A 49,699-nucleotide genomic window follows, 5' to 3' on the forward strand; every position below is an offset into this window, starting at 1 on the left:
CTCTGGTTTTAGTCATAATGGTATAAATTTGATGTTAAGTAAGAATGTTTTGCTGTCTTCAGCAACTAGTGCTGTATTTAAAAATAGTCTGTATATATTCGATATTTCACTTATAGAGTTAGATGATGAATTGAAAATTGTAAGATGTGATAATTTTTTATATGGAAAAATAGCTGATTCTTTTAATTCTACAAATAATGCTAAAAATATAATATTGAAGGCTTATTTTGATACTAATAAAAATGAATATATATATAATGATTCTATTAGCAGAGTTATTCCTATTAATATATCATACAGTACATTAAATATTATTAAGAATTATACTTCTATAGATTTAAAATATGTTAATTTATTAGAGCTATTTACATTAAGAAAGGAAATTAAAAAAATTGGATATTCAGATAAAGATATTAATTTTGAACTTTTAGTTAAGAATATAGAACCTATAGCTTATTTATTCTTATTTATGATAATAGCATATTATTCATTCAGATTCAGACTTGCAGCCTCTACTGAAAAATTTCATTTCTACAATAGAATTACAGGTATTTTAGGCACCTTATTATTTGTTATAGTTTATAAAGTTTTAATAAATTATCTTGTAATGTTAATGTTAATGGCATCTCATATAACGATTAGTGTTATCATTGTTGTTATTATATTTGCATTCCTTATACTATATGTTATATTCCAAATGGCCAGAATTCCTAGAGATGTTAGATAATTTATATTCAAAAAGAGAAGTTACAGAATATTTGAAATGCAAGTCTATATTTCCTAATAAAAATAGAGGTCAGAATTTTTTATGCGATAAGAATATAGCATATAATATTGCAAATACAATACCAAATAATTTGACAAGATCTGAATATGCATTAGAGATAGGAGGAGGTCTTGGTTCTTTAAGCAATATGCTTTATTCTATATATAAAAATAATCTTACCATAGTAGAATATGATAATGCTTTATATAACCATCTAATAGAAAAGTTTAATGATATCAATATAATACATAAAGATATACTAACATTTAATATTGATGATTCGGAAAGAAAATATGATATATATGGAAATATACCATACAATATAGCAAGTCCTATAATAGAATGGCTTTTATATAAATGTTATGATAAATGGAATTATGCTGTATTTATGGTTCAAAGCGATTTTGCACAAAGACTGATAGCAAAAGAAAATACTGAGAACTATTCCTCTTTAACTTTATTTGCGAATTTTATGTCTGATATTAAATTGGAATTTAATGTTTCAAAAGATGTATTTTATCCTATTCCAAAGGTTACTTCATCAGTTATTAGTATTATACCTAAAAAGGCTGATATTAACATAATTGAAGTATTTAAATCTGTTTCAAAGACTTTATTTCATAATAGGAGAAAGACTATACGAAATAATTTTATTAGCTCACCATATTTGAATATAGATAAAGCATATATTGATGAAATATTTAATAAGGCAAATATTGACGGCAATATAAGAGGAGAGACTCTATCTATAGATAAAGTTATAGAACTTTCCAATATAGTAAAAAAATATATTTAATTATTAGTATTAGAAGAATCTACAATTCTAACAGATTTAATAATATTTTCTATTTCTCTATCATCTTTTTTGCTATTAGCATTGTACATGCATATTATTTGAAGCAGTCCGTTTTCATGAACCATTGAAAAAGATTTATGATAAGTTTTATTAGGACCATAGTAAAAACTAAGTAAAATTTTATAAGAATTGTTTGGTCCTTCTACAGGTCCTTCATTAACTATTTCAAATTCTTTAATAAATTGATTGTTTTTTAATCCATTTACTATATCGTTTCTTGCTTTTTCTAAAGTTACAGCTCCATTATATATAGGCTTATATTTTGTATATGCAACAGTATATATGGCGGTATTTCTTTCTACTCCATAAGATTCATTGAATGCCACTGTATTATCAATGGCAACTGTACCATCTAAGAATCCTGCTTTAAAATCTTCAGGCACATCTACTGCTATATTTGTAAGAGTTATAGTTTTAGTTCTTTGACTGCATGAAGAAAATAATAATATAATTGAGATTATTATCAGAGTATTAATTAAATTTTTTAATATTTTATCCATACTAATATTATATACTATATTATATATTTTTAAAGTAGAAATTATAATATATTGATTTTTTTTATAAAAATAAAAAATTATTTTTAATTATTGAATTATTTTTTTATATTTAAACATATATTTGATTTTAATTTTGAATGAAAATAAGAATTGAAAGGATACTTTATAATGAGAAAAACAAAAATAATAGCAACTTTAGGCCCAAGATGGTCTAATGAAGATATGATAAGAAAGATTATAGAAAATGGGGCAGATGTATGCAGGTTAAATTTTTCTTTTGGAAGTTATGATGAGCATTTAGAGAGAATAAATATAATAAGAAAAGTATCGAGTGAGTTAAAAAAACCTGTTGCAATATTAGCAGATTTGCAAGGACCTAAAATAAGAATAGGTAAATTGAAAGAACCTATCACTGTAAAAGAAGGTGATATAGTAAAACTTAGCGGATATAAAGAAACTAATGATGAAAGTATAATACCTACAACACATTCCAATATAGCTCATGATGTAAAATCTGGTTCTATGCTGCTAATATCTGACGGTACTATACAGCTTATAGTAGAATCAAGTGATGAGGCTTCAAAACTTGTTGTATGTAAGGTTATAACAGGAGGTACTATATTAAGCAGTAAGGGTATTAATCTTCCGGGGGCACATGTTACAACAGAAGTTCTTACCGAAAAAGATGTTAATGATGCTTTATTTGCTGCTAAGAATGGAGTTAATTATTTAGGAATGAGTTTTGTAAGAAAGGCTGAAGATGTTATTAGGCTTAGAAAGATATTAGATGATAATAATCTTAATGATGTTGGTATTGTTTCAAAGATAGAAAATACTGAATCGCTTGAGAATTTAGAAGATATAATAAAGCATTCTGACGGTGTAATGGTGGCTAGAGGCGATTTAGGAGTAGAAATACCATTTGGAGAAGTACCTGTTTGGCAGAAAAAGATATTAAGAATGGCAAATGATATAGGAAAAATCACTATTATAGCAACACAAATGCTTGAAAGTATGACAAAAAGCCCTGTACCTTCAAGAGCTGAGGCTAGTGATGTTGCGAATGCTGTTTTAGACGGTACTGATGTTGTTATGATGTCTGCTGAAACTGCTTCTGGAGATTATCCTATAGAATCTGTTAAAGCTATGGTTTCTATAGTAGAGGCTGCAGAAAAATCTGTTATAAGAGATTTGCATGAAAATATGTCTTATTTAGATAGTGGGGTTAATGATGCTTTAACTGACAGTGCTTCTTATTTATCATATTGTTTAGATAATAAAGTTATTATTGCTCTTTCAAGATCTGGACATACTGTTAAAAATTTATCTAAAAAAAGACCTAAAACGCCTATAGTTTTTATGTCTGCTGATACTGATTTATGTAACAGACTTTCTATATGTCATAATGTTTATACTATACTCATGCCTGAAGATTTGAATTTCAGTGCTGGTATAAGTCATGGCGGACAGATTGATATACTTGAAGATACATTAATCAAACATAATTTAGCTAATCATGGAGATATTGCTATACTTGTCAGCGGAAGCAAATGGCAGGGAAGATGGCAGGAAAACAGTGTTCGTGTAGTTGTAATACATTAATTTATATATTATATGGCTTTAAGGGTTGCTATTAATTATAGTAACCCTTTTTTATTGCTTTATAATTATATGTTTGATAATTATACTTATTTAAAAAATACTTAGAAAGATTATATTTAAAAATTTTGTAATTTATAGATTATAAAAATAATGTTTTACATGTTGTTTAAATTATTATTTTTATTATATAAACATGCAGTCCTTCGCCTGCCTAAACCTGCCTGCACAAAATATGTACTTCGTATGTACGCACCGCATGCTTCTCAGCAAATACCAAATTATAATTTAAAAATATTAAATTAAAAATTTATAAATTTAGTTTTGAAACAAGTCTATTGTATTATATAACAAAAAATTAAATAAAAAATTAATATTTTATAAATTACTACTTGAAGTAATTTATAAATTTTGTATAATATTATTATTAATAAACTTTATGGAGTGGTTTTATATGGATAATGAAAAAAGAGAGAGGTTATCTAATCGAATTGGTTTTATTATTGTATCAGCCGGATGTGCTATAGGGCTTGGCAATATATGGCGATTTCCTTATATAACAGGAAAATACGGAGGAGCTCTTTTTGTCATTATATATTTAATATGTTTAGCTATTGTAGGGCTTCCTATACTCATAATGGAATTTAGTATAGGAAGGGCAGGACAAAAAGATATTGCAGGTTCATATAAGGTAATAGAGAAAAAAGGCTCTAAATGGCATTTAATAGGCTATGTTCAAATGCTAGGCTGTTTAATACTTATGATGTTCTATACTAGTGTTACAGGATGGACTATTACTTATGGTTATTATATGGCTTCAGGAGTTACTTTGGGACTTACACCTGAGGGTATAGGTGAGTTTTTTGGCAAGATGCTTTCAAATCCTGCGATAATGGTTTTCAGCTTATTCATTGCGGTATTTTTAGGAATATTGATATGCTTTAAAGGACTGCAAAAAGGGGTTGAAAGGGCATCTAAGATTATGATGTCATCATTATTTGTTATAGTAATAGTATTAATAATTAGATCTGTTACTTTAGAAGGTGCCATAGAGGGTATAAAATTCTATTTGCTTCCTGACTTATCAAAAATGGTCAATGGTGGAGTAGAGAATTTTTTTGAGGTTATATATGCGGCTTTAGGTCAGGCATTTTTTACATTGGGAATAGGTGTTGGTAGTATGACTATATTTGGAAGCTACATAGGAAAGGAAAGATCCTTAACTAATGAATCTATAATAATAGTGATATTAGATACTTTGATAGCATTTCTTGCTGGGCTTGTTATATTTCCGGCTTGTTTTGCATTTGGAGTTAATCCAGGTGAGGGAGCTGGTTTAGCTTTTGTAACATTGCCTAATATATTCAATTCAATGCCTATGCCTAGATTATGGGGAACATTGTTCTTTTTATTTTTAGCTATGGCAGCATTAACTACTGTTGTTACTGTATTTGAAAATTTAATAGCTTTTACTATGTCTGAATTTAATATGCCTAGAAATAAGGCTTCTATATTAGTAGGAATAGTAGTATTTATATGTTCGCTTCCTACTGCTTTAGGTTTTAATGTATTATCATTCATACAGCCTATGGGACAAAATACTAGCTTTTTAGATTTATTTGATTTTATAGTAAGTTATAATTTGGTTGAGCTTGGAGGTATATATATAATAATATTCTGTGTATCAAAATATGGATGGGGCTGGGATAATTTCATTAATGAAGTAGATTCTGGTTTGGGTATAAAATTTCCTAAATTTTCCAGAGTTTATGTAACTTATTTTTTGCCTGTAATATTATTTGCTATGTTTATTATTAATTATATATATAAATTTTTTATTTAGAATATTGTATTAAATATTATAGCCAAGTATAGTTTTATACTTGGCTTTATTTATTGTTTTTTATAGTTTTTATTCATTTGTATAGTCAAAATAGTAAATATTGTCTTTAATATTTTTTTATGTTATACTTATAATATCAAATATTTTCTATAGATAATTTAATAATAAAAAATTAATTAAATTTCTAATTACAAAATATATTTATTAATATCAAGTTCAGTTACTATAATATTAATTGAATTTTTAAATAATAAAAGCATATTTATAATAGTTATATAAGTTATATGTTAATGAAATTTGCAAGATTGATAAAAATATAAATTGAATATTTTACAATACAAAATAAATTATTGATTAAAATTATATTAGGAGTTATTAAGATGTCAGAAAAAGAAATTTTTGAAAGAATAAAAAAGAGATTTGAATCTCAGGATTTTTTATCTTTTGTTGGAATGAAGCTTGAACATGTAGAAAAGGGAAAAGCTGTAATATCATGTGAGAATAAAAAAGAGTTTTCACAATATTTGGGATATATGCATGGAGGTATGGTTTCAGCTATTGCAGATACGGCCGGAGGGCATGCCGCTGCTACTATGCTTGAGGAGGGATATAAAACAGTAACTTCTGAATTGAAAATACACTTTTTAAAGCCTGTTGTTTCTAAAAAAGTAATAGCAACAGGAGAGGTTATAAGTGCCGGTAAAAGATTAATCATAGTAGAAGCTACTCTAAGAGATGAAGAAGATAATATGCTTGCCAAAATGATCTCTACTATGTTCGTAATAGAACCTTCTTAAAAATTATTTTTATAGGGCAGATATTGTAATAAGGTTTTAAAATATATTTTCATTCCACGCCCATTTTTATTTATTGCGTTTATTTATATTTTAATGCTTATTATCTTATCAATCAAATATAATTTTCTAGCTTTATTTAAATTTTTGTTATTGACACCGCACGATAAATAAGAATTAGTTTATAATTATTTACTGAATTATTAACTAGCTTAAATTTAAAATATATTTACCGTGCGTATTTATCATAATATTAATTTTATAAAGGCATATAATATTTGTAGCAATACTCATTATTAAGTATTATGATTTTTAGTTTGATATGTCATAAAAATAAATCTATATACAATTAAATTATTGACTTAATAATTTTTATTTATATACTAATACAAAATAATTGTCGAGGCAGATAAAATGGATTACAAAAAATTAAATGATATTATAGTTTCTATGAGAAGAGATCTGCATCAAATTCCTGAAGTTGGAACAGATCTTCCTCAGACAAAAAATTATGTTACAAATAAATTAAAAGAATTAGGACTTTCCTATAAAGAATCTTCACTTGACAGCGGATTAATCTGCGATATAGGAAGCGGAGATAATGTGGCTGCCATAAGAGCAGATATGGATGCTTTGCCTATACAGGAAGAAACAGGATTCGAATACGCTTCTAAAAACGGAAATATGCATGCATGCGGACATGATGTGCACACTGCTTGTCTTTTAGGTGCTGCACTTTATTTGAAGGAAAATGAATCAAGGCTGAAAGGAACTGTAAGACTTGTATTTCAGGCTGCAGAAGAATTGGCTGTAGGGGCACATAATATGCTTAATTCAGGTTTACTGAATGGAGTTAAAGCTATAGTTGGAACACATATAGGTACTTTGTCTGCGGATACTCCAAGCGGAGAGTTTATATTGAAAGAAGGTCCTTTAATGGCTTCTAATGACAGGATATTTATTAAAGTTATAGGAAAAGGTTCGCATGGAGCATATCCTCATCTTTCTGTTGATCCTATTCTTACAGCAAGCCAAATAATACAGGGTATTTATAATATAAAAAGCAGAGAAATACTTGCAACAGATCCTGTTATAATATCTATATGTATGATTCATGGCGGAACTCAATATAATGTAATACCTACAGAAGTGAATATCGAAGGCACTTTCAGAACTTTCAGTGAGGAGAATAGAGCATTCATAACAGAAAGAATAAAAGAGGTTGCAGAATCTATCGCCATAGCCAACAGAGCCAAAGCTGAAGTTGTGATAAAAAGAAGGGGAGCACCTGTTGTTAATAATGCTAAAATATACGAGCAGTTAAATGAAGTTTGTAATGAACTTGGATTTAAAAAAGCATCTCATTATAGTTTATCTATGGCTGGTGAAGATTTTGCTGATTATTTGGAGAAGATTGACGGAGCTTTTATATTATTTTCTACTATGACAGAAAAGAATATAGCTCATCATAATAGTAAATTTGAAGTAGATGAGTCAAAATTATATCAGCCGCCTGTTTTGATGAGTGAATGGGCTATTAAATATTTAGAAAATAATAAATGATTATAATTTAAAAAAGTTAATATATAGATTAAAAATTATTGGAATATACTGTGAATTATAATGAAAAACATTTAAAAAAAATAGATGAAGCCTTAGAAAAAGCAGAACTTCTTTATGATAAATGTATTTGCTGCGGACATATATGCGGCATCGATAGAAATAAGAATAAGATAGGAAGATGCAAAATTTTTGAAGATACTAATCATATAAAAACAGCATCTCATACACTTCATTTTGGAGAAGAACCTATGCTTGTAGGAGATGGCGGAAGCGGCACTGTGTTTTTTTCAAGCTGTAATTTAAATTGTGTATTTTGTCAGAATCATCAAATAAGTTCTGAAGGATTGGGTGATATAATTGATGCTGAGACTTTGTCAGATTATTTTTTGGATTTAGAAAGACAAGGTGCAGAAAATATTAATCTGGTGAGTGCGACGCATGTTATTTATCCTGTATTAAAAGGCTTAAAAATAGCTTTAGAAAAAGGGCTTAATCTTCCTATAGTTTATAATACCAATGGTTATGATACTAAAGAGTTATTAGATTGTTTAGATGGTATTGTAGATATATATTTACCTGATTTAAAATATGTATTTGATGATAAGGCTTTTAAATATTCTAGGGCTGAAAATTATTTTAGTACGGCAATAAATGCAATAGAAATAATGAAAAAGCAAACAGGGGATTTAGTAGTTAATGAAAAAGGGATTGCTGAAAGCGGTATAATAATAAGGCATTTAATACTTCCGAATAATGAGTCTGATTCTTATGATGTATTAATAGAACTTAAAGAGAGAGGTTTTTTAAATACGGCTATATCTTTAATGTCTCAGTATAATCCCAAATTTAAGGCTTGTAATTTTGAAAATATAAATAGAAAGCTGTATAAAAAAGAGTATGATGATTTAGTTGATTATGCTTTGGATTTAGGATTTGAAAATTTATTTATTCAGGAAATGGAAAGTTCTGATAATTATAATCCTGATTTTACGAAAGAAAAACCTTTTCAGATGCAGTGATATTTATTTGAATATGAAAGTTAATGTATATTAATATTTTATATTTTAAATTTAATTAAATAGTTTTATTTTGACAAAAATATTATATGATGTATAATATATAATGAGTATAGTGTTATTTATTAGATTTTAAGGAAGAAACTATGAATAAAATTTTTTCACTTTTAGAAAGCGAAGAAGTTGAAAAAAGACTAGAAGCTCTTGAAGAGTTGGCAAAAAATGTAGAAAATTCCGATAAAACTACTGTAATTAAAGCTTTAAAGCCGCATATATTAGATTGGGATGAGAATGTTCGTCTAAAAGTGGCTCAAGTATTAAAATTGTATACGGGACAATAATTATGGGAAGAATAATATCTTTTTCTAGCGGAAAAGGCGGTGCAGGCAAAACTTTATGTTCAGTTAATTTCTCGGCGGAATTAGCTTCAAGAGGATATAAAGTTTTAGTTTTTGATATAGATATTAACTGTTCAAATGTATTTATTTTATTACATGTAAAACCGCAGTCTAAATTGCAGGAATATTTTGAAGGCAGTCTCACATTAAAAGATTGTGTTATAAAAAGTGAGTATGGTATAGATGTTATTAGTGCCGGAGTTAATATACAGAGATTTGTTCAGTTTGAGAATGATTTTAATTTGTCAAACCTTGCTAAAGATTTAAAGGTTTTAGCTGAAGATTATGATTATGTTATAATAGACTATGCTGCAGGTATTACTCAGCCTATGATGCGTTTCTATGAAATGTCAGATGATATAATACTTGTTGCCAATCCGGAAATTACAGCTCTTACAGATCTTTACAGACTTATGAAGATGATTTATGTCAATAATATGACAGATAAGATGTATTTGATAGTAAATAAAGTAAAAAATATAGATTGGGCTATCAATTTATACAGAGAAATAAAAAAGGTAACGGCAAAGTTTTCTCTTGATATTAATTTGGTTCTTTTAGGACCTGTACTATTTGATGAAGAAAAGGTTATGCTATCTGTTCAAAAGAGAGTGCCTATAATAATATTATATCCTAAAACTCCTATAAAAGGCGGTTTTTCATTGGCAGTTACTAGATATTTATATGATATAGGTGTAATGAAAGATGAAAATGCAAGAGAAAAAACTTTCTCGGATTTCTTCTGATTATTATATAAAATATCGAAAAAGTCAAAGTCCTTTTATTTTTATAGCATATTTTTATTTTAAAACGGATTTTTATATTAGTAAAAATTTTTTTTATTAATAATAAAGTTCTGTATGTTTTACTTATAAAAAATTAATGATAAATATTCTAAAAGATTTATACTTTAATATAAGAAAAGAAGTAGTTTAAATTTGACAAATACAGATAATATTGGTAAACTATTAACAGAATATATTGGAGGTATATGGTTATATGAGTAAAAATATTGTTATAACTATAAGTAGAGAATTCGGAAGCGGCGGAAGATATATTGGAGAAATGGTTGCTAAGGATTTAAATATACCTTTTTATGATAAAGCTATAATAGAAATGGCATCAGATAAAACAGGATTTTCTCCGGAATATATTAAAGAAAATGAACAGAAATTAACAGGGGCTTCTCTTTTTAATTTTGCTATAGCAGGCTCTTATGCTGGCAATATGGTATTTGGTAATGGCGAGTCTTTGCAAGATACTATGTTTTTTGCACAGAGTAATGTTATAAAAGAAGTGGCTTCTAAACATTCATGCGTTATAGTAGGAAGATGTGCAAATCATATTTTGGAGGGTATGGATAATTGTATTAATGTCTTTATTTATTCTGATATGGAGAGTAAAATTAAAAGAGCAGTTAATGAATATAAATTAGACAGTACAAATATAGAAAAGATCTTAAAAGAAAGAGATAAACTTAGAGCTAAACATTATAATTACTATACCGGTAAAAATTGGGGAGATGCTAGAAATTATCATGTCTGTTTGAATAGTGATTTTATAGGCATTGATAATACTATAGAATTAATAGAAAAAATAGCTAAGTCAAAGTTATAATAAGGTATTTATTATGAATATAATAGCTGATTTACATACTCATACTTTAGTAAGCGAGCATGCTTATAGCACAGTTGATGAAATGTTAAATTCAGCTAAAGATAAAGGATTTTTAGCTTTAGCTATTACAGATCATGGACCTGCTTCCAGTGACGGTGCCAAATTAGTTCATTTTAAAGCTATGCATAGTTTGCCTAATTATATTAATGGTGTAAGACTTCTTAGGGGATGCGAGGCTAATATAGTAGATTACAGCGGAAAAGTAGATTTAAGTGAAAATGTGTTAGCATACTTAGATTTTGTTATAGCTTCATATCATGAGGATTCTATACAGCCTTTGAATAAAAAAGAACATACTAATGGATATGCTGAGATTATAAAGAATCCTCATATTGATTGTTTAGGTCATATTGGAAATCCTAAATTTGAATTTGACATTGAATATATAGTGAAATTATGCAAAGAATATAATAAACTAATAGAGATTAATTCATCATCTTTTACAGTTAGGAAAGGAAGCAGTCCTGTATGCCGTGAAATTGCTTTGGCTTGTAAAAAATATGAAACTAATATTGTAGTAACTTCTGATGCTCATTCAAAGTATAAAGTAGGAGATTTTAAAGATTCCATTGAATTATTGATGTCCATAGATTTTCCAAAGCATCTTATACTTAATACAGATTATGATAAATTGATAGAATATCTTGGTATAGAAAAATGATAGTGTTTTTTTTGATTGTAAGTTTATTGGCATCTGTAATAGGAACTGTTTGCGGAATAGGCGGCGGCATTATAATAAAGCCTGTTCTTGATTCTTTGAATGTGCTTGAAGTAAGTAAGATAAGTTTTTTATCATCTTGTACTGTTCTATCTATGAGTTTATATACATTTGTTGTATCTAAGATAAAACAGGATAGTCTTGTTGATTCTAAGGTAGCAACTCCTTTGGCTTTGGGAGGAATTATAGGCGGTATATTTGGAAAGATGCTTTTTTCATATCTTATAGCATTTTTTAATAGTGAAAATATAGCTGGTGTTTTTCAATCATCTATTTTGATAGTATTAACATTTTTTACTTTAGCATTTACAGTAAAAAATATGGGCGATAAAAAAATAAAATCTATGCATATACAAAATATATTTTTATGCGTGATAATAGGATTAGTTCTTGGTCTTTTATCATCGTTTTTAGGCATAGGCGGAGGTCCTTTTAATATAGCTTTTCTTTATTTTTTCTTTAGCATGGATTCTAAAGTTGCTGCTCAAAATTCTCTTTATATTATATTATTCTCTCAAATTTCAAATGTGTTTATAAGTGTTGCTGACGGAGACGCTTCAAAGGTTAATATGCATTATCTATTAGTAATGATTATAGGAGGAATATGCGGTGGTATATTAGGAAGATTCATAAATAAAAAAATTAATTCTAAAATAGTTGATAAGCTATTTATTATTTTGTTAATAATTATTATGTTAATAACATCTTACAATCTGTATAACTTTTCTGTTAATATATAGATAGTAAGCAAGATTAAAATGTGAGTACATTATGTTAGATATCATTATAAAAAATATAGGCTCTATTGTAACTGCCCATGGAAATGCTCCGTTATATGGTAAGCAGCAAGGAAAGATAAAAGTATATAATAATGCTTCTATAGGCATAAAGAATGGTATAATAGAGTATGTAGGAGATTCTATTAAAGAAAAAGCTAGAAAAACATTTAATGCTAATGGAGCATTAGTTACTTCTGGTCTGATTGATTGCCATACACATTTTGTATACGGAGGTTCAAGAGAAGATGAGAGGTATAATATAATCATAGATCATATGAGTTATTCTGATATAATAAAATCAGGTTATGGAATCTTATCAACAGTTAGAGACACTAGAAATCAGACAGAAAATTCACTTTATAAGAAATCAATACCAATATTGGATAAAATGCTGCAATATGGAACTACCACAGTAGAAGGTAAAAGCGGATATGGCTTAACGGTTAAAGATGAAATAAAGATATTAAAAGTTATGAAAAAACTTAATGATAATCATAAAATAGATATAGTAAGCACATTTATGGGCGGGCATGTAGTACCTGATGAATATAAAAATGACAGAGCTTCTTATATAAATTTGATATGTAATGAGATGATTCCTAAAATATCTAAGTTGGGCATAGCCGAATTCTGTGATGTGTTTTGTGAAAATTGCGGACTTGATATGGAGGAAACAGATAGAGTTCTCGATACTGCCAAGTCATATAATCTAGGTATCAAAGTTCATTCAGATCAATTAGAAACTAGCGGAGGTTCATATTTAGCAGCAAGGTTCAATGCAATAAGTGCGGAACATTTGATTATGTCTGATGACAGATCCATAGATGTTATAAAAAATCAGGATGTAATAGCCGTTCTTTTGCCTAATGCCTCTTTTTATTTGAATATGCCTTATGCAAGAGCTAGATATATGATAGATAAAGGAGTTCCTATAGCATTGGCTACAGATTATAATCCGGGATCTAGTCCTTCTTTTAATATGCAGTTTATAATGAAGCTTGCATATATTATATATAGGCTTAAACCTGAAGAGATATTGAATGCTGTTACTATAAATGCTGCATGTGCTATCAATAGGGGTAAAGAAATAGGAAGTATAGAAGTTGGTAAAAAAGCGGATATTATAGTATGGAATTGTAATAATCTTAATTTTTTACTTTATAGTATGGATAATAATTTATGCCGCATGGTTTTTAAATCCGGAGAACTTGTATATCATAATTAATATTTTTTATAATTTTTTACTCTAAATAGTATTATTTTCTCTTGACAATTTGAGTTTATTATATTATAATGTATAATAATTTCATTCATCATGGTTTTTAAATCTATAAAACTTATATAACATAATTAATGTATTTTTATAATTTTTTACTCTGAATAGTATTATTTTCTCTTGACAATTTGGGGTTATTTGATTATATTATAGTAACATGCGTATATATCTCTGTACGTTTTTTAGCTTTAAGGGAGTAGTATATATTAAATATAATGGAAGAGGAATTATTTTCTAGAAAAGAGTCTGTTAAAGATATTTTCAACATTATAGAAACTAAATTAAAGCAGGGTTTATTTGAAGAGTCTATGGAAGACTTTGATAGGATTATGTCAAAAGATTTTGAATGTGCCAATCTATATGAAAATATATCCTGCGTTAAATTTTGGATTAATAGACTTGATAAGCTTAAAACCGCTCAGAGAAACAGTATAGAATACTGCAAACTTTTAGATTCTACTTATAAGAAGTTCAATGTATTTATACATGGAAAATCTTATGATGAAAATTTAATATCAATTAAGTCTATTCATTATTATGTATATAATAAGATTATAGAGTTGATAATGCAGAGAAGTACTAATGATATTGAAGGCACGGAGGAATTGCGTTTACTTTCTAATGCTTTTATAGAGTTAAAGGATTATTCTAGGGCATTAAAATCTTATGAATATTTGAATGTTGTAGAGCCGTATAATTCAAGAACATTAAGTTATATTGCTATGCTTTATGATAAATTGGGCGATGAAAAAAAGTGTAAGATGTATATAAGAGAGGCGTTATTTTATGATCCTTTAAGTATAGAATTTGAGAATATAAGTATAGAAATACTGAGAGAAATCAGAGATATAATAATCAAAAGAGGTGTTCATAACAATAGCCAAGAAGAGATAATATTATGGATGAGTGCTTATGGAGAACTTATGAACATATTGGATGTTAAAAGACCATTAAATGAACAGGAGGAATTTGATCTTAGAAGAAACATCTCCAGATTGGAGGCAGATTACAGAAAGGTAAAACTTAGAGAAATTACCGCACCTAAACTTTTATCTTCGTACGCATTTTTAACTACTTATCTCATTATGAGACAGAATGATTCTGATATTGAAGAAGTTAAGGTATGGGGCAGAAAGATGGCTGTAATAGATAAAGAATTGCTGCAATACTACATAAAAATATTAGATAAGGAGTGATAATATGTCAGAAGCTCTACAAAAATTAGAAAAAGTGTTTTCAGAAGAAACATTTACGAGAAAACCTCTTCTTAATTATACTGCTAAGTATTTTGTTGATTTATCAGGTATTCTCAATGATATAAATGACAATGATGATATAAATTCTGCTATAGAAACTGCTAAGATGCAATTAGAGAAAAATCCGAATCATATATCAGCTTTATATGCAAATGGATTTTTAAATTTAAAAATTGAAAATTATTCAGAGATGAGCCTAGAAAAACTTTTAGGTATTTTTAAAAATGCTAAAAAATGGAATATAGTTGAGTTTATATCTCAAAAGATTTTAGATGAATATTATGAGAGTGATTATGCTTTAAGATATTTGGCTAGCTATTATCAAAGCACTAATAGAGATTCTGAAGCATTAGAAATTTGGGAAAGACTTATACGATTTGATGTTTCAAATCCGGAGCTTCCTGAAAAAATAGCTCATACCAAAGAAATGGCCGGAGATATAAGCAGTGCGGTGCATTATTATAAGATTGCTTTTGAAAGAAATCTTATGAGAGAAAGAAATAATGCTGAGAGCGATATTAAAAAAGTATTGGAATATGAACCTGATAATTATAATTATCTGCTTAAATATGAAAATTCTTTAAAAGCTCTTGTAGATTCTAACATAATGATAGATGTATGGAAGATAATATTTTTCTATTATTTTAAAAATAACAGATATAATGATGCTTTAAAGACTATTAAAAATTTGCTTAATTATGAGCAGGATATAGTAGCACAGAATAATAAAAAGGCTAAATTTTTCAGACATAGGCTTGTAGATGTTTATAAGGCTTTATATCCTAATCATACTCTTTTTGAAAAGATAGAAGAGATATCTTATATTACAAATGTTAACAAAAAGCCTAAAGATTGTATAGAAGTATTTGAAAAGTACATACAATATGATGTTGATAAATATGTTATGCATAGAAATTTCGGAGCAGGTAAGATTAAATCTATAGATATAAATAATGTTAATATCAAATTTGTATCTCAGGAAGAAGTAAGAAAAATGACATTTGATATGGCTATACAGTCTCTTACTACATTACCTGATGATGATATTAATGTTTATAAGGCTTATAAACTTAATGAAATTAAAAAAATAGCAGAAGAAAATCCTACAGAACTTTTAACTATTATTTTAAAATATAAAAAGACAATAACTACAAAAGATTTAAAGCAGGAATTAACTTCAAAGCCTTATATTGTAGTTGCTGAATCAGCTTATGCTAAATGGCTTGAAAGTGCAAAAAAATCTGTAAGAGCTTCTACTACAGTTAAATTTGATAAAAATACTTTCCTTTATAATGAAGAAGCTGAAACTTATGATGCAGAAAGTTTATCTAAATTCAATAAGACTGATAATTTCTTTGAGAGATATCAGATATATATGGAGTATTTAACTTACACTCCAAATTTAAACTCTGAAGAAGCTAAAGAGATGAATGATTATTTTGTTCGTATTTCTAAGGATAAAAATGCTCCTAATGATGAGAGAATAATAAGTACTATATATTTGAGAAGCCAGTCTAATACAGACAGCAGCATACCTTTGCTTTCAGATATTGTTAAAGATATTGATGATTATACTCATGTTTATGAGGTACTTCCTTCTTCTAATTATAGAGAGAAATTTATAAAAGCTATTTGGGACGGCCGAAGAGATGATTATTATAACATAATACTTAAAATGCTTTATTCTCCTCAGGTTAAAAATAATTATCTTATAGTCAATAAATTATTTGAAGACGGAAAAACAGATATGCTTGCCAAAACTATAGATGATATATTTCTTCATTATAGGGAATGTCCTGAATCATTTGTTTATTTTGCTCAGAAAATACTTGACGGCGAGTATTATGACGAGAGTGCAGGAGATATAAATATAAATAAAAATTCTCTTATGATAGGCTTGCTTAGTATAATACCGCATCTTTCAAAAATGCTTGATAAAAAAGAAACTTCCGCACAGGCTAGAAAACTTTTGAAAGTTGTATATGATTTAGTATTTGATAAGGCTTATCTGCTTAAATTTATAGAGAATGAGTCTGAAGAAGATGTTAAAATAATATTTGGCGAATTCCAAAAATTAGTAAATTTAGAACAGCATTATAAAACTGACATTATTTCTGCTGTTATAAAACGTTTCCCAAATTGGAAGATATAATAATATTTTAGTTTGATAACAATTATGGAGATTACAAAAATCTCCCTTTTTATATATTTATTTTAAGAAAATAATATATTGATAAAAAATCAAAAAATAATATAGCATTATTATTAATAGTAGTGTATAATATATAACAAATTTTTTAAATGGATATTATTATGAAATTAAGATTATCAAAAAGAGCATTAAAAGAAGATTTTCAAAGCAGTTTTGTAAAAATTATGCTTGAAGTAGCGGCTAAAGGTGATTTAATATCATTTGCCGGAGGTTTGCCTAATCCTGAATCATTTCCTGTAGAAGAGATTAAAGCAGCAGCAAATAAAGTCTTAGAAACTAAAGGTGCTTATTCTCTGCAATATAACAGCACTGAGGGATACGGACCTTTAAGAGAGTTCATTGCAAATAGATACAAAAAACAAGGTATGGATATAGAAGCTTCTGACATACTTATAGCTAATGGTTCTCAGCAGGCTTTAGATATTATTTCTTCATGTTTAATAGATCCTAATGATGATGTTCTAGTTGAAGATCCGTCTTATTTGGCAGCTTTACAATCATTTCATCTATATAATCCTAATATTCATACTGTTAACTTAAATGAAGATGGAGCAGATGTAGATGAGTTTAAAGATGCTATGAATAAATACAATCATAAGTTTTTTTATTCTGTACCTAATTTCCAAAATCCTACAGGAATAACATATACAAATGCTGTAAGAGAAAAAATAGCTGAAATTATGAAAGGTAAAGATACATTTTTTGTTGAAGATAATCCTTACGGAGAATTAAGATTTAAAGGAGAACATCAAAAATCTTTCGGTACATATTTAGGAGAGCAGGCTATATTAATGGGTACTTTTTCAAAGACAGTAGCTCCGGGTATGAGACTTGGATGGATTGCATGCAGACAAAAAGAATTGTATACTAAAATGAAAGATTATAAACAGCTTATAGATTTGCATACAGGAACATTTGCTCAGGTAGTTGTAAGTCAGTATCTTGAAGATAATGATTATGATGCTCATATCAAAAAAATAATAGATTTATACGGCAGACAATGCAATTATATGCTTGAGGCTATGGATAAATATCTGCCTAAAGATATGCATTGGACTCACCCTGAGGGTGGTATGTTTATATGGGCTACTCTTCCTAAAGGAATAGATGCTGTAGAGCTTTCAAGAAAGGCTGCTGATGACGGAGTGGCTGTAGTAGCAGGAGAACCTTTCTATGAGGCTAAGAGGGGCTTAGGTACTTTAAGATTAAATTATACTAATTCTAAACCTGAAGATATTGATAAGGGTATATCTATATTAGCTAAGGTTATTGAAAAAATGAGAAAGTAAAAGTAATTTAAATAATATTTAAAAATAAGGCGGTAAATGTAAAATTTACTGCCTTTTTTTATTTTAAATTATTATATTTTTATATTAAAGTTAGTATATGTTAACATTATTTTAGTATATTGTACTTTTTTTGTAAAAAAAATTCTTGTTTATTTTACTTTTTTGTTATATAATATGTTTTATAATCTATATGTTGCCTCTGCATATAAAAAATAAAAAACACTATATTAAAAAAGGAAAAAACATGATAAAAAAATTTACTTCATTTATTCTATTTTTATTTATTTTTGCTGGTATTGTATACGGACAAACAGCTAAGTCTACTTTAGATGGTATGATGCAGTCTTATAACGGAGAAATGAATGCATCTGCTACTTATGCTGAGTATGCTAAAAAAACTCAAAATAAAAGTGTTGCTGCTATGTTTAAAGCCGCTTCTGCAGCAGAGGCTTTACATGCTAAGCTTTTAAATGATATGGCTTTATCTTCTAAATTATCTACTAAAGCATTAACAGCTACAATCAATACTATTAAATCTGGTACTGATACTGATAATTTAAAAAGCGGTATAGCAGGCGAAACTTATGAGTATACAAAAATGTATCCGGCTTTCAGCAAAGTTGCTTCACAAGAAAATAATAAAAATGTTTCTGATTTAATGAATAGAATAGCTTCTGTTGAAAAAACTCATGCTGCATTATATAATAAAACTATGCAGGATTTAAATGCTAATAAAACTTTACCTACAGTTTATTATCTATGTCCTGTTTGCGGATATGTTGAAGCAGGTTCAGCTCCAGCTAAATGCCCTTTATGTAATGCTACAGCTAGTTCTTTCCAAGCTTTTAATTAATCAATAACTAATCAAAAATTATTATAGAGGCAAAAGCATTGATAATAATATTATTATCAATGCTTTTTATTTTATCATAATAATAACTTGAAAAAATATTAATAGTTTATATAATATTTTTAATAAATTTTTTAATTGGAGAAATGAATAAAATGAATTCTATGAATATTATAATAATAGCATGTGCTATTGTAATTATTTTAATTATACTTCTTATTTTGATAAAAAAATCTAAAAGCAAGCCTAAAGTCTCATTAACAAGTTCTAAAAGTAAATTTTCATTATCATCATTATTTAATACTTCATCAATCAATGACGAGTTTTTTGCAAGTTTAGAAAATACATTAATAACAGCTGATGCTGGGGTTGAAACTACAAAAGATATTATTTCAAAACTTAGAGATGTTATAGCGAAAGAGAATATAAAGGATCCTTCTGAAGCTAAAAAACATTTAAGAGAAATTTTAATATCTAAATTCATTTCAAAGAAAATAGAACTTAAAGATAAAACAATACTTTTTATAGTTGGTGTTAATGGGGTAGGTAAGACAACTTCAATAGCAAAGTTAGCTAATATATTAAAGAAAGATCATAAAGTAATATTAGCAGCAGCAGATACATTCAGAGCGGCAGCTATAGAACAATTAGAGGAGTGGGCTAATAGGCTTTCTGTTACTATAGTTAAAGGACAGCAGGCTGGAGATCCGGCAAGCGTATTATTTTCGGCATTAGATAAAGCAAAGGCTACTAATGCTGATATAGTTATAGTTGATACTGCAGGAAGATTTCATAATCAGGAAAATTTGGTAAGACAGCTTGAGAAGATGAAAAAAATAGCTACAGAGAGATTTACTGAGTTTAAATTTGTACCTATATTGGTATTAGATGCTAATGTAGGACATAATGGAATAGAGCAGGCTAAGGTATTTACTAATGCTTTGGATATACAGGGGGCTATAGTTTCTAAGTTAGACAGCACTGCTAAGGGGGGAGTAGCAATAAGCATAGCTCATTATTTATCGCTGCCTATATACTATGGAGGATTTGGAGAGAAAGTTGATGATTTCAGAGAATTTGATGCTGAAAGTTTTGTTGATTCTATATTGCAGTAATTTATAATTATTGGAGTTATATTATGTTATTGACTGTTAAACCTTCAGAAATTTTCGGATCTATTTATATTCAAATGAGTAAGAGTGATGCTCATAGATCTTTAATAGCATCATCATTAGCTAAAACGCCAAGTATAATAAAGCATTGGATTGACAATGTAAGTATTGATGTAGAAGTTACAAAAAATGCTGTTTCTAATTTTGCTGATTTAGAAGTTATTGATGATTGTCTTAAAGTTTTTCCTAAAAAAGACTATAAAAAAGAATTAACTATAGATGTTAAAGAGTCTGGAAGCAGTTTAAGATTTTTAATTCCAATAATGTCAGCATTGGGAATAACTTGCACTTTTACTGGGTCTAAAAAATTATTTTCCAGACCTATTGAAGTTTATAAAAAAATATGGAATGAGGAAGGATTAGAATTTATTCATTTAGAAGACTCCATTAAGATATCAGGTCAATTAAGAGCTTCTAATTTTAAAGTGCTTGGAAATTTAAGCAGTCAGTTTTTAAGCGGACTTTTATTTGCTTTGCCTTTGCTTGATGGTAATTCTAATATTATCATAGATGGAGAATTAGAGTCAGAACCCTATGTTATGATGACTTTGAAAACACTTAAAGCTGCAAATATAGAAACACTAAGGCATGATAATAATATAATAGAGGTATATGGTAATCAGGAATATTCAGGCATTGATTATGAAGTAGAATCAGATTGGTCGCATGCTGCCTTTTTTGCTGCTGCTGGTGCTTTGGGGGGAGAGACTACATTATATGGGCTTAATAAGTATTCTATTCAAGGTGATAAGGAAATACTTAATATATTAAAATTTATGGGAGCTTCTGTTTCTTATAATGATGATAATTCCATTACAATAAAGAAAGTAAACAGATTAAATGCACTTGATATAGATATGGCTAATATTCCGGATTTGGGTCCTATAATTACTACACTTGCCGCTACAGCAAAAGGTAAAACCAGATTATATAATGCCGGAAGATTAAGATATAAAGAAAGTGATAGAATGAGTGATTTGATGGATAGTTTCTTAAAAATAGGTGCGAAGATAGAAGTAACTGAAGATGAAATATTGATAGAAGGAGTTGAAAAACTTACAGGAGGAAACACTACTTCTCATAATGATCATAGAATAGCTATGTCACTTGCCGTTGCTTCTTCTGTTTCAGATGGTAATATAATTATAGATGATGCTGAGTCTATAAATAAATCATCTTTTAATTTTATAGATCAATTTAGAAGTATAGGCGGTAAAATAGAATTATAAACTTATAATTATTAGTTAGTATTTATTAGTAATTTCATTCTAGTTTGGATTAGAATTCTATTGCTTGATATGTATTATTTTTTATAATATACAGATTTTAATATATACTCAGAATTGTTTACTGTATTTTGATTATTAGATTTGTTTCAAAAGTACTTTTATTTATATAGACCTCAGATGCTGAATATTGTATGTTTATGTATAAAAATAATTGTTTATATAATTAATTAATAAGTTACAAAAATTTTATATATAATCTTTTCAAGTACTTTTGAAACAATTTTATTTATTTTTGTATATCTAATAAAAAAATGCCGTATATAAATTTTTTTATTCAAAATATTTTTATTTTTTCAAAGTTTAAATAATATTTATTTTGATTGATTATTAAAATATTTTTTCTTATTTCTAAATCTTAATCGCACCACTCTAAATAATGCTTCTGCTATAATATTTTTAGACATCTTTGATTGTCCGCTTCTTCTTTCATAAAATATTATAGGTTCTTCCTCTACTTTGTAGCCATTACTTTCAAAAGAATAATTCATTTCTATTTGAAAAGAATATCCTGCTGAAAGTATATTATCAAAGTTCATATTTTTTAATACAGATACTCTGAAACATTTAAATCCGCCTGTAATATCCATAATTTTAGACCCCAATACAAATGATGCATATCTATTTCCATAGTATGAAAGAAAAAGTCTTCTTAAAGGCCAATTTACAACGCTTATTCCATTGCAATATCTTGACCCTATTACTAAATCTAATTTTTCATTTTCCATTCTCTCTATAAATTTAATTACAAAATCAGGATCATGAGAGAAATCAGCATCCATCTCTATTACATAATCAGGATTGTATTGAAATGAGTGTTTAAAGCCTGCAATATATGCAGGTCCTAATCCCTCTTTTTTCTCTCTTTTTAATAAATGTACTCTATTATTGGATAAATACTTTTCTACAATATTTGCAGTACCATCAGGACTATTATCATCTACTACTAAAATTTCTATATATTCAGGTAATGATAATACTTTGTTAAGCATTTTTTCTATATTATCTTTTTCATTATATGTTGGTAATACTATGATAGCTTTCATTTTATATATGAATCTCTCCTATTTCTTTTTTAGTGTTTTTTGTTCTTTTTTAATATTCTTTTTAATATAATTATCTATATTAAACATAATATACTTTACATACCTTATATATGAAGTTCTAGGATCTATTATGTTTTTATATGAAAATACTTCATCATTATCTACAGTATAAAAAACAATATCTCCAAATAAAATAATGTCATTATCATCTATTGCATTATCCATTCCCATTAAATTAATTTTTACCCCGACAGATATAGATGTGTCTATAATTTTATATCCGACTATATACGAATTCTCATAATCTAATTCCATATCAAGATAATCAATTAAAGTTTTAAAAGTTTTTAGTTTCACTTCTTTATTTCTATATTTTACTATAATGTTTTCTTTTATATCTTCATCTCCAAAAGAGAAATTAATATTCTGCATTTGATTAAAAGGCTGTTTTATTTTCAAATCTTTTAATAATTGCTTAGCTTTTTTTATCTCTTCATTGCTCATTTCCACAGGACTTGCCAATGATAATTTATACTGCTTGTTTAATTTATACTCTTCATTATCTAATGTTCTTATAGTATTTGATTTCCTATCGTATTTTACTTGCTTTAATATTTTATCATTCTTATTATATATAGTCCATATAAATATATCTGCTAATATACTCATAATATAATTTTCTGTAAATATTTTTTTCCAATCATCTGCCGGCCATTTTTTTCCTGTCATTAATGCTTTGCTTAATCTTGATGTTTGAAATTTATATGTAGCTTTTATATTATTTTTTATACTGTAAAATTCATCTAATAAATCTTTATTTATATTATAATATTTATCTATTTTTGATATATATTCTTTTTTATTATTATCAAATATTTTTTCAATATCTAGTTTTTCATTTATATATAAAGTGAAAGAAGAAGAATCATCTTTTAATAATCTTTTTCCATCTTTATCTATTGCAAAATCAAGTATTATTTTATCAGATAATTTATCTTCAGAAATATCCAATTTTTTTGCAGCGGCTTTAAATGCTAATTTTGAAGTATTTTTTATTTGGTAGTATTTAAAATGATTTGATATATAATCAATAAGAATAAGAGAATAAAGACTTCCATTAAAAGCTAATGTTGATATGGCATAATTAGCGAGAGATATCCTTCCTGATTCACACCATTCTTTCAAATTATAAGCCACTTTCTCTATTTTATATTCTGGCTCATATACTAAATATGGAATCATTACATATTTATAAGTTGTATTAGCCCCTTCAAATATCCATCTTTCATATATACTTTTTATTACATTAATAAAAGAATTAAAATCAAAATATGAAATTATTTTATCTAAATCTTTTATTTTTGTAGGAGATTTAAGTTTTGAATATTCTAAATATATATATTTTATTATAATTATAGGTATAGCTTGATTAGAATTTTTGCTCTTTACTCCGTATAGTAAAGATTCATCTAAACATAATAAATTCTTTTCAAATTTCTTATCATAGTTATTATTTACAAAATTAACTATACTGTCAATGTCTTTAAAACCTGAATTAATTATTTTTTTATTTTTCCATTTTTTTAATATATCTCTGGCTAAATCACTATTTAAACCTTTTAAATATTCATAAGATTCTTTTTTCTTACGATTAATTATTTTTATTGCAGCTTTTCTAATATTTGAAGATTCATTTTCTAAAAGTAAGCATAGTATTTTGCTTGAGCCGAAATCTATTTCTTTACTATAAAGTTCATTTAAAAATGGTATAAAATTTTTACTGTTTTTAGTAATTTTTCTTACGAAATTTTTATTGCTGAATAAACTTTCAAAATATTCTGAATTCTTTTTAATAAGAGAATAAAAGAAATTATTAAATTCTATATTTTTTATTTGAACTGCAAACGAATCATAATATGATATCCTATCATTATAAGAATAAAAGAATATATAAGATATAAGAATATCAGCTAAAGTTACATCGAGATTAATTAAATAATCTAAGCTCTCTTGATATGTTGTTGCAAATCCTTCTTTTCTTATTAAAAGTAAATAGATTAATGCTTTATAACTATTAGTTTTCAATATTATATTAAGAAGTTTTTTAGCCTTTTTTGAGTAATCTGATAATAATAAAATGTAATATATTCTATAATTATTTAATATTGATCTTTTTATAAATTCTATATCATTGTTACTAGGTGCTATTTTTATATGATATGGGGCATAAGGTTTTAAAGCACTGAAATAACCAAATGCTGATTTTTTCACATGGAATCTTTTTATTAGATCATATCTTTTGTCATCTTCATATATTATATCATCACTTATCACTGTAATGCTGTTTGGAGTTCCTATATGTTCTACAATATTATATTTAACATAATATGAATCATACATTTTATGCATTAGCAAATCTATTTTTTTATCAGCTATTTGCAAATTAGCCATATTATCTTCATTTTTTAATAAGATTGCTGTTAATATTAGGTATATACCGCAATTATTGCTGCTTTCTAATTTTTTATATAATGAATAAAAATATTCTTTATCTCTATTGTAGGTATAATTGGCTTCTCTTAAGAAGTCCAATGCATATATATCATTTTCTATTATTCCTCTATTGATAATGCATATTTCTTTTTCTAAATTGTATCCTTCATATTTTTTACTGAATAGAGAACTATTAAATTTTTCCATAAATTATTACTCTTTAATTTGCTAGAAATAAGTTCTATTATACTATCATTTAAATAAATAATAAATACTATATTAATTTACATGTTCTTTACAGCTAATTGTCCGCAACCTGCTAATATTTCCTGACCTTGTTTAAATCTTTCAACGACTTCTATTCCATTATCTTTCAGTATTGATTTAAATCTCAATATAATATCTTTATTTGGTCTTTGTAATTCAGGGGCATGCTCCACAGGATTCATAGGGATAACATTAACTTTGAAAGGAAATTCTTTTTTCAAATTTACAAGTCTGTATGCATCATTAACTGAATCATTAATATCTTTTATAAGAACCCATTCAAAAGTAATCATTCTTTTACCATTTCTGCTGTATCTTTTAAGTATCGCCATAAGATTTTCTATAGGATACCTTTTATTAATAGGCATAATCTTATCTCTGACATCATTTTTTAATGAATGCAAAGAAACAGCTAATCTGCAGTCTAAATCTCTTTCTATTAACTGCTTTATACCAGCAACTTCTCCTGAAGTTGATATTGTAATATGTCTTATCCCTAAATTAAATCCTTTAAATGAATTTATGGTATCTATTGCTTTAAAAAGGTTTTTTGTATTTGCTAAAGGCTCTCCCATACCCATAAATACTATGGAATTGACCTTTTTAGTTACAGCCCTCATAAGTAAAAATTCGGCAAGTATCTCATCAGCAGTAAGATTTCTTGAAAGTCCCATATTCCCTGTAGCACAGAAAGCACATCCATATCCGCATCCTACCTGAGATGATAAGCAGAAAGTTACTCTGTCTTTTTTATTCAATATTACCGATTCTATTTTTTTCTTATCGTATAGAGAAATAAGTAATTTTTGTGTGCCATATTCATCTTCTGATATAGTTTCTATTTTTGAATTATGAATAAAATAATATTCATCTAATAAATTTCTTAAATTCTTAGGTATATTACTCATATCATCAAAACTTACAGCATATTTTTTGTATATCCAATTAAGTATTTGAGATGCATGGAATTTAGGGAAATTATTTTCTATACAGAATTTAGATAATTCATCTTCTGAAACATTCATTATAGATATTTTTTTAGCCATATTATAATAATTAATAACCTTTTTTAATATTATTAAAATAATAATAGCTGATAACATTATTTTTAATAAGCTATCAGCTAATTATTTTTTTCAAATTGATTGTATCATAAAATGTATTTTGTGCTTATAACCTATAAGCGATTATTTAACTCCTCAGCAGCTTTTAGTAGGGGAGCTATCGGAATTACTGCTTGATGAACTAGAACTGCTTTTATTTTTATAATCATTAACATAGAATCCTTTTCCTTTAAAAATGATACCGCTATTTAAAGATATCATTCTTTTAGCTTCACTTCCGCATTCAGGGCATACGGCTTTAGCTTCAGCAGTTATGGATTGAAATTCTTCAAACTCATGTCCGCATTTTTCACATTTATATTCATATGTAGGCATAATGTTTCCTTTAAAAATTAAATTATAGTTTAATACTATATTATTTAAATGAAAATCTGTCAAGTGAATTTATTTCTGCATTTGTTTAAGAGCCATAGATATTGCTTTATTTTTTTCTCCTTGTTCTATACCTTCTTTTATTCCTAATCTTCTTTCTTCCTCAAGCATTATTTGATTACCGTATAAATATGCCTGTCTTTTATCATATTCATTCATAATTAGTCTATTTTAATTAGGTTTTTCTTTTATTAGAAGAGTTAATAAAGTCGAGCAGTATTAAATTACTGTCTGGAGATGAGAATAAATATCTCACAAAATAGTCATTTAAAACATTAATATTTCTCATAACTTTATTATACCTAAACAACTATAATTTGTCAATTTTGAATTATTAATAAATGTAATTATAAATAATATAAAGTATTATTAATTATTAATAAAATAAGTTTTAAATGTATTGTAATAATTATATTTTAGTTAAAAATGCAGTCTTTTTGCTTCTTTGGGTCACCAAAAGAAGTGGGGGTTCGGGGGCTAGTCCCCGAAAATATTAAAAATATAAAAACTAGTTTTTAACAAACTTAAAAATTTGCAGTATATACTAAATTAACTATAAAGTTACAAGTTTAATCATAAAAATTTAGTTTCCATTTCTTTGAGCTTTTTTTAGAATATCTGCAATTTCTCTAAGTTCAAGATTCTCTGCCATATCTAAAGCAGTATCTCCATAGTCATTTTCTATATTTACATCGGCTCCTTTTTCTACTAGAAATTTAACAAATGATTCATTAGATTTTCTTGTACAAGCCCACATTAAAGAAGTGTATCCATTATAATCTTGAGCATTAATATCTGCACCTTTTTCTAATAAAACTTGAGCTAATTTTATACGATTTTCCTGAAAACTTATATTATAAAAACTACCTTCAAGCATACCAAGATATATCAAAGGAGTATATTGGTTTTTATTCTTTATGTTTAGATCAGCACCTTGCTCTATTAAAAAATGAGCTATTTCAAAGTCTGGCATAGTAGTAAGAGTTTTGTTTAAAGCTGTGTATCCTTCATTATCTTGGGCATTTATATCAGCATTTTTTGAAACTAAATATTTTATTACGTCTATATTTATTTCCAAACTAGGCTTACATGCTAATATTAAAGCAGTACTTCCTCCTTTCTGAGAGTTTACATCAGCACCGTTTTCAACTAATAATTTTACTGTTTCTAAATTATTTACACCATACATTAAGGCTGTATTTCCATAATCATCGAAAGCATTTATATCTGCACCTTTTTGTATTAAAAGTTCTACTACTTTTATATTATGAATTCTGGAAGCATACATTAAAGGAGTCTCTCCATACTCGTTTGTTACATTTATATCTGCACCTTTTTGTATTAGAAGTTCTACCACTTTTATATTATGAAGTTTGGAAGCATACATTAAAGGTGTTTCTCCATCCTCATTTGTTACATTTATATCTGCACCATTATTTATTAAAAATTCTGCAGCAGATGAATTTTCATTTTTATAATAATAATATCTATAGTCAGGATGTTCATTATCTAATGAGAGTAATAGGGGAGTTTCTACTGAGCTATGTTCAGAATGTGTTTTGGCATTTATTCTTGACTCTAAATCAAAACCATTTTCAACTAATATTTTAAACATTTCTTTATTTTTATCAAAAGATTCTGAAATTCTATAGGATGCATCAAGAAGAGATGCTCCTTCATCGTTTTTGGTATTTATATCAGCACCGTTTTTAATTAATAAATTAAGTATTTTTATAGCATTTTCTGTTTCATTTTCTTGTCCGCTACTATTATGCTCAATACTATAATATAATGCAGTTTCTCCTGCTGTATCTCTAATGTTTACATCAGCACCATTTTTTAATAAAAATTCAACCATTTCATAATTTGTATTTCTAGCAGTATACATTAATGCTGTAGCACCTGCTTTATCTTTAATATTGACATCAGTACCTTCTTCTATAAGTAATTTTGCTATATCATCATATCCTCTTACAGAAGCATTTATTAAAGCCGTTCTATCATAAGAATCTAATGCATTACAGTTTGCACCTTGCTCTAAATATGATTTAACTTTTTTTATATTATTATTTTCTACAGCGGAAAATAACGATTCATCTAAAGTTTTAGGATACAAAAGAATATTAAACAAGAATAATATAACCAATACTTTTTTCATATATACCCCTCCATGCGTATTGCATATAATTGATTATAAATTGAAAATTATTTCCTGTCAATTAAAATTTGCTTTATGAAAATGTTTAAAATATGTTTCATACTTTTTAGTTAAAAAAAAGCGTGTATTCCTCATAATTTAAATTATCACAATAATCGAAAGTATAATACCTATCAAAATAAAGAGAAAAAATAATGAAAAAACATAGATGAAAGCATGCTTTTTATATCAAATAAACTAGTACGATGTATGACTTTTACTGAAAAGATTAAAATTTATGAATAAAAGAATTTTAGAATTAAATTCAAAATATATTTTAAATATGTATCCATATTTATTAAAAGGAAATACATAGTTATGTGATTTGTCGAAAGAGGTATCGGTAAGGTGTATATTAAATACAATTATAGAAATAGCATTATGTTAAAAAATAGCATGAGTATATAATAGTACATATAGTAATGCAGCATTTATAGGAACGCCGATATGTCATTGCTATTATAGTAATAATGCATACATACAGAATAATGGCTTATAGAAAAAAGCTTTAATTATAATAGAGTTATATTATTTTATAATATGCCTTTATTTATCTCATTAAATTTTTCTTTTAAAAGTATCATATAGTCATGATATTTATTTGCAAGATTATCATCAGGTTCTATTACTGTATCATCAATTAAAGAATTTCTTATATCATCTAATGAAATTTTTTTTCCTAATAATAATATGGCAGATAAAGCAGCACCAAGTGAAGCACCTCCTGAAGGAAGTATTCTTATAGGGCATTTCCAGATATTTGCTATTATTTTTAATATTTCTTTGTCTTTTGTAGGTCCTCCTGTAACAGCAAGATCCATTTTATCTTTGGAAGTAAATTTTTCAGAGTATAAAGCTACTAAACCCAAAGAACTTAATACTATGCCTTTATAATCATTATCAAAAGAAGGAGTTTCATGGAATCTTTTTATAGGAAATGCCATGCTTATAGGTACTGATTCATTTTCCTTCTGCCATAAAATTAAAGGAATATTATCAATATTTTTTTCTAAAGATTCTGTAACTTCTTTATAATCTCTTGTATATAATTTCATTATTTCGTCCCATAATATAGCACCATTAGTTCTGCAGAATATCATAAAAGGATTTCCTATTCCGTCATACATAGCATTTGATACTCCGGAATAATCTCTGCTGTTTTCATCAATATTTAGCATATAGACAAAACTGCTTCCTAATGATAATATATCGCCTTTATACAAAACCTTTGTTTGCGGATTATCCCCGCTTCCTATACCAACTATGCATTCACTATCAAATCCGTATTTTGTTACAAAATATTCGCTTATATATCCTGCGAAACTAGAAGGATCATTTATATTCCCTAATTTTTCTTTTAAATCATTTGATACAGTATTTAATAAAGTATTATTCCACTCTCTTTTCGTATAATCCATTAAACTCATTCCTGAAGCATTTCCAAAATCTACAGGTATATTATCTTTTGCTGTTAGTATTGATGCTATAAATGTGTTTAATAAAAATATTTTATATGTGTTTTTTGATAATTCAGGATTGTTATCAAAATTGTATTTTATTATAGCACCTGTAAATCTGAGCGGAGAATTAGAAGCGGTTATTTTTATCATATTATCTTTTCCGCCTACAGCATTTCTTAACTCTTCAGCTTCTTTATGAGTACATGAAGTTCTCCATATAGGAGCATAATCATAAGAATATGAATCTTTTAATATTTCAGATAAACTATTATTTATTGATGATTTGTCTTTTAATTTTTCTATATTTGATTTATATTTTTCTGAAAGATAGACATGTCCATGCTGCTGAGCTGATATTTGTATTGCTTTTATGTCTTTTGTATTAAATTTTTCTTTTAGCTGTAATAGTGATTTATCCAATGCCACTAAAAATATATTTATATCTTGTTCTGCTTTTCCTTTTATGTTTGAATCTATCAGCAATGTATTTTTATTCATTTTTGAATGTTTTATTTCTTCTAATGAATTAAATTCTACAGAAATATTTAACTCATTTTTATAATTATCGCAATTTATAATACTTAAAGTTATACTCTGTGTGCTTAAATCTATTCCTAATGTATACATTTGCGTATCCTTGAAAATATTTATTAAATAATTTTACTAAACTATATTTGAAGTATATTAAAATATATATAAAAAATCAATATTTTTAGCACTTAATTATAAAAAACTTTATTTTTGCAAATTTTTATTAATAAATATAATTATTTATTAAACTTTATTTGAAAGTATTTGCCTTATTCATCTTTTATTATTATTTAAATATTATTTTTTGCATGTTCTAGCATTTCTTCGGCATGTTTGATGCTTGCTTCTGTGATTTCTTTTCCTGTTATCATTCTTGCTATTTCATTAACTCTCATACTATCATCAAGTTCTTCAATAGTTGATGTAACAATATCATCGCCTTCATTTTTTGTAACTTTAAAATGATTATTAGCATATATTGCAATTTGTGCCAAGTGAGTAACGCTAAGCACCTGTTTTCTTTTTGATAGAGCAGCTATTTTTTCGCCTATAACTTCAGCAATTCTCCCCCCAACACCTACATCTATTTCATCGAACACGCATGTTTCTGAATAATCTCCTAAAGAAAGTACATTTTTTAGTGAAAGCATTATCCTAGATATTTCACCGCCTGATGCAATTTTTCTAAGAGGCTGAAACATACTCTGCTTATTCGGTGCTATTATAAATTCTATATTATCAATACCCGTAGAATTAGCTTTTATATTGGCACCGTCTATATTAAGTATACCATCATCATCTTCATCTAAAGTTATTTCAACATCAAATTTTGTAGACGACATTCCTAAATCATTCATTTCATTTTCTATTGCTTTTATAAAATCTTCTTTTCTATTATGTCTTATATCCGATATCTCTTTTGCAAGTACAGAAGTTTTTTTTCTTAGTTCTTCTATTTCTTTTTTTAAGTTTTCAATATCCTCTTCAGAGAAATTTAGAGATTCTAATTTTTCTTTAGATTCTTTGGCATAAGACATTATTTCTTTTATATTAGAACCGTATTTCTTTTTTAAGTTATTAATGAAGAAAAGTCTTTCATTAAGAGATTGAAGCTCTTCAGGATCAAATTTTGTTTTGGATCTTATTTCAGTTAAAACAGTTTTTATATCTTCAAGATTTAATGTTATGCCTTCTATTTGCGATGCAATATCTGAAAGTCTATTATCATATTTGGATATGCTTTGTAATGCCGAAATGCTTCTAGTTAATTTTATATAAGCTCCGGATTCGCTTCCGAATATATCTTTATTAATAGAAGAAAGAGATGAAGCTATGCTTTCTGCATTTGACATCATTGTAATATCATTTTTTATATCTTCATCTTCATTTGGCTTTAATTTAGCTTTTTCTATTTCATCTATTGCATATTCTAAAAAAGATTTTTCTTTTAAAATATTGTTTTTATTTTGATATATTTCATTATATTGTTTTATTAATTTTATGAGTTTACTATAATGATTTTTATAATTTTCAAGTTTTTCATCAATATTTAAATAACTGTCATAAAAGTTTAAATGATTTGCCGGATTAAAAAGAGACTGATGTTCATGCTGTCCATGTATATCTACTATCAAATCTCCAAGTTCTTTTAATTCAGCTACTTTAACACCTACATTATTGATGAAAGATTTGCTTTTTCCGTCTTTTGTGATTTCTCTTTTTATATTAAGCTCATCATTATTTATTTCTATATTCCATTCTTTTAATTTATTTTTTACAATATCTGCAGATGACTGAAGATAAAAATTTCCTGAAACTATTAATCTGTCTCCATTAGCTCCAACCATTCTAGTAGAACCTTTTTCACCTGTTATAAGCTCTAATGCACTGATTATAATGCTTTTTCCTGCTCCTGTTTCACCTGTAAGTACATTGAAACCGCTGCTGAAATTTATTTTTAATTTATCTATTAATACAAAATTTCTAATTTCTAGATATTTAAGCATTATCTACCCCAATTAAGTTTATTCCTAAGTATATCATAAAACAGCCTGTTTGCACTTTGAAATATATAGCAGTTCTTATTACTTATTTTTGCTTTTATTTTATCATTATTTTTAAACTGACATATATCATATCCGTCTACTGTTATCATAGCCTTTAATGATTTTTGTGTCAATTCCAATTCTATATTATCATTCTTAGGAATAACAAGCGGTCTGAAAGTTAATGAATGAGGTGCTATAGGTACAAAAGACATAGCATCAATTGTTGGGGCAAGTATAGGACCTCCTGCACTTAAAGCATAAGCAGTTGAACCTGTAGGGGTTGCTATTACAACGCCATCTCCCACTATTGAAGATATTAGTTTACCTGATATTATAATATTTATATGTATTGCTCTGCCGTCGCATTTACTTAGAACTAATTCATTAACAGCAAGATGTTCTCTATATGTATCTTTTTCTTTTGAATAAACACTTATAGATAATAATGTTCTAGGCTCTATTTCATATAATGTTTTTTTATTTTCAAAATATTCTTCTAATATTAAATATGCTTCTTCAGGAGGTATTTCTGAGATAAAACCTAATGTACCGTTATATATTGGAAGAACAGATATATCATATTTTATTGCTATTTTTAAAGCTGAAAGTAATGTACCATCTCCGCCTATAGATATCAGCATTGATACATTTTTTAATTCTTTTGCTGCTTTTTTTTACATTATTATAAGATGATATATCATAATTTATTATTATAGCTTCTATATTATATTTTTTAATTATAGTATTTATTTTTTTTAAAATTACATCAGTATCAGTTCTAAGAACATTAACTATGATTCCTATTTGTTGCTTTTTACTGTTATTCATAATTATTAATTAATTTAATTAAAAATAAAAAAATATTAATTAATTATAACAAACAGTTATTAATATATCAAGTTGTATATTGATAATTTTTTATTTTTATAATAAACTACTTATTATGATATTATTTAGTTTAATTTATTTTTTATTAAGTTTTATTTTTACATTATTGTGTATAATTGCAGCCTTTTCAATTTATCCTTTTATCAGGTTATTTTCCAAGAGTAAAGCTTCGCAATATGTTCATACTATGGCTAAATTTTGGGGTAGAATGCTTATGAAAATGGCATTTATTTCTTTTAACATAGAAGGAAAAGAAAATTATGATCCTAATAAAACTTACTTATTAGCTCCTAATCATCAAAGTGCTTTTGATATATTTGCATGCTTTAGTATATTTAAAAATTCTTTTGCATTTGTGTCAAAGGATACTTATGGAAAAGTACCTTTAATTGGTTTTGGTATGTCTCTTGCCAATTATATATTTGTTAAAAGAGGTACGGTTGGTGCTGTAAAATCTATAGATGATATGGAAAACAGATTAAGAAATAATATAAGTATAGTTATTTATCCTGAAGGAACAAGAAGTGCTACAGGAGAAATAAAAAAGCCTAAAAGGGGGATATTAAAAATATCAGAAAGATGCCCAGATATACCTGTTCTTCCTGTTGTTATATATGGTACTAGAGATATTATGAAAGCCAGAAGCATTAAGATTGTTCCATTTAAAAAGATAACTGTGAGATTTTTAGAGCCTTTCTACTTTAAAGATATAAATGGTGATGATAATGATAAATTGGATTATTGGTATGATATTATGAGTAAAAATTATAATGAATTAAGAGATAAACTAATATCAAATTAAGTTTTGACTATTGTACTTATTTTAAAAGTATTTTACAAGATTAAGTATCAAATTATTTAATTTTAAAATTATGATGCAATATTTTATATTTTGTATAAGATTCTGTTTTTAGTATATAAATATATAGTATTTTACTAAGTATATCCGAGTGTGTAGTATATGAGCTTATCATTACAGGCATCAAATGAAGACTTTATTATAATGCATAAAGGCTGCAAATAAGTAAATATTATTAAATGCAAGTCCATCAATTAATAAATAAAATTAGTTTTGAAAAAAATGTATTATTATAAATACAGATATTTTTATAAAATTATATAAATAAAAGTTTTATCTGCTTATAATACTTTTATTCTATAATAAGATGTTAAAATGTATATATTATTTTTATGTCATACTTGAAAAAAATAATCTTCGTATTATAATTATATCAATTATGCGTTTATATTAAACCAAAAATCACTTAAAAAATTAGGAGTATAAAATTGAATATTAATAATAACGCTTCTCAGTTAAAAAAAGATATCTTGGTAAAGATTGCATTGATGTTTATTGAAGACAGGCTTGTAGAAGATATTGATAAATTACCTATAGAGATAATACCTAGAGATAGCAAATCTATAAGATGCTGTATACACAATGACAGAGAGATAATAAAGAATAGAATTATGGCAAGACTTGGAATAAGTGTTGAGGGTAAAGAGGATAGCGGAATACCATTATCCGGATATGCTAAATTAGCATTAGAAAGAGATAAACCTACTTGGCCTATGCTTACAGTTCTTGATGAGGCTTGCAATGCTTGTGTAAGGGCTAATTTTATGGTAACTAATGCTTGTCAGGCTTGTTTAGCTAGACCTTGTATAGTTAATTGTCCTAAAGATGCTATAACAATACTAGATGAAAAAAGGGCACATATAGACAGCAGTAAATGTATTAACTGCGGATTATGTTTAAAAAACTGTCCTTATCATGCTATTATTTATATACCTGTTCCTTGCGAAGAATCTTGTCCTGTTGGAGCTATTAATAAGAATGAGTATGGTAAAGAAGTAATAGATTATCATAAATGTATATTCTGCGGAAACTGTATGAGAGAATGTCCATTTGGTGCTATGATGGATAAGGGTCAGCTTATAGATGTTTTAAAGCATTTAAAGGCAGATGAAAAGGTTAATGTAATGTATGCACCTGCTATAGCTTCACAGTTTAATGCTAAGCCTGGACAATTAAAAAGTGCTTTATTAAAAATAGGCTTTAATAAGGTATGGGAAGTTGCTTTGGGGGCAGATGTTACATCCGATAAAGAGGCTGCTGAGTTTGAAGAGAGAATGGAAAGAGGGGATAAACTGATGACTACTTCATGCTGTCCTGCCTATGTAAAAGCTGTTAGAAAGCATGTACCTGAACTTATTCCTTGCGTATCTGAAACTAGAACCCCTATGCATTATACGGCTGAAATGATGCATAAAGATGATCCTGATGCTATTAATGTATTTATAGGACCTTGTCTTGCAAAGAGAAGAGAAGGTTTAGATGATGAGTTGGTAGATTATGGTTTATCTATGGAAGAGCTTGATGCTTTATTTATAGCTACAGGTACTGATGTATCAAAGGAGCCTGATTTGGATATAGAAACAGTTCCTACTGCTTCAGGAAGAAAATACGCTATGAGCGGCGGTGTTGCTGAGGCTGTTAAAGTAAGATTAAAACACCCTGAAAAATTAAAAGCTGCTGTGATTAACGGACTTGATAAAGAGGGTATGAAACAGTTAAAAGGTTATGGAAAAGTTCAGGCAGGAGAAACTCCTATTACTGCTGATACTCCTAATCTTGTTGAGGTTATGGCTTGTAATGGCGGCTGTGTAGGCGGTCCTTGCGTAGTTAAAAATCCTAAGGCTGCTACTGTTCAATTGCAAAGATATGCTGCAACAGGTAAGGAAGTAAAAAAAGACTAATAGTTTTTGATAAATTATTAAATAAAGGTAAAAGTCTTATTTTTTAGGCTTTTGCCTTTATTTTTATTATTCCGCTAATAGTTTTTCTATGTTTTTTAAATTTCTTGCTTTGGCATAATATAGAGCATCATGTCCGTTTTTATCTTTGATAGTCTTGTCGGCTCCATGCTCCAATAGAATCTTAACTATTTCAGCATAATTTAAACTGTCATTGCCAACTATGGCAACTTCTAATAATGCTGTATATGATAAATGATTAATATGATTAACATCTATATCAGTATTTTCAAGAAGAAATTTTACTGTTCCTAAATGCTCTTTTTCGCATGCTAGTATTAATGCATTTGATCCGAAAATATTTAAAACATTTCTCGTGTCAGCTTTTTTGTATATTAGTTTTATTATATTAAGCATTCCTCTTGAACTTGCATATAGAAAAGGAGAATTCAATTTCTCATCTTGTATATTGACATTTGCATCATTATCAACTAAAAGTTTAACCATTTTTACATCATTTTTATATGCAGCTATCATTAAAGGAGTTCTTTTTCTTTCATCTTGTAAATTTATATTTATTCCCATTTCTATATATTCTTTTACAGACTTTATATCACCTCTATTTACAGCAGAAAAAAAATCTATTCTTGTATCAGCCAATAAAATACTGCCTATATATAAAGTAAATGCAAATACAAATGATAATTTCATAATTGCTCCTAGTATATTTTTATTATTTATTTATATAACAAATCTTTTTTTGATTAGTTTTATTAATATAGTTTAATTATAGTTTTTACAACTATATAAATATACATTGTAGTTTTTATTATATTTTTAATAATGATATTTAAAAAATATCCGAATAAGTATTAAAGAATTATAATAATAACTGGGACTTGAAAATGCATTATATAGGTTTTTTAATGGCTTTTGTTTTATATTTTGCAGCTAATTTAAATGCTGTTGTTTATGATGTTTTTTCAAACACAAATAATATTTATTATACTACATTAAATAATATTACTAATAGTTATATATTGAGTGATAGCGACTCGGCACTTAATTATCTAAAAGGTGATACAGCTCTTGATTCTAGTATTTTACAGGGGCTTATATATAGTAAAGACATTAAAGCTATAAAAGGTGCTAATGGAGGAGATGCTATATTCTTCCATAACATTAAATCTTATGTAAAAATAGATTATTATGTAGGAGATGGTACTCATAATTTTGATGGTACTATGACAAGTTTTACTTTAGAGTTTTATTTGAATCCTTATAAAATAAGAATGAACTCTCAGGTGTTATCAAAAACTGCTATATATAATGAAAATGGTGTTACAAAATCTTCAGGTATAAAAGCTAATATTGTTAATGGCAGATTAGTTTGGCAGTTTAATAATCTATTTTCCTATAATGGAGTATATACAAATGTTATATTATCTGAGGGAGAATATTTGAAAGAAAATGAATGGAGACATCATAGTGTAAGTTTCAATGCTTCTACAGGAAAATTAGTGAAATATATAGACGGACTTGAAGAGCAGGTTGTATATTTGACTAGTACCGGAGATGCAACAGGTTCTCCTTATAATATAGAGTTTGATAATATAAAATTGGATCCTTTATATTTAGGAAATGGCTTTATAGGCGGATTAGATGCATTTTATTTTACGCCTCGTTATAAGCAGATTTTTAATTTATATAATTATACTTCAGACGGAGAGATAATAAGTAAAGTTATAGATTTTGGAAATATGAATACATTTATTGATTCAATAAATTATGCTGGAAATTCTACAAATGGAAGTTATATAGATTTGTATTATAGAACTTCAGATTATTATTTTGCTCCTGAAGATGTTAATATAGCTTGGGAGCCTTTAAAAAATTATACAAATATAATGACAAATACAATGACTAGATATATTCAGATTAGAGCGGTATTGAAGAGTAATGTTGATAGAAATGTTACACCTATATTAAATAGTGTTTCTATAGATTATCATAATCCTGCAAAACCTTTGGTGCCTTCTAATTTAAGAGTTAATGTTGTAAGCGGAACTTCTGTTATGCTAAGTTGGAATGGCTCTCATGAAAATATATCAGGATATAAAATTTATTATGGAACTAAATCAGGTGAATATAATGAAGCACAATATACACCTATAGTAATAGAGAATGTACATGAATATACAATAGAAGGACTTGAAGAAGGAAAGGTTTATTATTTTACCGTTACAGCTATAGGCGGAGAGGGCGGAAATATAGAAAGCGGTTTTTCTGAAGAAGTTTATGTAAGACCAATTCAATAAAAAGGAGTATGAACGTGTCTACTAATACTAAAGCAATGAAATTAAGTAATCTTGCCGAAGAATTATTAAAGAAAGGAGTAAATGAAGAGGCCATAGAAGCTTTGAAAAGAAGTATGAGATTAAGTACTTCTGATGATATGAAAGCATATTTACAAGTGGCTGTTTCTTTATTTGAAAACGGAGATTATGAACATGCTAAAATATTTTTAAATACTTTTTTGGAATATTGGATGGCAGCAGAAGCCTATTTTATTTTAGGGGCTATTGCTAAAAAAGAATATAGACTTGAAGAGGCTTTTGAACTTTATAGAAAAGGAATTACTTTATATACTTCATCAAATCTTAATCCTTATTATGAATTTTTATCTTTATGTACTATGCTTAAAGAAGAAGATAAAGGATTGGAAGCTGCTAAAAATGTACTTAAAATTAATGCTAAAGACAGAGTTGCTTTAGTTTATATGGCTAATTACTTCTTTAGAAATAAACTTTATAAAGAAGCTATGAATTTTTATAAGATATTAGTAGATAATAAATTGGCTGATCATAATGATTATCATTATTATGGTGTTTGTTTGCATGAAATTAAAGATTATAAGAAGGCAGAAAATATGTATTTGCAGGCTTTAGCTATGTATCCTGTTGATACTCCTGAAGTTTTAGCACTTAAAAACCTTAGAAGCAAAACTCTGAAAGATAATTATCCTAATTTGAAAGAAAGCAGAGAAAAGTATACAAATAAAATAAAAGAAAATCCTGAATCCAGTGATTATTTCCATTTAGGTAATATTGAATTTATTGATGGAAATTATGAAAAGGCTGCTGAATTTTATTCTAAAGCGAAAGAAGTTTATGAAGAGCAAGTTTGCATTTTATAATATAAGCTGTTAGTATTGCCTTTATATTTTTATTATATCTCCTGTATATATAATTTAATTTTAGATTAATATCTTAATAAATTTTTATATATCTATTTTATAAAATAAATTTTTTTATTTGTTTGTATTATATTTTATAATGAAAAATCCAAAAATATAATATAAAATTTCTTGCAAAAATATTATTTTATTTTATATTTCAATTTAATAATTATGAGTCTCTGACAAGTAAACTTGTCAGAGATTTTCGGCGAACAATTTTTATTAATTTTTAAAATAAAAATTGTAAGTGTCTAACAAGTTTACTTGTCAAAGTATTTATTTATAAATTATAATTAATACTAATTTTAAAGCTATAAACGAGCAGCTGATAACTTTAGTTGTCAGCTCTTTTAAGCGAGTTTATAGCTAGCAATAATAAACAATTTTTATTAATTAAGGAAAGCATAATGTCATATTTTGAAGAAGGTTTGCAATTATTTAGAGAAACTCAGTTTGAGAAAGCATCAGAATTATTTATTAAAGCATTAGAAGAAGACTGTAATAATTCTGAAATATATAATTATTTAGGTCTTTCTAAACAGGCATTAGGATTTTTTGAAGAGGCTATTAATTATTATAGTAAAGGTATAGACATAGATGAAAACTATGGAGAGCTTTATTATAATAGGGCAAATTGTGAATGTAATCTTGGATTTTATGAAGCAGCTATAAAAGATTATGATAAAGTTATAGAGTTAGTACCTACTCATTCAAGAGCATATAATGACAGAGGTTTTGCTAAAGGTAATCTAGGCTTATATGAAGATGCTCTAAAAGATATTGATAAAGCTATTGTCTTAGATAGTAATAATGTAGATTCTTATATAGACAGAGCATTTATAAAATTAATGTCAAAAAAATATATTGAAGCTATAGAAGATTATAAAAAAGCATTGGAATTAGATGATACAGAAGTATATGCTTATAATGGAATAGGGGATGCTAAAAGGGGTATGGGGCTTTATGAAGAAGCTATTAGTTATTATAAAAAAGTTATAGAACTTTCCAACAGTTCTTATGCTTATAATAATATAGGAGCTTGCAAAATAGGATTGGGTTTGTATAAAGATGCTATAATAGATATAAATAAAGCATTAGAAATATATGATGAATATACTGATGCTTACAATAACAGAGGAACAGCAAAATATAATTTAGAGCTCTATGAAGATGCAATAAAAGATTTTGATAAAGCTATAGAATTATATCCTCAATATTTTTATGCATATAATAATAGAGGAAATGCTAAAAGTGCATTAGGTTTATATGAAGATGCTTTAGAAGATTTTAGTAAATCAATTAATATCGAACCTAAATATATCGATGCATATTATAATAGAGCAATTGTTAAAAATAATATGGGGCTTCATAATGAGGCTGTGAAAGATTATGATATTGTAATAGAATTAGATAATAATAATATAAATGCTTATTATAATAGGGGACTTTCATATTATAATTTAGCAGATTATGAAAAAGCTTTAAAAGATTATGATAGAGTTATGGAATTAAATCCAAAATTGGCTGATGCATATAATAATAGGGGATTTACAAAATATAGTATGGGTTTATATGAAGAAGCTATAAATGATTATGATAAAGCCATAGAGATAGATGCAAATTATGAAAAGGCTAAACAGAATAAGCAAGAAGCTTTGAAAAAAATAGGAAATTAATTTAATTTTGATAATTTGAGAAAATATATTTTGAATGATATATTATGATAGTAGTTTAAAGATAAACTATAATCTCGTTTAAGGTTTAATAATTTAGATGTAAAATATTTATTAGACCTGTTTCAAAACTACTTGACAAACAATTTTATGAGTTTATTATTTTATGCTAAATTAAATAATATTAATAACAATTTAATTAAATATTTTATATGTTGTATAAATTGTATGTTTAAGCTAGAAAATGCAGTTCTTTTGGTTATTTTATACCAATAAAAGAACTGGGGTTTGGCACGACTGTGTGCTTCGCAGCAAAGCCCCAACTATAATTAAAAAAATATTAAATTAAAAAACTATAAGTATTAAGAAATTGAGTTTTGAAACAAGTCTATTAGGAATAGGAGTAGCAAACGGCAGCGGATTTATTAGAATGATTATAATAAAAATATCAAGTGTAATACCAAGAAAAGCTCTAACTCCTGCAGTTATGTTTATATCTATATTAAGCCATATAAGTTCAGGTTCAGCTTATGTTATACTGATGCCTGTAGCGTCTATGATGTTTTTTTCTTTTGGAAAGCATCCGCTCGCAGGAATTGCAGCTTCATTTGCAGGATTGGCTGGAGGACATTCAGCAAGCTATACTCCTTCTATAATAGATCCAATAATGCAGGGTTTCACACAAAATGCAGCAAGAATGATAGACCCTACATATACAGTTAATGTTTTATGTAATTATTTTTTAAGTTTCTCTTCTACATTTGCTGTGATACTAGTAGGCTGGTTTGTAACAGATAAAATAGTAGAACCTTTTTTATGGAGAACTATGCCTATTGATGAGGGAGTTACTGCAGAAAATACTGATATATCTTTAATAACTAAAGAAGAAAATAGAGCTTTTAAAACTGCTGTATTAATTTTAATATCAATGATTATTATTTTAATAGCTTTGCTTGTACCCAAAAACTCTTTATTAAGAGCTCCAGACGGACAATTGACAACTCCTGATGCCACTATTATGCAGGCAATAGTTCCTGTAATATTTTTATTTTTAGTTATACCTGGATTTGTATACGGAAAATTAACTAATAAATTTAGAACATCAAAAGATTTCAGCAATGCTATGGCTGATAGTATAAAAAATCTTGCATCATTTTTAACTTTTGCTTTTTTCTGTGCACAGTTTTTATATATGTTTGGAAATTCAAATGTAGGCACATTAATGGCAATATCATGTGCAGAGTTTTTAAAATCTTTGAATATGCCTCCTCAAATAACTATTGCTGGTATTATTCTTCTTACAGGAGTATTGGATATACTAATAAGTTCTGCATCATCTAAATGGGCAATAATGGCTCCTGTTCTTGTGCCTATGCTAATGGCTGTTGGTATATCTCCAGAATTAACTCAGGCATCATACAGAGTAAGCGATTCTGCTATGAATATTGTTACTCCTATGTTTTCATTTTACCCTTTGATTATTTCTTACTGTCAAAAATATTGTAAGAAAACAGGTGTAGGTACATTATCTTCAATGATGATACCATACAGTATAGGAATATTTATTGCTTTATTAATAATGCTCTATGGTTTTTGGGCATTAAATATACCTATTGGATTTAACAGCGGATATGTTTATCCTCCTGTTCATTAATATTTTATAATAAAGGTTTAAAAATGATTAGTAATGAAGATATTAAAAAATTTCAAATAGACAGCTTTTTTAAATATGTAAAAATACCAAGTCAGAGTAAAGGAGGTTCTGATACTATTCCAAGCTCTGAAGGTCAGATGAAACTTGCTGAAGTTTTATCCAATGATTTAAAAACTTTGGGATTACAAAATATTATATTGAACGATAATGCTACAGTAACAGCAATTCTTCCAAAAAATAAGGATAATGTTCATTCTGTTGGTTTTTTAGCACATCTTGATACTGTTGACATAGGGCTTGATGGAAATGTAAATCCTCAGATATTAACTTTTAAAGGTGATGATTTATATCTTAATAAAGAAAAAAATATAATATTTAAAGTGTTAGACCACAATGAAATAACAAATTATATTAATGAAGATATTATATTTTCTGATGGAGAAAATGTATTAGGAGCTGATAATAAAGCAGCAATAGCTACTATAATGTCAGCATTAAAATATATTATAGAAAATAATATAGAACATGGAGACATACACATAGCATTTGTACCTGATGAAGAAGTTGGATTATTGGGCTCTAAAGAATTAGATTTAAATATATTCAAACCAGATTTTGCATACACAATAGATTCATGCTAAATAGAAGAAATAGTATATGAAACCTTTAATGCTGCATCTGCTATTATAAATATAGAAGGTGTAACTGCTCATCCTATGAGTGCCAAAAATGTATTGGTTAATCCTATATTAATAGCAATAGATATAGCTAATGAATTTGACAGAAAAGAAACCCCAGAATGCACTGAAAAAAAGGAAGGCTATATTTGGATTCATGGTATAAGCGGAAATCAGAGAAATGTATCTTTAAGATTAAGCATAAGAGATCATAATAAGGCTCTTTATGAAGAAAAGAAATTAAAAATAAAAGAAACTGTCAATAAATATCAGAAATTAATTCCAAAAGCAAAGATAGACTTAACCATAAAAGATGTATATTCTAATATTGCAGATTCTATAAAAGGAGATAGATTTGCAATAGATGTTATGTATGAGGCTATGAAAAATCTTAATATAGAGGCTAAAACTTTATCTATGAGAGGCGGTACAGACGGATCTGTTTTATCATCAAGAGGGCTTCTTACTCCGAATTATTTTACTGGTGCTCATAATTTTCATTCTATATATGAGTTTCTTCCCTTATCATCATTTTATAAAAGTTTAGAAACTACTATTGAAATAATAAAAATAATATCTTCTAAATGATTATTTAAAATATTTTATTTCTTTATAAAACCATTAAATATATGCTTGACATGATAATAAAAATGCTTTATAGTAAATAGTACATAATCAGACTATAATAGGGTTAGATAAATGTTAGGATTTTTAATTTTAAAACTCAATATAATATTATTTATACATAAATCAATCACAAAAGTATTCTAAATTTAATAATTTCTATAACTTTAATAATATTATCTAAAATCTATATACCAATCTAAGAGGTGTACTATGTCGCTTAATAACAAAACTTTACAAGAAAACTCCAGTAAAAAAATATTTATAAATTATCTAATTCCAAGTATGTTAGGAATGCTTGCAGAAAGTTCTGCAGTATTTATAGACGGCTTATTTGTAGCTAATTTTATATCATCAGAAGCATTTTCAGCTATAAGTATTGTTTGGCCTATAACATCAATATCATTTGCTTTATATATTATGCTTACATTAGGTTCTATTGCAATAGCAGGAAAGTGCATTGGTCAAAATAATATAATGCGTGCTAGCTTGATATTTACTCAAACTTTAATAAGCATTGTAACTTTAACTACTCCTATATTAATATTAATTTATATATTCAAAGAAAAACTGCTTCCATTATTTGGAGCACATGGAAACATATATAATTTTTCATTAGAATATATTAATGGTATTATCATAGCTGTATTTTTTTGGGGGATAACTTATGTATTTAGTCAATTTATAAGACTTAATGGCTCTCCAAAGTTTGCATTATTAATGTTTATAACATCATCTTTAGTAAATATAATATTAGATGCATTATTTATTATAATATTAAAATTAGGTTTGTCTGGTGCTGCTTGGGCTACGGCTATTTCATATATTATTTCATTTATAATAGGATTATCATATTTTTTAAATCCGAAATGCCAAATAAAAATCATAAAAATATATGCAGGATACTCTCATATATTTAAAGCAGCATTAAATGGATTTTCAGAGTTTTTAAGTAATATCTCATCTGGTATTATAGTTTGGCTTTTCAATATAACAGCATACAAAATATTAGGAAACAACGGAATACTTATTTATTCAGCTGTAAATTATATAATTACATTTTTTATAATAATAGCTGCTGATATAGGAGAAATTTTATCATCTTTAATCAGTATTTCTTATGGGGCTAAAAATAAAAACAAAATGAAAGATTTTCTAAAAATAGGAATAATATTCGTTTCATCAGTATCAATATCAGCTTCTATAATATTACTTATAAATCCAAGTATATTAGTGAATGCATTATTAAAAAATATAGACTCAAAAACTATTCAAGATGCTATGTTTTTTGTAAGGGTATCTATACCAATATTCATATGCATTGGAATAAATATAATAATGAGTGCATATTATACTTCTATTCAAAAGGCTGGAGCTTCTGCTTTGATTGCCGCTTTAAGAACTATAATTTTACCAGTATTATTAATATTAACTTTGCCGAATATATTAGGTTTTTTAGGTCTTATTTTAGTTCTTCCTATAAGCGAGATTATAACATTAATTGTGTCAATAGCTTTATATAAAAATAGAAACCCTAATACTCTGATTAGAGATTAATTTTAATTGGCTTTGTATATCAAAAAAATTAATATACAAAGCCCATAAAATAATTAAACACTTATAATCTATAATTGAGGCAAGTACCAATTAATGCCTGTAGCTGATCTAAAATTAACAGGTATAGGATTATTTGAAGAGTTTACACCCATTTCAAAATACCATTCTAAATCTTTTAAAGGATATATTCTCACTTCAGAATAAGCTCCCCAAGTAAGAGCATGATCTAGTTTACTAGATTTTTTACCGTCATATATTATTTTATAGCCTATACTAGGTTCAAAATATAAACTAACTATATCAGAATCAGCATACAATGACAATGCAGGTGTTATTCTTAAAATATAAGGATTAGATTCATATACTTCATTTACCTCATTGGCATTATGCGAAGTATATAGTATTCTATCATAGGACTGTATATTCACCAAAGTATCAGTATTTTTATTAATAACATCTTTACCCTTTGCATCTAATGATGAATAATACAGCACTTTTATAAAAGGATTAATCCAAACGCTGTTAATGGTAGTTGGAAGAAAATAAAATCTTAACTCCAATCCAAAAGAAGAAGCACTATTAGCATTATAACTATTTTTGCCATAATTGATATAAAGTCTGACTGCATTAATAGAATCTACTCCTGTATAATATCGAATTTCACTGGTTGTACTAAAAGCAGAATAATCAGAATTGTCTTTAGCATCTGCTATTTGAAAAGGTATGCATATTCTTAAACTATCATTCATAGCATTAATCATAAAAACAGGAGTGTGAACATCTAAAGAAGAATCTATATAGGTATAATTATATCCAAGTCCTGCACTTATAATGTCCGAAGTATATGCCAAACCTAAAGAAACAGTTGCATCTAATGATAATTTACCGCCATTGATATAACTCATTATATTACCAAAATAACCTGTATCAGCCTTAAACCCCAAAGTGCCTTTAACTGTACCATTTCCCAATACAAAACCTAATTGATCCGTTCTTGCTCTAAGATGATTATTGTCTGTAAGAAAATCCATCCAATCATTACTAAAGCCGTACATACCAAATACCGATGCAGACGAGACTGCAAAATAAAAGATTGTTTTTAATAAAGTTTTCATTTATGTTTCCTTAAAAATTAATATTTTAATAGAGAGCGATTATAACAAATATAAAAATAAAGTAAACATATACATAGCATAGAATAAATAAGACACTTAATTACATAATTAACAAATCTGTATAATATACTTGTTTAAAAACTAAATTTATTTATAATTTTACAGTTAATTTTGTCAAGTAATTTTTAAACAAGCCTGTTTATTTAATTAGATTTTGATAAATAAATTATTGAAATAATTATTATAGATTAATATAATAGACTTGTTTCAAAATTGTTTAATTTAATAAAATATTTCTCTTTTTTAATCATGATAGTTTTTTATGTTTTATATATAGAGATAATAATAAAATAAGTTATGTTTTAATAAACTATGATTATAAAAAGAAAAATACTAAAAATAGTTTTGATATTTATTGATTGAGTTTTTTATAAATTTAATAAATAGGAGTTTAGTTAATGCAGAGTTTTATATTTCATAATACTACTAAAATAATATTTGGAAAAGATTCAGAAAATAATGTTTCAAAAGAAATAAAAAATTTAAATTCTAAAAAAGTATTTATAGTATATGGTTCCAAAAGTGTAAAAGAAAATGGAATTTTAGAGAAAATTGAAAATATATTAAAAAATGATAATATTGACTATTATTCATTCGGAGGTGTAAGAGCTAATCCTTCTTTAGAACATGCTCTAGAGGCAGTAAAAAATGCTTCAGATTTTAATGCAGATTTTATACTTGCTATAGGAGGAGGAAGCGTAATAGATACAGCAAAAGCAATAGCACATGCACTAGCAAATAAAGATATTTATGTATGGGATTTTTTTACAAATAAGCAAATACTTTCTAAAAGCATTCCAATAGGCTGCATACTTACAATATCTGCTTCTGGAAGCGAAGTGAGTGATGCTGCTGTACTTACCAATAAAACAGATTCAGAAAAAAGAATACTTCATTCAGATTTTAATAGACCTGCATTTGCTATAATGAATCCGTATTTCACTATGACTCTTCCATACTATCAAATAGCATGCGGTATAGTTGATATGATGATGCATACACTTGACAGATATTTTGGATATAGTGATTGTATCAATGAAACTACTGACAGCATAGCCGAAGCTATTTTAAGAACTATAATAAAAAATGGTTCTATAGCTATGAAAGATAAAAACAATTATGATGCTATGAGTGAACTTATGTGGCTTGGAAGTTTATCTCATAATGGACTTACTGGGCTTGGAAATAATTTTGATTTTATAACACATAGATTTGCTGATGAGATTGGAGCTAAATTTGATACAGCTCATGGTGCTAGTCTTGCAAGTATATGGGGTTCTTGGACAAAGTATTGTTATAAAGATAAAAAGGAAAGGTTTATACAATATTCTAAAAATGTATGGAATATAGATGATGATACGGGCTTAAAAGGAATAGAGAAGACTATAGAGTATTTTAAAGAGATAAATATGCCTATAAACTTTAAAGAGCTTGGCATTGGCATTCAAAGTGATGAAGTATTAAATTATCTTACTGATAAATGTATGCTTGGCGGCGATTTCAAGTATTTTGTGAGATTTAATAGAGATGATGTTTATAATATATTCAAGATGAGCAATAATTAAATAATAAAATACATGAAAATTTGATAAACATTTGTAAAGCTTCGTTATTACAAATGAATTATATAATTAAATATTAGATTATGTAATTTTGAAATTGTATAATTAGTGTTTATGCTATTGTATTTTAATATTTTTACAGATATAATTTCATTAAATAATAATGGAGTTTAATATGTCAGAAGTAACTATTAAAATTGATGATAAATTAAAAAATGAAGCCGATAAACTTTTTAATGATTTAGGCTTAGACTTTAATACAGCAATTAATATATTTTTGAGAACTTCTATAAATACTCAGTCAATTCCATTTAAAATAGAAGTAAATAAACAATTATACACAGATAATGATAATTTCTACAATGAAGAAAATATAAAATTTTTAAAAGAGGGATATTTGGAATTAAAGTCTGGATTAGGTCATAAAAGAGAGTTATTAAATGAATAAAATTTTTTATGACAAAGCTTGGGAAGATTATCTTTATTTTCAAAAGAACGATAAAAAA

General features: G+C 26.9%; 42 protein-coding genes and 2 pseudogenes (1 of these 44 only partly in view). 30 read left to right on the forward strand and 14 right to left on the reverse strand.

The genetic code is table 11. From position 1 onward, the window contains the following. Positions 1–727: the 3' end of a tetratricopeptide repeat protein gene (locus A966_RS08745; protein WP_008724723.1), read on the forward strand. Its footprint begins 1,001 nt before the window's first position; 727 of the gene's 1,728 nt are visible here — the last part of the coding sequence; its start codon lies off the left edge, out of view; its stop codon occupies positions 725–727. Then, entirely contained in the window at positions 717–1,562 is an 846-nt protein-coding gene (gene rsmA / locus A966_RS08750; RefSeq protein WP_008724724.1) for a 16S rRNA (adenine(1518)-N(6)/adenine(1519)-N(6))-dimethyltransferase RsmA, read from the forward strand. Before A966_RS08745 ends, rsmA begins: the two co-directional genes overlap by 11 nt. On the opposite strand, the gene A966_RS08755 is transcribed toward rsmA, so the two are convergent. Continuing rightward, positions 1,559–2,122, reverse strand: a complete 564-nt coding sequence (locus tag A966_RS08755) for a hypothetical protein (RefSeq protein ID WP_008724725.1) — start codon at positions 2,120–2,122, stop codon at positions 1,559–1,561. The two genes, rsmA and A966_RS08755, sit on opposite strands and share 4 nt — an antisense overlap. A 168-nt stretch (positions 2,123–2,290) precedes the next feature. Here A966_RS08755 and pyk point away from each other — a divergent pair, with 168 nt between their 5' ends. The 17 genes from pyk to aroA all read left to right on the forward strand — a co-directional run bounded on the left by pyk (position 2,291) and on the right by aroA (position 21,793). Further along, positions 2,291–3,724, forward strand: coding sequence for a pyruvate kinase (gene pyk / locus A966_RS08760; RefSeq protein WP_008724726.1), 1,434 nt, complete (start codon positions 2,291–2,293; stop codon positions 3,722–3,724). A 451-nt stretch (positions 3,725–4,175) separates the two neighbouring features. After that, on the forward strand, positions 4,176–5,564 hold the full coding sequence (locus A966_RS08765; protein WP_008724728.1) for a sodium-dependent transporter: 1,389 nt from the start codon (positions 4,176–4,178) through the stop codon (positions 5,562–5,564). Positions 5,565–5,944: 380 nt separating this feature from the next. Then, positions 5,945–6,361: a PaaI family thioesterase gene (locus A966_RS08770; protein ID WP_008724730.1), complete on the forward strand. Its 417-nt coding sequence runs from the start codon at positions 5,945–5,947 to the stop codon at positions 6,359–6,361. Positions 6,362–6,772: 411 nt separating this feature from the next. After that, positions 6,773–7,921, forward strand: coding sequence for a M20 metallopeptidase family protein (locus tag A966_RS08775; protein WP_008724732.1), 1,149 nt, complete (start codon positions 6,773–6,775; stop codon positions 7,919–7,921). 50 nt (positions 7,922–7,971) lie between these two features. After that, complete coding sequence (locus tag A966_RS08780; protein ID WP_008724734.1) at positions 7,972–8,940, forward strand: radical SAM protein; 969 nt, start codon at positions 7,972–7,974, stop codon at positions 8,938–8,940. A 143-nt stretch (positions 8,941–9,083) separates the two neighbouring features. Then, the gene (locus A966_RS08785; RefSeq protein ID WP_008724735.1) at positions 9,084–9,278 is read left to right on the forward strand and encodes a hypothetical protein; all 195 of its coding nucleotides are present in this window, start codon (positions 9,084–9,086) and stop codon (positions 9,276–9,278) included. Between the two features lie 2 nt (positions 9,279–9,280). Next, entirely contained in the window at positions 9,281–10,081 is an 801-nt protein-coding gene (locus A966_RS08790; RefSeq protein WP_008724736.1) for an AAA family ATPase, read from the forward strand. A 253-nt stretch (positions 10,082–10,334) separates the two neighbouring features. Continuing rightward, the gene (locus tag A966_RS08795) at positions 10,335–10,952 is read left to right on the forward strand and encodes a cytidylate kinase-like family protein (protein WP_008724738.1); all 618 of its coding nucleotides are present in this window, start codon (positions 10,335–10,337) and stop codon (positions 10,950–10,952) included. A 13-nt stretch (positions 10,953–10,965) separates the two neighbouring features. Beyond that, positions 10,966–11,673, forward strand: coding sequence for a phosphatase (locus A966_RS08800; RefSeq protein WP_008724740.1), 708 nt, complete (start codon positions 10,966–10,968; stop codon positions 11,671–11,673). Beyond that, positions 11,670–12,470: a sulfite exporter TauE/SafE family protein gene (locus tag A966_RS08805; RefSeq protein ID WP_008724742.1), complete on the forward strand. Its 801-nt coding sequence runs from the start codon at positions 11,670–11,672 to the stop codon at positions 12,468–12,470. Before A966_RS08800 ends, A966_RS08805 begins: the two co-directional genes overlap by 4 nt. Positions 12,471–12,501: 31 nt before the next feature. Beyond that, positions 12,502–13,734: an imidazolonepropionase gene (hutI, locus tag A966_RS08810; protein ID WP_008724743.1), complete on the forward strand. Its 1,233-nt coding sequence runs from the start codon at positions 12,502–12,504 to the stop codon at positions 13,732–13,734. Between the two features lie 266 nt (positions 13,735–14,000). After that, complete coding sequence (locus A966_RS08815) at positions 14,001–14,981, forward strand: hypothetical protein (RefSeq protein ID WP_008724744.1); 981 nt, start codon at positions 14,001–14,003, stop codon at positions 14,979–14,981. A 4-nt stretch (positions 14,982–14,985) separates the two neighbouring features. Then, positions 14,986–17,193, forward strand: a complete 2,208-nt coding sequence (locus A966_RS08820) for a transcript cleavage factor (protein ID WP_008724747.1) — start codon at positions 14,986–14,988, stop codon at positions 17,191–17,193. A gap of 161 nt (positions 17,194–17,354) precedes the next feature. Continuing rightward, entirely contained in the window at positions 17,355–18,542 is a 1,188-nt protein-coding gene (locus A966_RS08825; RefSeq protein WP_008724748.1) for an aminotransferase-like domain-containing protein, read from the forward strand. 244 nt (positions 18,543–18,786) lie between these two features. Beyond that, the gene (locus tag A966_RS08830; protein WP_008724750.1) at positions 18,787–19,395 is read left to right on the forward strand and encodes a rubrerythrin family protein; all 609 of its coding nucleotides are present in this window, start codon (positions 18,787–18,789) and stop codon (positions 19,393–19,395) included. A 152-nt stretch (positions 19,396–19,547) separates the two neighbouring features. Continuing rightward, complete coding sequence (gene ftsY / locus A966_RS08835) at positions 19,548–20,507, forward strand: signal recognition particle-docking protein FtsY (RefSeq protein ID WP_008724752.1); 960 nt, start codon at positions 19,548–19,550, stop codon at positions 20,505–20,507. Between the two features lie 23 nt (positions 20,508–20,530). Continuing rightward, complete coding sequence (gene aroA, locus A966_RS08840; protein WP_008724753.1) at positions 20,531–21,793, forward strand: 3-phosphoshikimate 1-carboxyvinyltransferase; 1,263 nt, start codon at positions 20,531–20,533, stop codon at positions 21,791–21,793. Positions 21,794–22,164: 371 nt separating this feature from the next. Here the strand turns inward: aroA and A966_RS08845 are convergent, their stop codons facing one another. The 11 genes and pseudogenes from A966_RS08845 to A966_RS13800 all read right to left on the reverse strand — a co-directional run bounded on the left by A966_RS08845 (position 22,165) and on the right by A966_RS13800 (position 34,216). Further along, positions 22,165–22,896 carry a polyprenol monophosphomannose synthase gene (locus A966_RS08845; RefSeq protein WP_008724754.1) on the reverse strand — a complete coding sequence of 244 codons (732 nt, stop codon included), beginning with the start codon at positions 22,894–22,896 and terminating at the stop codon, positions 22,165–22,167. Between the two features lie 18 nt (positions 22,897–22,914). Further along, positions 22,915–25,596, reverse strand: a complete 2,682-nt coding sequence (locus A966_RS08850; protein WP_008724755.1) for a DUF4132 domain-containing protein — start codon at positions 25,594–25,596, stop codon at positions 22,915–22,917. 77 nt (positions 25,597–25,673) lie between these two features. Continuing rightward, complete coding sequence (rlmN, locus tag A966_RS08855) at positions 25,674–26,702, reverse strand: 23S rRNA (adenine(2503)-C(2))-methyltransferase RlmN (protein ID WP_039955738.1); 1,029 nt, start codon at positions 26,700–26,702, stop codon at positions 25,674–25,676. 153 nt (positions 26,703–26,855) lie between these two features. Further along, positions 26,856–27,095, reverse strand: a complete 240-nt coding sequence (locus A966_RS08860) for an FmdB family zinc ribbon protein (RefSeq protein WP_008724757.1) — start codon at positions 27,093–27,095, stop codon at positions 26,856–26,858. 69 nt (positions 27,096–27,164) lie between these two features. After that, positions 27,165–27,323, reverse strand: a pseudogene (locus A966_RS13445) (Rpn family recombination-promoting nuclease/putative transposase); the annotation flags it as partial. 22 nt (positions 27,324–27,345) lie between these two features. Next, positions 27,346–27,441 (reverse strand): annotated as a pseudogene (locus A966_RS14060) (Rpn family recombination-promoting nuclease/putative transposase); the annotation flags it as partial. 294 nt (positions 27,442–27,735) lie between these two features. After that, positions 27,736–29,310: an ankyrin repeat domain-containing protein gene (locus A966_RS08865; protein WP_008724761.1), complete on the reverse strand. Its 1,575-nt coding sequence runs from the start codon at positions 29,308–29,310 to the stop codon at positions 27,736–27,738. A 572-nt stretch (positions 29,311–29,882) separates the two neighbouring features. Further along, complete coding sequence (locus A966_RS08870) at positions 29,883–31,436, reverse strand: xylulokinase (RefSeq protein ID WP_008724763.1); 1,554 nt, start codon at positions 31,434–31,436, stop codon at positions 29,883–29,885. Between the two features lie 194 nt (positions 31,437–31,630). After that, a complete protein-coding gene (recN, locus tag A966_RS08875; RefSeq protein WP_008724764.1) occupies positions 31,631–33,346 on the reverse strand; it encodes a DNA repair protein RecN in 1,716 nt (571 codons plus the stop codon). Further along, positions 33,346–34,029, reverse strand: coding sequence for an NAD(+)/NADH kinase (locus A966_RS08880; protein WP_232817756.1), 684 nt, complete (start codon positions 34,027–34,029; stop codon positions 33,346–33,348). The genes recN and A966_RS08880 overlap by 1 nt, the downstream gene beginning before the upstream one ends. Next, positions 33,965–34,216: a hypothetical protein gene (locus A966_RS13800; protein ID WP_232817757.1), complete on the reverse strand. Its 252-nt coding sequence runs from the start codon at positions 34,214–34,216 to the stop codon at positions 33,965–33,967. The genes A966_RS08880 and A966_RS13800 overlap by 65 nt, the downstream gene beginning before the upstream one ends. Before the next feature lie 115 nt (positions 34,217–34,331). Between A966_RS13800 and A966_RS08885 the strand changes: the two genes are divergently transcribed. Both A966_RS08885 and A966_RS08890 read left to right on the forward strand, forming a co-directional pair. Next, on the forward strand, positions 34,332–35,078 hold the full coding sequence (locus A966_RS08885; protein WP_039955620.1) for a lysophospholipid acyltransferase family protein: 747 nt from the start codon (positions 34,332–34,334) through the stop codon (positions 35,076–35,078). A gap of 485 nt (positions 35,079–35,563) precedes the next feature. After that, the gene (locus A966_RS08890; RefSeq protein ID WP_008724767.1) at positions 35,564–37,036 is read left to right on the forward strand and encodes a 4Fe-4S dicluster domain-containing protein; all 1,473 of its coding nucleotides are present in this window, start codon (positions 35,564–35,566) and stop codon (positions 37,034–37,036) included. Positions 37,037–37,102: 66 nt separating this feature from the next. On the opposite strand, the gene A966_RS08895 is transcribed toward A966_RS08890, so the two are convergent. Continuing rightward, positions 37,103–37,744 (reverse strand): ankyrin repeat domain-containing protein, encoded by a 642-nt coding sequence (locus A966_RS08895; RefSeq protein WP_008724768.1) that lies wholly within the window; start codon positions 37,742–37,744, stop codon positions 37,103–37,105. Between the two features lie 194 nt (positions 37,745–37,938). Here A966_RS08895 and A966_RS08900 point away from each other — a divergent pair, with 194 nt between their 5' ends. The 7 genes from A966_RS08900 to A966_RS08925 all read left to right on the forward strand — a co-directional run bounded on the left by A966_RS08900 (position 37,939) and on the right by A966_RS08925 (position 46,456). Beyond that, a complete protein-coding gene (locus A966_RS08900) occupies positions 37,939–39,351 on the forward strand; it encodes a fibronectin type III domain-containing protein (RefSeq protein ID WP_008724769.1) in 1,413 nt (470 codons plus the stop codon). A gap of 14 nt (positions 39,352–39,365) precedes the next feature. Next, positions 39,366–40,229, forward strand: a complete 864-nt coding sequence (locus A966_RS08905; protein ID WP_008724770.1) for a tetratricopeptide repeat protein — start codon at positions 39,366–39,368, stop codon at positions 40,227–40,229. A gap of 449 nt (positions 40,230–40,678) precedes the next feature. After that, positions 40,679–41,947, forward strand: coding sequence for a tetratricopeptide repeat protein (locus A966_RS08910; protein WP_008724771.1), 1,269 nt, complete (start codon positions 40,679–40,681; stop codon positions 41,945–41,947). 367 nt (positions 41,948–42,314) lie between these two features. Beyond that, on the forward strand, positions 42,315–43,598 hold the full coding sequence (locus A966_RS08915; protein ID WP_008724772.1) for an AbgT family transporter: 1,284 nt from the start codon (positions 42,315–42,317) through the stop codon (positions 43,596–43,598). Between the two features lie 23 nt (positions 43,599–43,621). After that, entirely contained in the window at positions 43,622–44,239 is a 618-nt protein-coding gene (locus A966_RS13805; protein WP_232817760.1) for a M20/M25/M40 family metallo-hydrolase, read from the forward strand. A 9-nt stretch (positions 44,240–44,248) separates the two neighbouring features. Beyond that, a complete protein-coding gene (locus A966_RS13810) occupies positions 44,249–44,863 on the forward strand; it encodes a peptidase T (RefSeq protein ID WP_256093366.1) in 615 nt (204 codons plus the stop codon). Positions 44,864–45,112: 249 nt separating this feature from the next. After that, positions 45,113–46,456 carry an MATE family efflux transporter gene (locus tag A966_RS08925; protein ID WP_008724773.1) on the forward strand — a complete coding sequence of 448 codons (1,344 nt, stop codon included), beginning with the start codon at positions 45,113–45,115 and terminating at the stop codon, positions 46,454–46,456. Positions 46,457–46,524: 68 nt separating this feature from the next. Here A966_RS08925 and A966_RS08930 read toward each other — a convergent pair whose 3' ends face one another. Beyond that, positions 46,525–47,571: a serpulina hyodysenteriae variable surface protein gene (locus tag A966_RS08930; RefSeq protein WP_008724774.1), complete on the reverse strand. Its 1,047-nt coding sequence runs from the start codon at positions 47,569–47,571 to the stop codon at positions 46,525–46,527. A 458-nt stretch (positions 47,572–48,029) separates the two neighbouring features. Here A966_RS08930 and A966_RS08935 point away from each other — a divergent pair, with 458 nt between their 5' ends. Next, positions 48,030–49,196: an iron-containing alcohol dehydrogenase gene (locus A966_RS08935; protein WP_008724775.1), complete on the forward strand. Its 1,167-nt coding sequence runs from the start codon at positions 48,030–48,032 to the stop codon at positions 49,194–49,196. Positions 49,197–49,368: 172 nt separating this feature from the next. Next, positions 49,369–49,641 (forward strand): type II toxin-antitoxin system RelB/DinJ family antitoxin, encoded by a 273-nt coding sequence (locus tag A966_RS08940; RefSeq protein ID WP_008724776.1) that lies wholly within the window; start codon positions 49,369–49,371, stop codon positions 49,639–49,641. Positions 49,642–49,699: the final 58 nt, after the last annotated feature.

It is taken from the genome of Brachyspira hampsonii 30446, from assembly GCF_000316195.1.
In the GTDB taxonomy this organism is placed as follows: domain Bacteria; phylum Spirochaetota; class Brachyspiria; order Brachyspirales; family Brachyspiraceae; genus Brachyspira; species Brachyspira hampsonii_C.

What these genes read in the sequence shown, in the direction of transcription:
- rsmA (WP_008724724.1), top strand. Translation starts at nt 717, where the DNA reads ATGTTAGATAATTTATATTCAAAAAGAGAAGTTACAGAATATTTGAAA.
- A966_RS08755 (WP_008724725.1), bottom strand. Translation starts at nt 2,122, where the DNA reads ATGGATAAAATATTAAAAAATTTAATTAATACTCTGATAATAATCTCA.
- pyk (WP_008724726.1), top strand. Translation starts at nt 2,291, where the DNA reads ATGAGAAAAACAAAAATAATAGCAACTTTAGGCCCAAGATGGTCTAAT.
- A966_RS08765 (WP_008724728.1), top strand. Translation starts at nt 4,176, where the DNA reads ATGGATAATGAAAAAAGAGAGAGGTTATCTAATCGAATTGGTTTTATT.
- A966_RS08770 (WP_008724730.1), top strand. Translation starts at nt 5,945, where the DNA reads ATGTCAGAAAAAGAAATTTTTGAAAGAATAAAAAAGAGATTTGAATCT.
- A966_RS08775 (WP_008724732.1), top strand. Translation starts at nt 6,773, where the DNA reads ATGGATTACAAAAAATTAAATGATATTATAGTTTCTATGAGAAGAGAT.
- A966_RS08785 (WP_008724735.1), top strand. Translation starts at nt 9,084, where the DNA reads ATGAATAAAATTTTTTCACTTTTAGAAAGCGAAGAAGTTGAAAAAAGA.
- A966_RS08790 (WP_008724736.1), top strand. Translation starts at nt 9,281, where the DNA reads ATGGGAAGAATAATATCTTTTTCTAGCGGAAAAGGCGGTGCAGGCAAA.
- A966_RS08795 (WP_008724738.1), top strand. Translation starts at nt 10,335, where the DNA reads ATGAGTAAAAATATTGTTATAACTATAAGTAGAGAATTCGGAAGCGGC.
- A966_RS08800 (WP_008724740.1), top strand. Translation starts at nt 10,966, where the DNA reads ATGAATATAATAGCTGATTTACATACTCATACTTTAGTAAGCGAGCAT.
- A966_RS08805 (WP_008724742.1), top strand. Translation starts at nt 11,670, where the DNA reads ATGATAGTGTTTTTTTTGATTGTAAGTTTATTGGCATCTGTAATAGGA.
- hutI (WP_008724743.1), top strand. Translation starts at nt 12,502, where the DNA reads ATGTTAGATATCATTATAAAAAATATAGGCTCTATTGTAACTGCCCAT.
- A966_RS08815 (WP_008724744.1), top strand. Translation starts at nt 14,001, where the DNA reads ATGGAAGAGGAATTATTTTCTAGAAAAGAGTCTGTTAAAGATATTTTC.
- A966_RS08820 (WP_008724747.1), top strand. Translation starts at nt 14,986, where the DNA reads ATGTCAGAAGCTCTACAAAAATTAGAAAAAGTGTTTTCAGAAGAAACA.
- A966_RS08825 (WP_008724748.1), top strand. Translation starts at nt 17,355, where the DNA reads ATGAAATTAAGATTATCAAAAAGAGCATTAAAAGAAGATTTTCAAAGC.
- A966_RS08830 (WP_008724750.1), top strand. Translation starts at nt 18,787, where the DNA reads ATGATAAAAAAATTTACTTCATTTATTCTATTTTTATTTATTTTTGCT.
- ftsY (WP_008724752.1), top strand. Translation starts at nt 19,548, where the DNA reads ATGAATTCTATGAATATTATAATAATAGCATGTGCTATTGTAATTATT.
- aroA (WP_008724753.1), top strand. Translation starts at nt 20,531, where the DNA reads ATGTTATTGACTGTTAAACCTTCAGAAATTTTCGGATCTATTTATATT.
- A966_RS08845 (WP_008724754.1), bottom strand. Translation starts at nt 22,896, where the DNA reads ATGAAAGCTATCATAGTATTACCAACATATAATGAAAAAGATAATATA.
- A966_RS08850 (WP_008724755.1), bottom strand. Translation starts at nt 25,596, where the DNA reads ATGGAAAAATTTAATAGTTCTCTATTCAGTAAAAAATATGAAGGATAC.
- rlmN (WP_039955738.1), bottom strand. Translation starts at nt 26,702, where the DNA reads ATGGCTAAAAAAATATCTATAATGAATGTTTCAGAAGATGAATTATCT.
- A966_RS08860 (WP_008724757.1), bottom strand. Translation starts at nt 27,095, where the DNA reads ATGCCTACATATGAATATAAATGTGAAAAATGCGGACATGAGTTTGAA.
- A966_RS08865 (WP_008724761.1), bottom strand. Translation starts at nt 29,310, where the DNA reads ATGAAAAAAGTATTGGTTATATTATTCTTGTTTAATATTCTTTTGTAT.
- A966_RS08870 (WP_008724763.1), bottom strand. Translation starts at nt 31,436, where the DNA reads ATGTATACATTAGGAATAGATTTAAGCACACAGAGTATAACTTTAAGT.
- recN (WP_008724764.1), bottom strand. Translation starts at nt 33,346, where the DNA reads ATGCTTAAATATCTAGAAATTAGAAATTTTGTATTAATAGATAAATTA.
- A966_RS08880 (WP_232817756.1), bottom strand. Translation starts at nt 34,029, where the DNA reads ATGCTGATATCTATAGGCGGAGATGGTACATTACTTTCAGCTTTAAAA.
- A966_RS13800 (WP_232817757.1), bottom strand. Translation starts at nt 34,216, where the DNA reads ATGAATAACAGTAAAAAGCAACAAATAGGAATCATAGTTAATGTTCTT.
- A966_RS08885 (WP_039955620.1), top strand. Translation starts at nt 34,332, where the DNA reads ATGATATTATTTAGTTTAATTTATTTTTTATTAAGTTTTATTTTTACA.
- A966_RS08895 (WP_008724768.1), bottom strand. Translation starts at nt 37,744, where the DNA reads ATGAAATTATCATTTGTATTTGCATTTACTTTATATATAGGCAGTATT.
- A966_RS08900 (WP_008724769.1), top strand. Translation starts at nt 37,939, where the DNA reads ATGCATTATATAGGTTTTTTAATGGCTTTTGTTTTATATTTTGCAGCT.
- A966_RS08910 (WP_008724771.1), top strand. Translation starts at nt 40,679, where the DNA reads ATGTCATATTTTGAAGAAGGTTTGCAATTATTTAGAGAAACTCAGTTT.
- A966_RS13805 (WP_232817760.1), top strand. Translation starts at nt 43,622, where the DNA reads ATGATTAGTAATGAAGATATTAAAAAATTTCAAATAGACAGCTTTTTT.
- A966_RS08925 (WP_008724773.1), top strand. Translation starts at nt 45,113, where the DNA reads ATGTCGCTTAATAACAAAACTTTACAAGAAAACTCCAGTAAAAAAATA.
- A966_RS08930 (WP_008724774.1), bottom strand. Translation starts at nt 47,571, where the DNA reads ATGAAAACTTTATTAAAAACAATCTTTTATTTTGCAGTCTCGTCTGCA.
- A966_RS08935 (WP_008724775.1), top strand. Translation starts at nt 48,030, where the DNA reads ATGCAGAGTTTTATATTTCATAATACTACTAAAATAATATTTGGAAAA.
- A966_RS08940 (WP_008724776.1), top strand. Translation starts at nt 49,369, where the DNA reads ATGTCAGAAGTAACTATTAAAATTGATGATAAATTAAAAAATGAAGCC.